The 56,971-nt window shown below is 63.4% G+C and carries 52 protein-coding genes and 1 tRNA gene (1 of these 53 cut by a window edge); 16 read left to right on the top strand and 37 right to left on the bottom strand.

Going from position 1 to position 56,971, the window contains the following annotated elements; translation table 11 throughout:
- Positions 1-121: 121 nt before the first annotated feature.
- Both ACV1FX_RS30005 and ACV1FX_RS30010 read left to right on the top strand, forming a co-directional pair.
- Entirely contained in the window at positions 122-319 is a 198-nt protein-coding gene (locus ACV1FX_RS30005; protein ID WP_007603456.1) for a hypothetical protein, read from the top strand.
- A 70-nt stretch (positions 320-389) separates the two neighbouring features.
- Positions 390-875: a GcrA family cell cycle regulator gene (locus ACV1FX_RS30010; RefSeq protein ID WP_473121166.1), complete on the top strand. Its 486-nt coding sequence runs from the start codon at positions 390-392 to the stop codon at positions 873-875.
- Between the two features lie 333 nt (positions 876-1,208).
- Here the strand turns inward: ACV1FX_RS30010 and ACV1FX_RS30015 are convergent, their stop codons facing one another.
- The gene (locus ACV1FX_RS30015) at positions 1,209-2,690 is read right to left on the bottom strand and encodes a porin (protein ID WP_473121167.1); all 1,482 of its coding nucleotides are present in this window, start codon (positions 2,688-2,690) and stop codon (positions 1,209-1,211) included.
- A gap of 408 nt (positions 2,691-3,098) precedes the next feature.
- Here ACV1FX_RS30015 and ACV1FX_RS30020 point away from each other — a divergent pair, with 408 nt between their 5' ends.
- A complete protein-coding gene (locus ACV1FX_RS30020; protein ID WP_473121168.1) occupies positions 3,099-3,605 on the top strand; it encodes a MarR family winged helix-turn-helix transcriptional regulator in 507 nt (168 codons plus the stop codon).
- A 109-nt stretch (positions 3,606-3,714) separates the two neighbouring features.
- Here the strand turns inward: ACV1FX_RS30020 and ACV1FX_RS30025 are convergent, their stop codons facing one another.
- Both ACV1FX_RS30025 and ACV1FX_RS30030 read right to left on the bottom strand, forming a co-directional pair.
- Positions 3,715-4,824 carry an alpha/beta hydrolase family protein gene (locus ACV1FX_RS30025; protein ID WP_473121169.1) on the bottom strand — a complete coding sequence of 370 codons (1,110 nt, stop codon included), beginning with the start codon at positions 4,822-4,824 and terminating at the stop codon, positions 3,715-3,717.
- 410 nt (positions 4,825-5,234) lie between these two features.
- The gene (locus tag ACV1FX_RS30030) at positions 5,235-6,206 is read right to left on the bottom strand and encodes an SDR family oxidoreductase (RefSeq protein WP_473121170.1); all 972 of its coding nucleotides are present in this window, start codon (positions 6,204-6,206) and stop codon (positions 5,235-5,237) included.
- Positions 6,207-6,500: 294 nt separating this feature from the next.
- Here ACV1FX_RS30030 and ACV1FX_RS30035 point away from each other — a divergent pair, with 294 nt between their 5' ends.
- A complete protein-coding gene (locus ACV1FX_RS30035; protein ID WP_473121171.1) occupies positions 6,501-6,740 on the top strand; it encodes a hypothetical protein in 240 nt (79 codons plus the stop codon).
- Positions 6,741-7,462: 722 nt separating this feature from the next.
- Positions 7,463-7,939 (top strand): DUF3833 family protein, encoded by a 477-nt coding sequence (locus ACV1FX_RS30040; protein WP_473121172.1) that lies wholly within the window; start codon positions 7,463-7,465, stop codon positions 7,937-7,939.
- Positions 7,940-7,981: 42 nt separating this feature from the next.
- Here ACV1FX_RS30040 and ACV1FX_RS30045 read toward each other — a convergent pair whose 3' ends face one another.
- The 9 genes from ACV1FX_RS30045 to ACV1FX_RS30085 form a co-directional block, all read right to left on the bottom strand.
- The gene (locus ACV1FX_RS30045) at positions 7,982-8,140 is read right to left on the bottom strand and encodes a hypothetical protein (RefSeq protein ID WP_473121173.1); all 159 of its coding nucleotides are present in this window, start codon (positions 8,138-8,140) and stop codon (positions 7,982-7,984) included.
- Between the two features lie 807 nt (positions 8,141-8,947).
- On the bottom strand, positions 8,948-9,415 hold the full coding sequence (locus ACV1FX_RS30050) for a pyridoxamine 5'-phosphate oxidase family protein (protein WP_473121174.1): 468 nt from the start codon (positions 9,413-9,415) through the stop codon (positions 8,948-8,950).
- Between the two features lie 256 nt (positions 9,416-9,671).
- Positions 9,672-9,749: transfer RNA gene (locus tag ACV1FX_RS30055), tRNA-Pro, on the bottom strand.
- Positions 9,750-9,859: 110 nt separating this feature from the next.
- Positions 9,860-10,438 carry a MerR family transcriptional regulator gene (locus ACV1FX_RS30060; RefSeq protein WP_473121175.1) on the bottom strand — a complete coding sequence of 193 codons (579 nt, stop codon included), beginning with the start codon at positions 10,436-10,438 and terminating at the stop codon, positions 9,860-9,862.
- 25 nt (positions 10,439-10,463) lie between these two features.
- The gene (locus tag ACV1FX_RS30065; protein ID WP_254095658.1) at positions 10,464-10,805 is read right to left on the bottom strand and encodes an integration host factor subunit alpha; all 342 of its coding nucleotides are present in this window, start codon (positions 10,803-10,805) and stop codon (positions 10,464-10,466) included.
- Between the two features lie 135 nt (positions 10,806-10,940).
- Positions 10,941-11,918: a beta-ketoacyl-ACP synthase III gene (locus tag ACV1FX_RS30070; RefSeq protein WP_473121176.1), complete on the bottom strand. Its 978-nt coding sequence runs from the start codon at positions 11,916-11,918 to the stop codon at positions 10,941-10,943.
- Complete coding sequence (plsX, locus tag ACV1FX_RS30075; protein ID WP_473121177.1) at positions 11,915-12,976, bottom strand: phosphate acyltransferase PlsX; 1,062 nt, start codon at positions 12,974-12,976, stop codon at positions 11,915-11,917. The genes ACV1FX_RS30070 and plsX overlap by 4 nt, the downstream gene beginning before the upstream one ends.
- Before the next feature lie 308 nt (positions 12,977-13,284).
- The gene (locus tag ACV1FX_RS30080) at positions 13,285-13,854 is read right to left on the bottom strand and encodes a YceD family protein (protein ID WP_473121178.1); all 570 of its coding nucleotides are present in this window, start codon (positions 13,852-13,854) and stop codon (positions 13,285-13,287) included.
- A complete protein-coding gene (locus ACV1FX_RS30085) occupies positions 13,851-14,417 on the bottom strand; it encodes a ubiquinol-cytochrome C chaperone family protein (protein ID WP_473121179.1) in 567 nt (188 codons plus the stop codon). The genes ACV1FX_RS30080 and ACV1FX_RS30085 overlap by 4 nt, the downstream gene beginning before the upstream one ends.
- Before the next feature lie 98 nt (positions 14,418-14,515).
- Between ACV1FX_RS30085 and ACV1FX_RS30090 the strand changes: the two genes are divergently transcribed.
- Positions 14,516-14,989: an outer membrane protein assembly factor BamE gene (locus ACV1FX_RS30090; protein WP_473121180.1), complete on the top strand. Its 474-nt coding sequence runs from the start codon at positions 14,516-14,518 to the stop codon at positions 14,987-14,989.
- A 95-nt stretch (positions 14,990-15,084) separates the two neighbouring features.
- On the top strand, positions 15,085-16,086 hold the full coding sequence (locus tag ACV1FX_RS30095; RefSeq protein WP_473121181.1) for a Bug family tripartite tricarboxylate transporter substrate binding protein: 1,002 nt from the start codon (positions 15,085-15,087) through the stop codon (positions 16,084-16,086).
- Positions 16,087-16,278: 192 nt separating this feature from the next.
- Here ACV1FX_RS30095 and ACV1FX_RS30100 read toward each other — a convergent pair whose 3' ends face one another.
- From ACV1FX_RS30100 to ACV1FX_RS30155, 12 genes are all read right to left on the bottom strand, one after another.
- Entirely contained in the window at positions 16,279-18,399 is a 2,121-nt protein-coding gene (locus tag ACV1FX_RS30100) for a sodium-translocating pyrophosphatase (protein WP_473121182.1), read from the bottom strand.
- A 210-nt stretch (positions 18,400-18,609) separates the two neighbouring features.
- Entirely contained in the window at positions 18,610-19,608 is a 999-nt protein-coding gene (gene thiL, locus ACV1FX_RS30105) for a thiamine-phosphate kinase (RefSeq protein WP_473121183.1), read from the bottom strand.
- A gap of 139 nt (positions 19,609-19,747) precedes the next feature.
- Positions 19,748-20,242, bottom strand: a complete 495-nt coding sequence (nusB, locus tag ACV1FX_RS30110) for a transcription antitermination factor NusB (protein ID WP_473121184.1) — start codon at positions 20,240-20,242, stop codon at positions 19,748-19,750.
- A 2-nt stretch (positions 20,243-20,244) separates the two neighbouring features.
- Positions 20,245-20,736, bottom strand: a complete 492-nt coding sequence (ribH, locus tag ACV1FX_RS30115; protein ID WP_473121185.1) for a 6,7-dimethyl-8-ribityllumazine synthase — start codon at positions 20,734-20,736, stop codon at positions 20,245-20,247.
- Positions 20,737-20,846: 110 nt separating this feature from the next.
- Entirely contained in the window at positions 20,847-21,470 is a 624-nt protein-coding gene (locus ACV1FX_RS30120) for a riboflavin synthase (RefSeq protein WP_473121186.1), read from the bottom strand.
- Positions 21,471-22,619 carry a bifunctional diaminohydroxyphosphoribosylaminopyrimidine deaminase/5-amino-6-(5-phosphoribosylamino)uracil reductase RibD gene (ribD, locus tag ACV1FX_RS30125; RefSeq protein WP_473121187.1) on the bottom strand — a complete coding sequence of 383 codons (1,149 nt, stop codon included), beginning with the start codon at positions 22,617-22,619 and terminating at the stop codon, positions 21,471-21,473. It abuts the gene before it with no gap.
- Positions 22,616-23,098 (bottom strand): transcriptional regulator NrdR, encoded by a 483-nt coding sequence (nrdR, locus tag ACV1FX_RS30130; protein WP_473121188.1) that lies wholly within the window; start codon positions 23,096-23,098, stop codon positions 22,616-22,618. Before nrdR ends, ribD begins: the two co-directional genes overlap by 4 nt.
- 17 nt (positions 23,099-23,115) lie before the next feature.
- Positions 23,116-24,414 (bottom strand): serine hydroxymethyltransferase, encoded by a 1,299-nt coding sequence (gene glyA, locus ACV1FX_RS30135; RefSeq protein ID WP_473121189.1) that lies wholly within the window; start codon positions 24,412-24,414, stop codon positions 23,116-23,118.
- Between the two features lie 308 nt (positions 24,415-24,722).
- Positions 24,723-24,944, bottom strand: coding sequence for a hypothetical protein (locus ACV1FX_RS30140; RefSeq protein ID WP_473121190.1), 222 nt, complete (start codon positions 24,942-24,944; stop codon positions 24,723-24,725).
- A gap of 37 nt (positions 24,945-24,981) precedes the next feature.
- Complete coding sequence (locus tag ACV1FX_RS30145) at positions 24,982-25,218, bottom strand: hypothetical protein (RefSeq protein ID WP_027522898.1); 237 nt, start codon at positions 25,216-25,218, stop codon at positions 24,982-24,984.
- A 202-nt stretch (positions 25,219-25,420) separates the two neighbouring features.
- Complete coding sequence (gene ldtR / locus ACV1FX_RS30150) at positions 25,421-25,939, bottom strand: transcriptional regulator LdtR (protein ID WP_027522899.1); 519 nt, start codon at positions 25,937-25,939, stop codon at positions 25,421-25,423.
- A gap of 502 nt (positions 25,940-26,441) precedes the next feature.
- Complete coding sequence (locus tag ACV1FX_RS30155) at positions 26,442-26,939, bottom strand: DUF6163 family protein (protein ID WP_473121191.1); 498 nt, start codon at positions 26,937-26,939, stop codon at positions 26,442-26,444.
- Positions 26,940-27,064: 125 nt separating this feature from the next.
- Here ACV1FX_RS30155 and hemB point away from each other — a divergent pair, with 125 nt between their 5' ends.
- From hemB to ACV1FX_RS30170, 3 genes are all read left to right on the top strand, one after another.
- The gene (gene hemB, locus ACV1FX_RS30160) at positions 27,065-28,123 is read left to right on the top strand and encodes a porphobilinogen synthase (RefSeq protein ID WP_473121192.1); all 1,059 of its coding nucleotides are present in this window, start codon (positions 27,065-27,067) and stop codon (positions 28,121-28,123) included.
- Between the two features lie 302 nt (positions 28,124-28,425).
- Positions 28,426-28,983: an RDD family protein gene (locus ACV1FX_RS30165; protein ID WP_473121193.1), complete on the top strand. Its 558-nt coding sequence runs from the start codon at positions 28,426-28,428 to the stop codon at positions 28,981-28,983.
- Positions 28,984-29,088: 105 nt separating this feature from the next.
- A complete protein-coding gene (locus ACV1FX_RS30170; protein WP_473121194.1) occupies positions 29,089-29,865 on the top strand; it encodes an arginyltransferase in 777 nt (258 codons plus the stop codon).
- A gap of 21 nt (positions 29,866-29,886) precedes the next feature.
- Here the strand turns inward: ACV1FX_RS30170 and ACV1FX_RS30175 are convergent, their stop codons facing one another.
- The 5 genes from ACV1FX_RS30175 to ACV1FX_RS30195 form a co-directional block, all read right to left on the bottom strand.
- On the bottom strand, positions 29,887-31,338 hold the full coding sequence (locus ACV1FX_RS30175; RefSeq protein WP_473121195.1) for a Dyp-type peroxidase: 1,452 nt from the start codon (positions 31,336-31,338) through the stop codon (positions 29,887-29,889).
- Positions 31,335-33,137 (bottom strand): hypothetical protein, encoded by a 1,803-nt coding sequence (locus ACV1FX_RS30180; RefSeq protein WP_473121196.1) that lies wholly within the window; start codon positions 33,135-33,137, stop codon positions 31,335-31,337. Before ACV1FX_RS30180 ends, ACV1FX_RS30175 begins: the two co-directional genes overlap by 4 nt.
- An 18-nt stretch (positions 33,138-33,155) precedes the next feature.
- Positions 33,156-34,439: a cytochrome P450 gene (locus ACV1FX_RS30185; protein ID WP_473121197.1), complete on the bottom strand. Its 1,284-nt coding sequence runs from the start codon at positions 34,437-34,439 to the stop codon at positions 33,156-33,158.
- On the bottom strand, positions 34,436-37,438 hold the full coding sequence (locus tag ACV1FX_RS30190; protein WP_473121198.1) for an ATP-binding protein: 3,003 nt from the start codon (positions 37,436-37,438) through the stop codon (positions 34,436-34,438). Before ACV1FX_RS30190 ends, ACV1FX_RS30185 begins: the two co-directional genes overlap by 4 nt.
- Positions 37,439-38,322: 884 nt before the next feature.
- Positions 38,323-39,675 carry an Nramp family divalent metal transporter gene (locus ACV1FX_RS30195; protein ID WP_473121199.1) on the bottom strand — a complete coding sequence of 451 codons (1,353 nt, stop codon included), beginning with the start codon at positions 39,673-39,675 and terminating at the stop codon, positions 38,323-38,325.
- A gap of 162 nt (positions 39,676-39,837) precedes the next feature.
- Between ACV1FX_RS30195 and ACV1FX_RS30200 the strand changes: the two genes are divergently transcribed.
- The gene (locus tag ACV1FX_RS30200) at positions 39,838-41,085 is read left to right on the top strand and encodes an MFS transporter (protein ID WP_473121200.1); all 1,248 of its coding nucleotides are present in this window, start codon (positions 39,838-39,840) and stop codon (positions 41,083-41,085) included.
- Between the two features lie 129 nt (positions 41,086-41,214).
- Here the strand turns inward: ACV1FX_RS30200 and pdxR are convergent, their stop codons facing one another.
- The gene (pdxR, locus tag ACV1FX_RS30205; protein ID WP_473121201.1) at positions 41,215-42,675 is read right to left on the bottom strand and encodes a MocR-like pyridoxine biosynthesis transcription factor PdxR; all 1,461 of its coding nucleotides are present in this window, start codon (positions 42,673-42,675) and stop codon (positions 41,215-41,217) included.
- 184 nt (positions 42,676-42,859) lie between these two features.
- Here pdxR and ACV1FX_RS30210 point away from each other — a divergent pair, with 184 nt between their 5' ends.
- Positions 42,860-43,387, top strand: coding sequence for a pyridoxamine 5'-phosphate oxidase family protein (locus tag ACV1FX_RS30210; protein WP_473121202.1), 528 nt, complete (start codon positions 42,860-42,862; stop codon positions 43,385-43,387).
- Here the strand turns inward: ACV1FX_RS30210 and ACV1FX_RS30215 are convergent.
- The gene (locus ACV1FX_RS30215; RefSeq protein WP_473121203.1) at positions 43,384-44,643 is read right to left on the bottom strand and encodes an adenylate/guanylate cyclase domain-containing protein; all 1,260 of its coding nucleotides are present in this window, start codon (positions 44,641-44,643) and stop codon (positions 43,384-43,386) included. The two genes, ACV1FX_RS30210 and ACV1FX_RS30215, sit on opposite strands and share 4 nt — an antisense overlap.
- Before the next feature lie 181 nt (positions 44,644-44,824).
- On the opposite strand from ACV1FX_RS30215, the gene ACV1FX_RS30220 reads away from it, so the two are divergent.
- Both ACV1FX_RS30220 and ACV1FX_RS30225 read left to right on the top strand, forming a co-directional pair.
- Positions 44,825-45,982 (top strand): MFS transporter, encoded by a 1,158-nt coding sequence (locus tag ACV1FX_RS30220; protein WP_473121204.1) that lies wholly within the window; start codon positions 44,825-44,827, stop codon positions 45,980-45,982.
- 41 nt (positions 45,983-46,023) lie between these two features.
- Positions 46,024-46,215 carry a hypothetical protein gene (locus tag ACV1FX_RS30225; RefSeq protein WP_473121205.1) on the top strand — a complete coding sequence of 64 codons (192 nt, stop codon included), beginning with the start codon at positions 46,024-46,026 and terminating at the stop codon, positions 46,213-46,215.
- Positions 46,216-46,226: 11 nt separating this feature from the next.
- On the opposite strand, the gene ACV1FX_RS30230 is transcribed toward ACV1FX_RS30225, so the two are convergent.
- The 6 genes from ACV1FX_RS30230 to dmeF all read right to left on the bottom strand — a co-directional run bounded on the left by ACV1FX_RS30230 (position 46,227) and on the right by dmeF (position 54,561).
- Positions 46,227-47,105 (bottom strand): DMT family transporter, encoded by an 879-nt coding sequence (locus ACV1FX_RS30230; RefSeq protein ID WP_473121206.1) that lies wholly within the window; start codon positions 47,103-47,105, stop codon positions 46,227-46,229.
- 110 nt (positions 47,106-47,215) lie between these two features.
- A complete protein-coding gene (locus ACV1FX_RS30235; protein ID WP_473121207.1) occupies positions 47,216-48,046 on the bottom strand; it encodes an N-acyl homoserine lactonase family protein in 831 nt (276 codons plus the stop codon).
- A 183-nt stretch (positions 48,047-48,229) separates the two neighbouring features.
- Positions 48,230-50,257 (bottom strand): S8/S53 family peptidase, encoded by a 2,028-nt coding sequence (locus ACV1FX_RS30240; RefSeq protein ID WP_473121208.1) that lies wholly within the window; start codon positions 50,255-50,257, stop codon positions 48,230-48,232.
- Positions 50,258-50,296: 39 nt separating this feature from the next.
- On the bottom strand, positions 50,297-51,454 hold the full coding sequence (locus ACV1FX_RS30245) for a phosphatase PAP2 family protein (protein ID WP_473121209.1): 1,158 nt from the start codon (positions 51,452-51,454) through the stop codon (positions 50,297-50,299).
- Positions 51,455-51,493: 39 nt separating this feature from the next.
- Positions 51,494-53,326, bottom strand: a complete 1,833-nt coding sequence (locus ACV1FX_RS30250; protein WP_473121210.1) for an adenylate/guanylate cyclase domain-containing protein — start codon at positions 53,324-53,326, stop codon at positions 51,494-51,496.
- Between the two features lie 284 nt (positions 53,327-53,610).
- Positions 53,611-54,561, bottom strand: a complete 951-nt coding sequence (dmeF, locus tag ACV1FX_RS30255) for a CDF family Co(II)/Ni(II) efflux transporter DmeF (RefSeq protein ID WP_473121211.1) — start codon at positions 54,559-54,561, stop codon at positions 53,611-53,613.
- A gap of 215 nt (positions 54,562-54,776) precedes the next feature.
- Here dmeF and ACV1FX_RS30260 point away from each other — a divergent pair, with 215 nt between their 5' ends.
- Positions 54,777-55,595: a chromate resistance protein ChrB domain-containing protein gene (locus tag ACV1FX_RS30260; protein WP_473121212.1), complete on the top strand. Its 819-nt coding sequence runs from the start codon at positions 54,777-54,779 to the stop codon at positions 55,593-55,595.
- Positions 55,595-56,971, top strand: partial view of a chromate efflux transporter gene (gene chrA / locus ACV1FX_RS30265; protein ID WP_473121255.1) — the 5' portion only. The gene runs 9 nt beyond the window's last position; 1,377 of the gene's 1,386 nt are visible here — the first part of the coding sequence; the start codon lies at positions 55,595-55,597; the stop codon falls past the right edge of the window. The genes ACV1FX_RS30260 and chrA overlap by 1 nt, the downstream gene beginning before the upstream one ends.

The following is a 56,971-nucleotide window of genomic DNA, read 5'->3' on the forward strand; positions in this document are numbered from 1 at the left end:
TTCCTCAGCGATTCCAATGGCCTCAGGCACCGGTTCGATCCGGATTTGACTCCTCCCCGTTTCTAAATAGAGTCTTAAACGTTACTTTTCTGTACCCGCGTAAGAGGCTAGCGTTTGTGTCATGGCCACCGAAAAAGCCGAGACTGACCGCATTCCCGTAACCTTGGCGCTCTCGACCATCACGTATCTCGAAAAACTGGTGAGACAGGGCACCCATGGCACCAGCGTTCCCGGCGTCGCACGGACCTTGATCGAAGAAGGCATCCGTCTCGCCATCAAGGACGGCCTCTTGTCGATTCGCGACAATGGCAGGACATGAGGCTCAAGGAGCGCGCAAAGCGGACGGTTTCGGATGGCGTGGTCGATTTGCAACCTGGGACCGTTACAACATGCCTGCCGCTTCAACGACTTCGCCAGCGTCCGCCGCCACCTGGACCAGTGAGCGCATCGAACTTCTGAAAAGTCATTTTCATGCCGGCCTGTCCTGCCGCGAGATCGCCGCCGATATCGGCGTCAGCCGCAATGCCGTCATCGGCAAGCTCAGCCGCCTCAATCTCACGCGCGGTCCGAAGCGCGAGGAGCGGAACGCGGACAAGAGCACCGCGCGGGCCCTGCGGACCCTCCGCAGGCTGCAATATGAAATGCTCGCCGCGATCGAGGACGAGACGCCGCTCGCGCATGCACCGATCGACGAGGCCAACCGCTGCTCGCTACTCGAATTGTCGGAGAACCGCTGCCGCTGGCCGATCTCGACACCCGGCGCGGATGATTTCTGTTTCTGCGGCAACGCCTCGCCCGACGGCCAGTCTTATTGCGCGGGCCACGCGCGGCTTGCCTATCGGCCGAACTCACGCGCGCGCCTCATGCGCAGCTGACTGCTGCTCGCAGCCACCACAAAGTAAAAACCTCCGGCAGGGCACTGCCGGAGGTTTTGGAGGCCTAGCATGAAGCCAGGAGCCGTCAGTTCAACTTATCGGCTGGAGGAATATAGCTGAGTAAATCAACTAAGTAAATAAATTTGAGAGCGAACGAATTGCATGGCACTCCTTCGTTTCGCGTAAGGCCTGCTCCGCCAGAGCCGGCCGGCGATAAAGCAGCCAACAAAATCTGCAAAGAAAAACGGCCAAGAAAAACGGCCAAGAAAACCGCTCAAGAAAAAACCCCGGCGGTTGCCCGTCGGGGTTCTCTGATCGGTCGAGAGAGCGATCTTAGAAGTTGCGCTGGGCGCGCAGGAGCATGCTGACCGAGTTCTGGTCCTTCAGCTCATACACGGCTGCCGGCTTGGCAGCAGCGGCAATGCCCGGGCTCACGATGGCGCCGGAATACTTCTGGTCCAGATGCGTCCAGTTCACGTCAGCCGTGAACGCCAGGTTCTTGACCGGGGTCCACACGGTGTTGACACCGATGACCGCAAAGTTGAAGTCCGGGTTACAGGTCGAACCGGCCACGGCGATCGCCGCGAAGTTCGTGCAGATCAGGGCCTTGCCCGTGTCGCCGTACTTCAGCTGAGCATAGCCACCGTAGATGGCGCTCGCCCAGTTCGGGTTCCAGTTGTGGGTGTAGCCACCGCGGAAGCCCCAGGTCTTGACGGTATCGATGCCGGTGCCAGTGCCGAAAACGCCGTCAGCAATGCCAGCGAAAGCGGTGCTCTGATACGCGCCGGTGCCGCTGCCGCTGAACATGAAGAAGCTCTGCGGGAACAGGCTCTGGAAGTTGTAGCGGCTCGCACCATCCGTGTAGACAGCCTGCAGGTTGATGTTGTCGCCAGGTCCCGTCGGGATGTTCTTGATCGACAACGAACCCTGCACCGCCCAGCCCCACTTGTCACCGGGGTGACCTGTAACTTCCGTGGCGCCGTAGTAAGCGGAATGGATGTCATGCGCGGCAACCGAGATCTGGGCCAGACCCCAGGCCTGGTCGACGCGAACAGCACCGACGATGTCAGGAGAACGCGTGCCACCCCAATCGTTGGCACCGTAGACGCCCGTCACGAACTGAGCGGCCGTACCCGAGGAGACGTTCCAGAGGTTCGACTGGCCGTTTGTCGCCGTGGTCATATCCTGCAAGGCCACTGAACCGGTGATGCCCTGGCCGAAGTCAGCCGTATAGGCAACCTGGTTGATGCCGTTGACGTTGTTCGAACCGCCCGGAATGGTGTCGGGACCGCCAGCCGGATAGCTCTGCCACGGAGCGTCGAAGATCGAGACCGTGCGGCCGAAGGTGAAGCCGGCGAACTGGATGAACGCATGGTAGAGGCCAAGCTGGGCGCTACCGTCCGAGGCCCCTTGCGCCGACGGGTTGCTGCCGGTCACAGCGTTGCTCGTCCAGGTGAACACCATGTCCGCGTAGGTGCGCACCACGCCGTACTCGGTCGCCGTGCGGGTGTCGACGGTGAAGTCCATACGAGCGCGGCTGAACCAGTAGTTGGTCAGACGGTTGTTCGAACCCTGGTTCGCGCCCTGCTGGAAGTTATAGTCGCCCGCGCCAACCGTCGCGTCGGCACGCAGGTAGCCGCCGAACTTGATGCAGGTATCAGTGCCCGGCATGTAGTAGAATCCGGCTCCGTACAGAGAGCAGATCTTCACGTATTCGACCGCCTTGGCCTTCACGGGGAGATCGGCTGCCTGTGCTCCGCTCACGGCGATCAGACCCGCCGCTGAGCCGAGCAAAAGGCTCTTCACCAATTTCATATTCAACCTCCAAGTTGCTCATTCATGGCGAGGCGGGCCATCAGCCTCCAGACCCCCGCCTTTTGAAAACCGCTCGGCCGCTTTTCGCCTTCGGAGGCGCGCGCCTTCGCGCGGGCAACCTGTGCGAACCACCTGCAACGGGACGGCCGAAGAATCCCCTTGAACCGTCGGACGCGAATATGCATGCGTCACTTTGCTAATCAAAATAGTTTATTAGCTAAGCTATATGATTACGGCCGCGCTGTGACCCGGGCGCAACACCGACCGGCCGCGGCCAAGGCTGATCAGCTCATCTGTGTAATATGCGTGACATAATTACCTTGCTCTGGCACTTTGCCACAGAGCAGACTTGCATCGACAATGGGTGCCGATAGCGTCGGTGACAAGGATCAAATGAGGAGGGAAGCCGTGTCCGCGACGAGGAAGGACGGAGCGCGTCATCGCTCCGTCGGACATCTGGACATCATCAAGTGCTTCACCTGGGAGATCTCCTCGATCAACAACTATCTCGAGGAGCTTCGACAGTTCTGGGCCCGCACGCTCGGCATCTCCGGGCCACAATGGATGATCCTGATGGCGATCTCCGACCTCGACAAGGACGACGGCGTTCCCGTCAACGTCGTGTCAAAGCTACTCCACGTCGACCCGTCCTTCATAACCACCCAGTCGAAGCTTTTGGAGAAGAAGGGCCTGCTGCGCCGCAAGCCCTCGCCGACGGACGCGCGGGTGGTCCGGCTGTCGCTTACCGACAAGACGCAGAAGCATCTCGCAAGCCTCACCGAGCAGTACAAGGCGATTCGGGAATATGTGTTCGAGGAGTTCGACCAGGACGAGTTGACCGCGTTCACCGAGAAGCTCGCCACCGTCAAGAACCGCCTTGAGAAGGCTTGCGTAAGGGTCGCGCTGGATTTTTAGTTCTCGGAAGTGCGCTAAAGTGAAGTGCGGTCGGTTGCTTTACCTCTCCCCAGCGAGGAGAGGTAAATCGAGGTGGTAGGCCCGCAGCAATTCGGAAACTCGTCGTCCATTAAGCCGGCAACTGACCAAGCCGCGACGCCAGCCAGTCGAAGATGTACTCGTTGGCAAGGGTCGGGTTGTCGGCATGCGACTGCGCCGCGGCGGTCTCCTCGGCGGTGAACACCCGAAGCGTCACATCCGACCGCGTGGAGCGCACCTGCTTCACCATCTGCCGCGCGCGGTCCGGCTTCAGCCAGCCGTCGTCGCCGAGCGTGATCAACACCGGACAATCGATGTCGCGGGCGATCAGGGTGGCCTCGGGTCCGGAGACGAGGCTGGCATCACGCAGCATGATGCGGTTGGCGAGAAAGGCGCGCTCGTGCAGATCCCACAGGCCGCCGTCACACACCGCCGCCGCGAGCCGCGGCTCGTGCACGATCGCGCGGGCCACGAATGAGGAGCCCCAGCCGTCCGCGAGGATGGCGACGCGGCCGAAGTCGACGTCGGCACGCGACGACAGATAGTCCATGATCGCGGTGATCGAGGTCTCGAGATCGCGGCGGCGCAGGATCCTGTCGAGGTCATCGTCGCTGCGCTCGCCCAGAAGATCGATCGCCAGCATCGACAGGCCGCGCTCGCGCGCGAACGGCGCGAGCTTGATCAAGAACTCCTCCTTGCGATGCCCAGGCTCGCCAATGCAGACCACCGTCGCCCGCGGCCGGCCCGTCGGCTGCGCCGGCAGAAAGTAGCCCTGCAGCGAATGACCGTTCAGCCACGGCATAGTGACGACCTCGCCTGCGGGGCTGCTCACCTTGAGGAAGCTGCGCGCGCAACCCTGCATCGCCAAAACCGCCTCAGTGCGCCGCGGGTCCGCAGGCTCGAGCGGAAGCGCAGCGGCATTGTAGTAGCTGATGGCGCGAAGCCAGTTGCGCTGGGCGGTGGCGATATGGCCGCCAGCGAACGCTGCGTCACCGCGCTCTCGATTGGTCTGCGCAAGCGCCAGCCATTCGCGATGCCAGGAGAGCTCGTCGCCGCGCCTGATCCGTCGCGCGATCAGGAGGCACTCGGCGATCGTCGCCCCGCCCTCTTGGGCGGCCGCGAGCAATCGCATGAATTCGGCGGAGAGGTCTTCCCCCTCCGGCCAGAAAGCCCAATCGTCGGGAAGGCAGGCGGGGATCATGCGAAACGAAGCTTCATTTGCTATCTTCAACAATTGACTGAATAACTTATTTTAGTCCAGCTACCAAGGTACCGGCGGCCGAAACGAGCCCGCAACGGCCCGCTTGGCAATCAAGATTGCTTGAGTGACTTCGTGATATCGCGTGGGCGACATCCCGTTGCTTCGCGATCACGACCGCCACAGCAAAATTTCTGCGTCGGAACACGCTCAACTCTCTCACCGTCACCCTGAGGTGCGGGCGCAGCGAGCCTCGAAGGGCGACGGCCCGGCTGCATCCCGGCCGTTCATCCTTGAGGCTCCCCACACGACGCGTCGCGCCGCGTGGCTCGCGCCTCAGGATGACGGCACTCACGCCAACACTATAGCGAACACGGCGACGGTCGTGATCGACCGCGATGCCCACCCTCACCTCACCCCAGCCGCCAGCCGGCCTCCTGGGCAAAGCTCTCGTAGAAGGCGCGCTCATAGGCCTGCTCCGGCGTGGCGCGCACGCGCTGATCGAGGCGCACGGCGTCCTCGCCGACCAGGATGCGCCACCTCTCGGCCTTGACGCCGTCGAGGATGATCTTCGCCGCCTGCGCGGCCGTGGTCGGCGCATCCTCGCGAAAGCTGCGGGCGCGCTCGGCGAAGACCGCCTGGATGTCCTCGTCCGACATCTTGTCGGCATCGGGCACCCCGGCCGCGACCATGCGCATGCGGGTCAGCGCGACCTCGTCGGCATCCAGACGCTCGGAACCGTCGCCGCTCAGCACCTTCCGCGAGTTGGAGATAATCGAGGTGCCGATGTGACCCGGCATCACCACCGAGCATTTGACGTGCGGCGCGTGCAAGCGGAGATCATTGATCAGCGCCTCGGTAAACCCTTTGACCGCGAACTTGGCCGAGCTGTAGGCCGTGTGCGCATGGAGCATGCCGATCGAGGCCCAGAAGCCGTTGACGCTCGCGGTGTTGACGATGTGCGCCTCGTCGGCCGCGACCAGCATCGGCAGGAAGGTGCGGACGCCGAGATAGACCCCGCCCCAGCAGATGTTGAAAGTACGCTCCCACTGCTCGCGCGTGTTGGTGAACAGGCTGCCGCCGCCGCCGACACCGGCATTGTTGAACAGAAGATGGATCCTGTCGGTCTTCTGCTGCTCGGCGAGCTCGTCGCGAAAGCGCTTGAGATGATCCTCGATGGCGACGTCGGCGACATGGGTGGTGACGCGCAAGCCCTGCGGCAGCCTCTCGACCTCGCACAGCCGCCTGGTTTCGGCCATCGCGGCCTCCGAGACGTCGCACATCGCGACGTTGCAGCCCTCGGCCACGAGCTGGCGCGCGAGCTCGCGCCCCATCCCCGTACCGCCGCCGGTGATGACGGCAATCTTTCCGGAAAAGTCCTTCATGGGTTCGGCCCCCTCGCGATTGGTCTGGTTGTTGGTTTTGTTGGCCGTCGCGGGCAGTGCACGGGGCCGCTGCAAAGTGTAGCAGCGCAGTGCCTGCGGTAAAGCAGGCCGGCGCCGCGTCCGGTTCCCCGTATTTGTCCGGCTTCGGATTGGGGGGATTTTTTCTACAATCCGAATCGTCAATGGGGCGAAAGCTGGGGGTGATTCCTCAAGCCATCGTGTCGTGATCGACACACGGCGTGGCATTCCACTTGCATCTCCTCCTGGCGATCAACAACCAAAGAGGTGAAATGCATGTTTATTACCGTCGTGGCCGTGCTCTGCCGGCTTGGCGCAACAGCCTCGGGCGGCTGCGTCGAGGAAATCGTTACCGACAGCAACATGACGCCCGAAATCTCGCTCATGCAGTGCGCGGTCGGCGCGCAGGCCGAACTCGCAAAATGGATGGGCGAGCACCCGATCTACCACGTCAACTGGCGCATCGAACGCTACAAGTGTGTGCCAGGTCACTACGAAATCAAGGGCCACGCCTAAGGCCCAACCCCGCAAGGGGAGGAAACGCCCGGAGGACCGGCCTCTGCCGCCCCCGCGCCAAAACGTCTGAAGATGGTCGGAGCGAGAGGATTTGAACCTCTGCCCCTTGCCTCCCAAGAGGCAAGCATTCGATTGTTGAAGTTTCTTTTGAAAATTAGATTGTTGTTCGGCGACTGAAGCCACACGCGCCCTGCAGAAGACCGATCGAAGCCGACTTGCTCCAATGATGTGGCAGGCAAATGCCAACGAGCGTTTGTTGGCAACCGACCGCCCGGAGACGACGTTGATGCGGTCAGGGTGTGACTGAGATGCAACTCGCACCGTGTTCCGACGGGGAATGTCGGATACCGAACCGTTTGCAGGCTCGCGTCGCGTTTACAGTGCTTCCACCGGGACTGAGATCAGCCGCTTGATATTGGACCTGGTGGCCGCCCGATATATTTCCGGGCGGCCCTTTCCTTTCCTGACTCTCCGATTTGGGTTCTGCAATGAACCGCAATCGATACTTCGAAGGGCCACGTTGCACCGCGTGCGACCAGCCGCGGATATTGGTCCGAAGCGAACCGGCCGCCGGGCGGTACGAGATACGATCGTATGAATGCCCGGCCTGCAAGAGCGTGCTGCGGATCGTCGAGCGCACCGAACCGAGCATGTTTCCGCGCTGATCAGGAACCTCGTCGGCGACAGCGACTTAGTTAAACGCTTTCCGAATGGGCTTACCGATGGCGATCGAGTCTTTCAGATCCACAACGCCGCTGTTTCTTCCCGAACGGTTTTTCGTCGGGCGGCTCGAAGGCTGGGCAGTGCTGGAAAATCTGGTCGGCGGATTGCTGAAGCGCGCAACGATAGCAGCCCACGGCGAACTGGATGCGGACGCTGATACGGTGGTGTTCATCGAGACCTATACGTTCGATGATGGACACACGGACACGTTGCACTGGACCATCCGAAAAGGCGACGAAGGCAAGTACACCGGATTGGAGAACCGACTTGAAGGCGAGGCGATCGGCGAGCAAGCCGGCTGCGCATTCCATTGGAAGTACACCCGCGACACGCCGCAAGCGGGCGGCAAATCCTTCAAGCTGAATTTCGACGATTGGTTCTACGCGATCGACGAGCGAACCTGCATCGTGCGCGGCAGCGCCGGCCGGGCCGGCATCCCGTTTGCGACGGGGCATGTGACTTATCGCAGGGTCTGACGGCTCTCAATCATTTACCCGCCGGCAAAGACGACACTTCGTTCAGCGGAGGCGAGCAATTTGAAGTTGGCTTCGTCGCTCCATCGCCTCCACGCCCACGCGCGCAATGCCAGCAACGACAAGCGCGAGCAAGGTGAACCAGAGGCAGGCGCTGAAAACGGCCGACAGCAGTTTGCGCATACGATAGCCCGCGTCGATCAAACGAAGCCGCCGCGCCGAGTATATTGGCGCGACGACTTCGCCTCGGGGTGGACCGGACAAGGGCAATGTCCGGTGGGTGCAGCCTAGCGCCCCGGCAGGTGGCAGCAATCAAGTTCTCGGATTAAGCTTGATACCCCGACCGCGGGTTAATTCGGGAACTGCCTTGAGAGCCTAAGCTTCGATCTGCCGAGGAGCTTTAATCCGATGGACCGGCGGCCGATGCCGCTGTTCAACACCGCTCCAGCTCAGCCTACCTCGTGGTTGGTTGAGCATTTGCACCACTGAAAGCAGGAGGAGACAAAAATGCGCGCCTTATCCGTCTCGTTCTTTGCACTGGCTTCGTTAGTTCAGGTTCAGGCTCATGCCCAAGGCACAGCCGAGCCTCCGAAAAGGTCAGATCCGGGCCTCAATACTGCATGCATGTATACGATACGAGGGTATTCGCGAGAGGTTCCGGCGGGCGTGAACGTCTGTTGGCGCGTAGCATATCCGTATTGGTCTGAGTACGCGCTATTGCACTGTGACCCGAAGAACAACTTCCAGGAGATCACTACGGTGAGGCGTGGTGACGCCCGATGCGAGCGATACGAGGATCGGCAATAGTCCAGGCTGCTTTCGCGTCGACGAAGAGTGTCATCGAACGACACTGTACGCCTTGGCCTTCTCACGCCACGTGCCGGTCAGTGCCGGGCTGGAAGCCGGTGAATTTGGTACGCCCAAGTTACGGTGACAGTGCTGGACTGCACCCCTAACTCGTATCTGACCCTTATGCTGCCGGCAAAAAGTACAATTGACTGCACCGTCATTCTACCCGGGACCCTGCACCCCATAGGTCTCGAACGCGCGTCGCCGTTGCTCATCCTCGGTCCTTTCGGGAAACACCGCGTAGCTTGGCGCCAGGATTGGCGCGACCCTGTTTACCGTCACACGAATGACCGCGCGTATCTTGAAGTCCGGTCCGGCCTTGCGGGTAAGGGGCGCAGCAATTGCCACGAAGTCAGGATCGGCGGGAGTTATCAGCGTGGCGATTCCGTAGGCCTTAATTCCCTTCTGCGCAAAAATATCGATTGCGCTGAGACAGACTTTTGGACTTTCGGAAATATTCCTCCTGGTGACGGGTGAGGCAATCTCGGCGACCAGCACCTCGTTCGCCCCCTCGCCCATACAAAAGATTTCCTTCGGGCTGACGTTCGGCTGACCCTCGGCATCCACCGTGCCGAGCCAGCAGAGCACCGATGTGTCGATGGCGGTACGGAGCCGTTCCGGGATACCCATGCTGTTCTACTTTCGCGACTGGAGAGGATACAACCTCTCCGGGTCTCATCGGCCTCATCCGATTTGCTGGGATGATGACATAGCAAAATCCGCAATGCATCACGTGGCCGTGATCGGCTACTTTGCGTGGGGTTGTTTTCGAGATCTTGTTTGGCTGACGCGGCAGCCGCCGCCACCCCATCGGCACGCAAGCATCAGGGGCGGCGACGCCCGTGCCACGCCCCCGATCAGTCCGCCCGATGGATGAGTTGAAAAATGGTCGGAGCGAGAGGATTTGAACCTCCGACCCCTAGTCTCCCAGACTAGTGCGCTAACCGGGCTGCGCCACGCTCCGAATGTCGTTCCATTAGCTAGGATCGCTGCTTTGCGCAAGGCGAAGCCCAGCATTTTGGTGTGCGCGCCTCGAGGTCCCGGAACACCCGGCAAAGCCGGCCGAATGCGGCCCTACCCGTCCTTCAGCGCCTGATCCAGCATTTCCCGGCAGGCGACGAGGTCGGCGAGCACCCGTCCCAGCCGCTCCCGGTCGAGCGCGCTTGGGCCGGCGGGTGCCGCGGGGGCACCGCCCTTGCGGAAGGTGGTGAGGATTTCCTCGTCGTCGATCTCGGCGAAGCGGAAATCGATGCCTTCCTCCTCCTCGCCCTGGTAGTCGTCATCGTCGGTATCGGCGACCCCGCGGATCTCGGGTTCCTCGTCGGTCTCCATCAGGCTCTGCCCGATCGCATCCTCGATCGCGCCGAACGAGACCGCGGCCGACGAATCGGCGAGCCCCTGGACCGACTTGATGCCGTGCTCCTTGAGGATCCGCTGCACGCCGCGGATGGTATAGCCCTCCCCGTAGAGCAGCCGACGGATGCCCTTGAGCAGGTCGACGTCGTCGGGGCGGTAGTAGCGGCGACCGCCGCTGCGCTTCATCGGCTTGATCTGGGAGAAGCGGGTCTCCCAGAACCGCAGCACGTGCTGCGGGATGTCGAGGTCCTGCGCTACTTCGCTGATGGTGCGGAACGCATCCGGCGCCTTGTCCAAATGCGGCTCTCCTTATGGGAGGCGACTACGCCTCGGCCTGAGTCTTGCTGCCGTCGCCATTGGCCTTGTGTTGCGAATTGATCCGCTGCTTCAGGATGGCGGACGGCTTGAACACCATCACCCGGCGCGGCGAAATCGGCACTTCGGTACCGGTCTTCGGATTGCGGCCGATACGCTGACCCTTCTTACGCACCATGAAGGAGCCGAACGAGGACAGTTTCACCGTCTCGCCCCGCTCGAGGCAATCGGTGATCTCCTTCAACACGAGTTCCACGAAGGCAGACGATTCCGTCCGCGACAGGCCGACCTTTTGGTAGACGGCCTCGCAGAGATCAACACGCGTTACGGTTTTACTAGTCTCGGTCATCGCCCTGCCCCACATCACGGCGAACAATTGTCGTCTAAAATTATGAGGTTACGAGACGACGGTCAACCCGCTCATCTCTGCTTGAGTCGGCAAAATGGCCGGTAAACCCGGCAAAATTTTATCGATCGCGCTCTGCTACCAGCGCACGAGTGCGGAGCCCCAGGTGAAGCCGCCGCCCATCGCTTCGAACAGCAGCAGATCGCCCTTCTTCACCCGGCCGTCCTTCACCGCGACCGACAGCGCCAGCGGGATCGAGGCCGCCGAGGTGTTGCCGTGCTTGTCGACGGTCAGCACCACCTTCTGCGGCGCAATATGCAGCTTGTGGGCGGACGCATCGATGATTCGCTTGTTGGCCTGGTGCGGGATGAACCAGTTGATGTCCTCGGCCGTGATGCCGGTGGCATTGAAGGCGTCGACGATCACGTCGGTGATCATGCCGACCGCGTGCTTGAACACTTCCTTGCCTTCCATGCGCAGGTGGCCGACGGTCCTGGTCGAGCCGGGCCCGCCATCGACGAACAGCTTGGCCTTGTGGCGCCCGTCCGAACGCAGATGCGTGGTCAGCACGCCGCTGTCAGAGGTCTTGCCGGGCTGCGTCTGCGCCTCCAGCACGATGGCGCCGGCACCGTCGCCGAACAGCACGCAGGTGCCGCGGTCGTTCCAGTCGAGAATACGCGAGAAAGTCTCCGCGCCGATCACCAGCGCGCGCTTATAGGCGCCCGTGCGCAGGAAGTTGTCGGCCGTGGCGAGCGCGAACACGAAGCCGGAGCAGACCGCCTGCAGGTCGAACGCCACGCCATGGCTGATGCCGAGCCCGTGCTGGACGGCGACTGCGGTCGCCGGAAACGTGTTGTCGGGCGTCGAGGTCGCGAGCACGATCAGATCGATCGCCTGCGGATCGAGCCGGGCATGCGCGAGCGCCGCGCGCGCCGCCTTGATCGCAAGATGCGAGGTGAACTCATCGTCGGCCGCGATGTGACGCTCGCGAATGCCCGTGCGCTGCACGATCCACTCGTCCGACGTGTCGATGCGGGCCGCCAACTCGGCATTGGTCACGACACGCTCCGGCAAATAGCTGCCGCAGCCGAGCACGACCGATCGAATTTGAGTCACGAAACAGCCTCCTGCGCGGTCGGCACTGAAGTCAGCGCGCCACCGTCGCGGTTGAGCATCTGATTGATCTTGGTCAGGAGATCGTAATGCACCATCTCATAGCCAACATCGATCGCATAGGCAAAGCCTTCGGCGCTGATTCCGCCATGGCTCTTGACCACGAGTCCCCTCAATCCGAGGAACACACCGCCGTTGGACTTGTTCGGGTCCATCTTGTCGCGCAGGGCCTGGAAAGCACCGCGCGCGAAGAGGTAGCCGAGCTTGGACATCCAGCTCCGCTGCATCTCGTTGCGGAGCAGTTCAGCCATCTGCCGCGCGGTTCCCTCGGCCGCCTTGAGTGCGATATTGCCGCTGAAACCTTCGGTGACGATGACGTCGGCCAGTCCCTTGCCGATGCCGTCGCCCTCGATGAAGCCGAGATAATCGAGCTCCGGCAGGTTCATCGCACGCAGCTTTTCGCCGGCCTCGCGGATTTCCTCGTGTCCCTTGATCTCTTCGGTTCCGATATTGAGCAGGCCGACCGAAGGGCGCCGCTTGTTGAACAACACGCTCGCCATCGCTGCGCCCATGACGGCCAGCGACACCAGGTGGTGCGTGTCGCCCCCGATGGTGGCCCCGAGGTCGAGCACGACGGACTCGCCGCGCTTGGTCGGCCACATCCCGGCAATGGCCGGGCGATCGATGCCCGGCAGCGTGCGCAGGTGGAAGCGCGACATCGCCATCAACGCGCCGGTGTTGCCGGCGGAGACCGCAACATCCGCCTCGCCTTTCTTCACCGCGTCGATGGCGAGCCACATCGATGAGGTCTTGCGGCCGCGCCGCAGCGCCTGGCTCGGCTTGTCCTCCATGCTGACGGCGACATCGGTGTGGATCACCTTCGAGGCGGCCTTCAGCGAGGGATGCTTCTGCAGCTCCGGCTCGATCCTGGCGCGGTCGCCGACCAGCAGGAATTCGATATCGGGATGCCGGGCAAGCGAGATGGCGGCGCCGGGAATGACGACGGGGGCGCCGACGTCGCCTCCCATGGCGTCAAGCGCGATTCGAACCTTGCTTGGCATAATGTCCCGGAAACCTGATCTCTTGCGGTCTAAGAACTAGCGGGGCCGCGAAATGGGTTCGCCGTCATCGACGGCGATCGGCCAGACGCCACACCGCACCCGGACCGGGCCGCGACAATAGCGTTTCCCCGCGTCGAAACAACCTCTTGACCCCAGCCTTTTACATCCCGGGTGATCCCGGATTGCACCCGCCCCAGCGAGAAAAACATCGTGAAATCAACCCGATGAGGCAAGCCTTCAACCTGACGAGGCAAACCATTCATGCACATCGCAAAGCAAACCCGCCCGCTACGCACCGTTATTTGCCCTTATTTGCGCTTGGGCTTGTCCTGAAGCGCCTTCAACGCTGCAAACGGGTGATCCTCGGGATCGGGGGCAGTAACCTCCGCCTCGAACACCGCGCCCGGCTTGCGCGGATAGGGATCGATGCCCAGGAACAGGGCGTCGGTCGCCAGCCGGCCGAGGTCGATGACGCCGGCGACGATCGCCTCCGGCGGTTCGGGAGCGGCCTCGGCGGCGTCGCTGTCCTGCCCCTCCTCGATGAGATCGGCCAATCGCCTCGCCTCGGCTTCGGGCGCGAAGATCAGGTCGATCTCCTCGTCGATCTCGCTCTCGATCGGGTCGAGCGTCACCACGCAGACCTGGCCGATCCGTGCCCGAACGTTGCCGGTGACATGCACCCGCCCGCCGCTCTTCGGCGACACGTCGAAGGAGGCCTGGGCGGAAAGAATCTCGCGAACACCCGCGACCTCGGCGATGGCCTCGCGCTCGCGGCCCGATGCCTCGATCTCCCGATGCAAGCCGGTATCCGGGATTTGCGCCACGATCAGGGGCGCCCGCCACGGATCGGTCTCGGGTCCGGTATTCGGTCTGGTCATGGCGCCACATGCTCCCCAAGCGGCGGTAGAAACGCAAATGAACCGCGCAGCAGCGCGTCCTGTTCGGTCCGGGCGAGCTCGGTCTCCGTGGCCCTGGCATAGCCGGCCAGCCGCAACGCCTGCGCGGTCTCCGCCCCATTCAAGATATTCTTGTTCAAGATATTCTTGGAGATCGCCAACGCCAGCGCATCGCCGCCTTCGTCCATGGCTTGGTCGTAGGCCCTGGCCCGGCCATAAAAGGCCTCGCCAAAGGCGCGCATCCGCTTGGGCACGGTCTGATCCCCGATCCCCATTTCCCTCAGATTGTCGTCCATGTCCTCGCAGAAGCGGTCGAACAGCGCCTGCGACAGTGCGGTGCCGTCGGAAGCCGCCCGCAGCCGGCGCAGCAGGAGCCACAAATGCAGGAGAAGCAGGTCGAATCGGCCATTAACTGTGTCCGGGACGGCCAAGTCCCGGTAAAACATGGGTTCTCGCGCCTGCGTCACGATCATGCCATAGATGGTCTCAATGGTGCCGCGCGGGGCTAGCCGGGGTTTCCTGAAGTGTTTGAACGGCCAGAGCATTGTGGGTTCCACAAGCGTGCGCGCGCGGGTTGCGCTCGCCGCCTCTGCCCGGTACTTCAGCGCCTCGCGCGACGCAAGGGGACGGGATAGTTCCGAGAATGACCAATTCGAGCCAGACCAGCCACCACGGAGCCAAGGCGCGCAGCCGTTACGTGCGCTGGCGCGCCGTTGCCGCCGCCGCGCTCGTCAGCATCGCGCTTGCCGCCTGCACGGGCGAGCAATTCCAGAAGGGATACATCCTGCCGCCGGGTGCGCTTGAGCAGATTCCGCTCGGCGCGAGCCAGGACCAGGTGCTGATCGTGATGGGCACGCCCTCCACCGTCGCAACGCTCGACGGCGAGGTGTTCTATTACATCTCGCAGCGCTCGGAGCGCCCGGTCGCCTTCATGAACCAGAAGGTGGTCGACCAGCGCGTGATCGCGATCTACTTCGACAAGAACCGGCGCGTGCGCCGGCTTGCGAATTACGGCATGCAGGACGGCAAGATCTTCGACTTCATCAGCCGGACCACGCCGACCTCGGGCCAGGAGCTCAGCTACCTCGCACCGCTGTTCAAGCTGCTCAGCTTCTGAGGTCTCGCCTGCGGCGTCGCGCCGCTCCGCGCTGCTTGCGGTTGTGCGCCGCGTTCCCTACGCTCCCTGCAAAACAAGAAGCAGGGAGTGGATTCGTGACCAGGACATCGTTTTCCCGCCGGCGGGTGCTGACCGGCGCGGCAGCCCTGTCGACGGCGGCGATCCTGCCGCGCACGAGCCTGGCGGACTGGAAGCCCACCGAGAACATCCGCATCATCGTGCCGGCGGCCGCTGGCGGCTCGACCGACGTCATGGGACGACTGCTCGCGGCGCATCTGCAAACCGTCTGGGGCCAGTCGGCGGTCGTTGAGAACCGCTCGGGCGGCGGCGGTACCATCGGCACCGCGGAGGCCGCGCGCGCCAGACCAGATGGCCACACCATCCTGATCGGCAATCCCGGTCCGAACGCGATCGCCTACAGCATCTTCAAGAAGCTCAGCTACAAGGCCGACCAGCTCCAGGCGGTCTCCAACATGATCCGGATCCCGAACATCGTCTCGGCGCATCCGAAGACCGGCATCAAGTCGATCGGAGAGCTGATCGCCTTCCTCAAGGCCAATCCGGACCAGTTCAGCTACGCCTCCTCAGGTGTCGGCCAGAGCCCCCACCTCACCGGCGCCTGGTTTCTCCAGCTCACCGGGCTGAAGATGACGCACATCCCGTTTCGCGGCGCGGGCCCCGCGCTCCAGGCTGCGCTCGCCGGCGACATCCAGATCCTGTTCGACAACCTTTATCCGAGCCTGCCGCAGGTGCAGAACGGCACGCTGAACGGGCTTTGCGTCACCACGCCGGAGCGCAGCGAGCTCGCACCCAACCTTCCGACCATGCGCGAGAGCGCGCCGGAGCTGGCCAATTTCGACGTGTCGTCCTGGTTCGGCGTCTTCCTGCCGAAGGGCGCGCCCGCACCGGTGCTCGAGGCGCTGAACCTGCAGGTCAAGGCGATGCTCGCGCGCGACGACATCAGGAAGAACATCGCCTCGATGGGGGCCCGCGCCGACTACGGCACCCCGCAGCAGTTTGCCGATTTCGTCGATGCCGAGACGAAGAAGTTCGCCGGCATCATCGCGAAGGAAGGCTTGCAGATGGACGTTCAGTAGGCGCGAGCCGAGCGCTGACCATCACCTCTGTCATTGCGAGCGAAGCGAAGCAATCCAGACTGTCTCCGCGGAAAGACTCTGGATTGCTTCGCTGCGCTCGCGCTGACCTGGTGAGAGGTCCTTAGTCCTTATCCTCTCAAGAAAAAACCCCGCAGTTCGCACCGCGGGGATTGTTTTGTTGAGTGTCCGCGCTCAGTGCGCGAGGATCGCCAGCAGCAGCAGGGCCACGATGTTGGTGATCTTGATCATCGGGTTCACCGCGGGGCCGGCCGTGTCCTTGTAGGGATCGCCGACGGTGTCGCCGGTCACGGCGGATTTATGGGCGTCGGAGCCCTTGCCGCCGAAGTGACCGTCCTCGATGTACTTCTTGGCATTGTCCCAGGCACCGCCGCCCGAAGTCATCGAGATCGCGACGAACAGACCCGTGACGATCACGCCGAGCAGCATGGCGCCAACGGCCGAGAACGCCGCCGACTTGCCGGCCGCGCCGCCACCTGCGATCGCGTAGATCACGAAGTAGACGACGATCGGCGACAACACCGGGAGCAGCGAGGGGATGATCATCTCCTTGATCGCAGCCTTGGTCAAAAGGTCGACCGCCTTGCCGTAGTCCGGCTTGTCGGTGCCCTGCATGATGCCCGGCTTCTCACGGAACTGGCGCCGCACCTCCTCCACGATCGCGCCGGCCGCACGGCCGACCGCCGTCATGCCCATCGCGCCGAACAGATACGGCAGCAGGCCACCGAACAGCAGGCCCACCACGACGTAGGGGTTGTTGAGCGAGAAGTCCGGATTGACGCCGGCGAAGTAGGTATGGTGCGCGGAGTCCGCAACGAAGAACTTGAGGTCCTGGTTGTAGGCCGCGAACAGCACCAGCGCACCGAGACCGGCGGAGCCGATCGCGTAGCCCTTGGTCACCGCCTTGGTGGTGTTGCCGACCGCGTCGAGCGCGTCGGTCGACTTGCGCACCTCCTTGGGCAGCCCCGCCATTTCGGCGATGCCGCCGGCGTTGTCGGTCACCGGGCCGAAGGCGTCGAGCGCGACGACCATGCCGGCGAGCGCCAGCATGGTGGCGGTCGCGATCGCGATACCGAACAGGCCGGCAAGGCTGTAGGTGACGAGGATGCCGGCGATGATGACGATCGCGGGCAGCGCGGTGGCTTCCATCGAGACCGCGAGGCCCTGGATCACGTTGGTGCCGTGACCGGTCACCGAGGCCTGGGCGATCGACTTCACGGGACGATAGTCGGTGCCGGTGTAGTACTCGGTGATCCAGATGATCAGCGCGGTGACGACGAGGCCGACCACGCCGCATTCGAACAGCGCCGCCCCGGTGTAGTCGACGCCCTCGAGCTTGCCGAAGCCGATCAGGTAGTAGATCACGCCGGCGATGCCGATCAGCGACAGGATGCCGGTTGCGATCAGGCCCTTGTAGAGCGCGCCCATGATCGACTGGCTCGGCCCGAGCTTCACGAAGAAAGTGCCGATGATCGAGGTAATGATGCAGATGCCGCCGATCGCGAGCGGCAGCGTCATCATGCTGGCGAGGATCGGCGTCTTGGCGAAGAAGATCGCCGCCAGAACCATGGTGGCGACGGCGGTCACCGCATAGGTCTCGAACAGGTCGGCGGCCATGCCGGCGCAGTCACCGACGTTGTCACCGACGTTGTCGGCGATCGTCGCCGGGTTGCGGGGATCGTCCTCGGGGATGCCGGCCTCGACCTTGCCGACGAGGTCGCCGCCGACGTCCGCACCCTTGGTGAAGATGCCGCCGCCGAGACGGGCGAAGATCGAGATCAGCGAGGCGCCGAAGCCGAGCGCCACCATGGCGTCGACGACGGTGCGGCTGTCAGGTGCAAGCTTCAGCGAATAGGTCAGGAAGCCGAAATAGAGCGTCACACCGAGCAGCGCGAGGCCGGCCACCAGCATGCCGGTGATGGCGCCCGCCTTGAAGGCGAGTTCGAGACCGCCGGCGAGCGACGTCGTCGCGGCCTGCGCGGTGCGCACATTGGCGCGGACCGAGACGTTCATGCCGATGAAGCCGGCCGCCCCCGACAGGATGGCGCCGATGGCAAAGCCGACGGCGACGTAGATACCCAGGAAATAGGCAAGCAGCAGGAAGATGACGATGCCGACGATGCCGATCGTCGTGTACTGGCGTCGCAGATAGGCCTGCGCGCCCTCACGGACCGCTCCGGCGATTTCCTGCATGCGCGGCGACCCCGCATCCGCGCCCAACACCGAAGACGTCGCCCAGATCGCGTAGACGACAGAGAGCACTCCGCAGAGCACTATCAACCATAATGCTGTCATGTGAATTTTGCCTCAGATCCTTGATGTACCCCCAGCGCCGATTTTTTCCCGTTGTGACGGAGTGGCGCCTTTAAGCGGGACCACTTCTTCGAGTAACCCCGATGGGCGGGGACCTTGCCAAATCCGCCATGCCCGTGCAACGCCGGAGCGGGCGAAAATCGTCGATCTCGGCAGCTATTTAGATCGATGTCACCCGTTTCGCGGAAATTGCTAGAAGTGGCTGTAGGACAGCCGCTTGAGGACCAGTTCCCGGCCCGCGCCATCCAGGAAACGCGGCGCCTCATTTCCCGGCACTATCATTCCGATGGCGGTCACGGCGACACCTGCCGCCCGGCCGGCCGCAATCAGGTCGTTACAGCGCGACTCAGGAACAGCACACAGAAGCTCATAGTCATCGCCACCGGACAGCAACGCCTCGATCCCGACGGCGCCGCGCGCAACGAGGCCGGCGGCCGGTGCGGAAAGCGGCACGCTGGCCGTATCGATCGTGGCCGACACGCCTGAGGCTGCACAGAGCTTGGCAAGGTCGCCGGCGAGCCCGTCGGAGACGTCCATCGCAGCGCTCGCACACTCGCGCACGGCCAGTGCCAGCGCGCTGCGCGGCTGTGGGATGCGGTAGCGCGTCACCAAGCTGTCGCGTGCGACCGGATCGGATGCCAGTGCCTTCGCGGCAGCACCGCCCTTGAGCACATCGAGGCCGAGCGCGGCATCGCCAATCGTGCCGGTCACCATGATGCGGTCGCCGGCTTTGGCACCGGTACGGCCGACCATCCGCCCCGACGGCACCCGACCGAAGGCGGTGATGGAGATCATCTGCGGCCCGGGCGTGGAGACCGTGTCGCCACCGAGCAGCGGGCACGCGAAGCTCTTGGCGTCCTCGCCCAGCGCAGCGGCGAATGGTTTCAGCCAGGCATCGTCCTTGCTGCGGAGCGCCAGCGTCAGCACGAAGCCTGCGGGCGTGGCGCCTTTCGCCGCAAGATCGGACAGGTTCACCCGCAGCGCTTTGCGCGCGATGGTGTCGGGCGGGTCGTCGGCAAGGTAGTGCACGCCTTCAACGACGGCGTCGGTGGTGACGACGATGTCCTCGCCGGAAGATTTCAGGATGGCGGCATCATCGACCAGCCCGAACGCGCCGGGGTCTGTCGCCAGCGGCTTGAAATAGCGCGCGATGAGGGAGTCTTCGCCGGAGATATCTTTCGCATGTGCCATCGGCGTTAGTCCCAAGATGACTGTCATCTCCGGCTTGACCGGGCGATCCAGTACGCCGAGACGCCCGAGATCAATTACCGCTGCCGCGGCGTACTGGATCACCCGCCTTCGCGGGTAATGACAGCGGAACGTGTGACGACTACCGCCCGAACTCGTCGCCGCGAAAGTGGCGGCCGATCTGGTCGAGCACTGCGTTGACCATGCCGGTCTCCTCGCGATCGACGAAGGCGTTGGCGACGTCGACATATTCGGAGACCACGACGCGGCCCGGCACGTCCTTGCGATGCTGCAATTCATAGGCCCCTGCCCGCAGCACGGCACGCAGGATCGCCTCGATTCGCTTCAAGGGCCAGCCCTTCGACAGCGCCTCATCGATCAGGGGATCGAGCTTCTTTTGGTCGCGCACGACGCCCGAGACGACGTCGCGGAAGAAGGCCGCTTCCGCCGGCAGATATTTGTCGCCTTCGACCTCGTTGCCGAGCCAATGGCTCTCGAACTCGGCGAAGATGTCGTTGATGCCGGCGCCCGCAATGTCCATCTGGTAGAGAGCCTGGACGGCGGCGAGCCGCGCGGCGCCGCGCCGGTTCGCCTTTTTCTCCGCCCCGCCGGGCTGTTTCTTGCCGGTATCAGCCATGGTCACGCCCGCGCCAGCCGGCGTTTGATGCGCAGCATCGCAAGCGCCGCGCGCGCGGCATCGCCGCCCTTGTTGAGCTCGCTGGCGCGCGCTCGCGCCCAGGCCTGGTCCTCGGTATTGACGGTGAGGATGCCATTGCCGAGCGGAAGCTTGCGCGCCACGGCGAGATCCATCAGCGCGCGCGAGGATTCCTGCGAGACGATCTCGAAATGGATGGTGTCGCCGCGGATCACGCAGCCGAGCGCGATGACGGCGTCATAGGGCTTGCCGTTGCCCGCGGCGGCGTCGACCGCGATGGCCACGGCTGCGGGGATTTCCAGCGCTCCGGGAACCGTAATCACGTCATGGGTCAGGCCGGCCGCCTTCAGCTCAGCGACCGCACCTTCCAAAAGCGCATCCTGGAGGTCGTCATAGAAGCGCGCTTCGACAATCAGCGCACGCGCGCCGGAAATGTCGGTCTGGTCCTTCAGGGGTGCGCGCCGCGCGTCTGCCATCGTAAACCTACTCTGTCACTGCCGGGCTTGACCCGGCAATCCATCGGATCAAGACCTCTTAAGAGGATGGATGCGCGGGTCAAGCCCGCGCATGACGATCTTTTCTGCCGTCACTTCATTTCGGTCAGCCGCGCCGCATAGCGGGCCATCAGGTCGACCTCGATATTGACCTCGTCCCCGGCGCGCCAGGCACCGATGGTTGTGACGCTGAGGGTGTGCGGGATGATCAGGACCGAAAAGGTCACGTCCTTGACCGTATTGATGGTCAAGGACACGCCGTCCAGCGTGATCGACCCCTTGGTTGCGATGAAGCGCGCGAGCTCCCGCGTGGTCTTGAGCTCGAACCGCGCCATGTCGGGCAAGTCGTCGCGATTGACGAGGGTCGCGATCCCGTCGGCGTGGCCCGCGACGATATGGCCGCCGAGCTCGTCACCGATCTTCAGGGCGCGCTCGAGGTTGAGCTTCGTACCGACCTTCCAGCGCTTGGCCGTCGTCAGCGCCAGCGTCTCCGCCGCGGCGTCGACGTCAAACCAAGTCCTTTTAGCAGGGTCTTTGGCGCCATCGACGCCGGAAGCCACCACCGTCAGGCAGACGCCGTTGCAGGCGATCGATGCGCCATCGGCGATGGTCGCACGATCGTAGCGACAGGCGATGCGCAGGCGATGCAACTGGCCCTGCGCCGTCGGCGTCAGGCTAACGATCTCGCCGATATCAGTGACAATGCCGGTGAACATTTAAGCGCGCTCGTAGATGGTGAGAGTATCCCTGTCGAATGTTTCGCTAGCACGAACCTTGAAGGCGGGCGACTGCGTGATTTTCGACAGGGGCAATGCATCGAGCGCATCGACGCCGCCGGCGCCGATTGCTTCGCTTCCGCGGAACAGCCAGATTTCATCAACCAGATCGGCCGCGACGAAGGACGAGGCCACGTGGCTGCCGCCCTCGACCATCAGCCGCGTGACGCCCTTCTCGGCCAGCGCGTGCAGCACCGCAGGAAGATCGAGCCCCGGTGTGCTGCCGGGCGGAATGCGCATGACCTGGGCACCCGCTGCACCGAGCCGCGTGGCTGCAGCAGCTTCCGCGAGTTCGGAGCCGATCACCCACAGCGGCGTCCCGCGAGCGGAATGCACGAGCTGGCTCGACGCCGGAATGCGTAAATTCCGGTCGAGCACGATGCGCACCGGAGAACGTGCTTCCATGCCCGGCAGCCGGCACGTCAGAATCGGATCGTCGGACAACACCGTGCCAATGCCGACCAGAATGGCATCGCTCTGCGCACGCAGGAGGTGCACGCGGTTGCGCACAGCCTCCCCGGTGATCGCAACCGGCTTGCCGCCGGCCGCCCCGATCTTGTCGTCGGGCGAGACTGCCAGCTTCAGGATCACATGCGGGCGCTTGTCGCGGATACGGCGGAAGTGACCGGCATGATCGTAGGCCGCTTCCGCAGCACGGAGCCCGACATCGACGCTGATGCCGGCGGCGCGCAAGCGCGCGTGGCCTTGTCCTGCGACCTCGGGATTGGGATCCTCGATCGCCGCCACCACGCGCTTGATGCCGGCCGCGATCACGGCGTCCGCGCAAGGCGGCGACTTGCCGAAATGCGAACAGGGCTCGAGCGTGACGTAGAGCGTGGCACCGCGTGCTGCTTCGCCGGCGCGCCGCAAGGCCTCCGGCTCCGCATGCGGGCGGCCGCCTGCTTGCGTCCAGCCGCGCCCGACGATCACACCGTCCTTGACGATCACGGCGCCGACCGCCGGGTTCGGCCAGGTGCGCCCCTGCCCGCGCCGGCCGAGCGCCAGCGCAAGCTGCATGAAGCGGCGATCAACGTCTTTGGACTCACGGGCCTTCTGCGCGAGCTGATCCTCCAGAATGCGGAAGATCATTTGCGTATCGCGGCGAGCCGCGCTTCCTCCTCACCGGAGAGCTCGCCGAGCACGTCGGCAAAATCCTTGGCCTCGCGGAAATTGCGGTAGACGGAAGCGAAGCGCACATAGGCGACGTCGTCGAGCGTGCGCAGATGCTCCATCACCGTCTCGCCGATCACCTCCGAGGAGATCTCGGCTTCGCCGGCGGTTTCGAGCTCGCGCACGATGCCGGAAACCATCTTCTCCACCCGCTCGGGCTCGACCGGCCGCTTGCGCAAGGAGATCTGCACCGAGCGCATCAGCTTGTCGCGGTCGAACGGCACGCGACGGCCGTTGCGCTTGATCACGGTGAGCTCGCGAAGTTGCACGCGCTCGAACGTGGTGAAGCGAAAATTGCAGGCGACGCAGATGCGCCGCCTGCGGATCACTGACGAGTCCTCGGTCGGACGCGAGTCCTTAACCTGCGTATCGAGACTGTTGCAGTTGGGACAGCGCATCCGCTTGTTATCCGGCCTTACTGGTAGATCGGGAAGCGATCGGTGAGCGCCTTGACCCGTTCCTTGATCGCGGCTTCCACCAGTGGCGCCTTGCCGTCGTCGGACTGTGCGATCGCGTTCAGGACCTCGGCGATCATGCCGCCAACCTGCTGGAATTCAGCGACGCCAAAACCGCGGGTCGTGGCCGCCGGCGTGCCCAGACGCAGGCCCGAGGTGACGAAGGGCTTTTCCGGATCGAAGGGAATGCCGTTCTTGTTGCAGGTGATGGCAGCACGAACCAGCGCCTTCTCCGAAACGTTGCCCTTCAGGCCCTTCGGCCGGAGATCGACCAGCATCAGATGGTTGTCGGTGCCGCCGGAGACGATGTCGAAGCCATGGCCCTTCAGCGTCTCGGCCAAGGCCTTGGCGTTCTCAACGATGTTCTTCGCATAGACCTTGAAGTCCGGACGCAGCGCCTCGCCGAAGGCGACCGCCTTGGCCGCGATCACATGCATCAGCGGGCCGCCCTGCAGACCCGGGAAGATCGCCGAGTTGAGCTTCTTGGCGAGCACCTCGTCGTTGCTGAGGATCAGGCCGCCGCGCGGACCGCGCAACGACTTGTGCGTCGTGGTCGTGGTGACGTGCGCATACGGCACCGGCGATGCATGCACGCCGCCGGCAACGAGGCCGGCGAAATGCGCCATGTCGACCAGCAGATAAGCACCGACGCTGTCGGCGATCTCGCGGAAGCGCTTGAAATCCCAGGCGCGCGAATAGGCGGAGCCGCCGGCGATGATCAGCTTCGGCTTGACCTCTTCGGCCTGCTTGGCGACCGCGTCCATGTCGATGATCTGGTCCTCGCGCCGTACCGTGTAATGCGAAGCCTTGAACCACTTGCCGCTCATGTTGACGGGCGAGCCATGGGTGAGATGGCCGCCCGCGGCCAGATCAAGGCCCATGAAGGTGTCGCCCGGCTGCAGCAGCGCCAGGAACACCGCCTGGTTCATCTGGCTGCCGGAGTTCGGCTGCACGTTCGCGAACTTGGCGCCGAACAGCCGCTTGGCGCGATCGATCGCAAGGTTCTCGGCAACGTCGACCCATTCACAACCGCCGTAGTATCGCGCGCCGGGATAACCTTCCGCATATTTGTTGGTCATCACCGAACCCTGCGCTTCCAGCACGGCCCGGCTGACGATGTTCTCGGAGGCGATCAGCTCGATCTCGTGGCGCTGACGGCCGAGTTCGCCCTTGATGGCGGCGGCGATTTCCGGGTCGGCCTGTTCAACAGAGGCCGTGAAAAACGAATCGGGCGCGGAGGCGGCTTTTACGGAAGTCATCGGCGAATATCTCCACCGCCGCAGCCTTTTTGGCGGGCTACGGTCGGTCTTGTGTGGCGGTTGGAAGCACGCGCGATCTACCACATCGGCCGGCCCCGGCCAAGCTTTTGCGGGTCAGGGGCGACAATTATGCCAGATATGGTGGGGATCGCGGGATTTGGAGGCCCCGGGAGGGCGCACGGGAGCGCTCGCCTTGGGCGCTCGCCGATCGTTAACGGACGGCCGCCATCACGCCCGCCGCCTGATGGTACCCAAACGACGCCGGCAGCCGGTTCTGCCGGCTTTCAGATGGACTTGGCCGCCTCTCCTCACAAACCGGTATAACCCGACTTCACCGGGTCGATGCTGCCGTCGAGCTGACGCAGATAGGTCAGGCCGCAGACCGTCAATCTATGGGTGTCCTTCTCACCCGCCTCAACCAGCGTATTGAGGTAGTTCGTCACCTTGGCCCTCGCCTCCTCACTCGCTGCAGCGGTGCGGTTGGCCAAGAGGTCATAGGTCTTCATGATGCGGTCGATGGCGGCTTCCATGGCATCCTCTGCTTGATCTGAATTTTGGGGAATGCTGTCAGGCAAACGCTTCGGCCTCGAAGGCGGCCTCGAATTTCGCAATCGCCTTGTTGGCGAGCCTGATCTTGTTGAATTCGCCATGTTGGAACAGCTGCACGATGATCTTCAGCAGCCGCTCATCGGTGACGAGCGTATCGGGGAGCGCGCCGGCCCTGCGCAGATAATTCGCGGCGATGGCATACGCCTCGCTCACGATCTCCACGTTCATCGTCTGTAGTCCGCGCTCGACCAGCATCGCACGCCTCCGATCCGAAGGGGATAAGCCGCGAGCCTCCGGCTGGTTCCGCCCGGGCGCTGCTTTTTTTTCGCAGATGCAAAAAAACAAAACGCGCCGGTCCGGGCGATGCCGGGCCGGCGCGATTGGGGAAGTTCAGGCACGTACGGAAGGGCGTGCCGGTCTTGTTTGGGCCGGCTTGACCTTGATCCCTCCGAAAAACTCAGAGCCGATACAGGATCTGGTCGGTCCAGAACCGCTCGAGGCGATGCAGCGACTTGTTCAGCGTGGAGAACTCTTCGCCCGAGATGCCGCCGACCTGCTCCACCGTCTTGACGTGCTTCTGGTAGAGCGCATCGACGATGCGGCGAACTTCCTGGCCCTGCGGGGTCAGACGGATGCGTACCGAGCGGCGGTCAACGCGCGAGCGCTGATGATCGAGGAAGCCGAGTTCGACGAGCTTCTTCAGGTTGTAGGAGACGTTGGAGCCGAGATAGTAGCCGCGCGTGCGCAGCTCGCCCGCGGTCAGCTCCTTGTCGCCGATGTTGTAGAGGAGCAGCGCCTGTACCGAGTTGATGTCGGCGCGGCCGCGACGATCGAATTCATCCTTGATGACGTCGAGCAGGCGGCGATGCAGCCGCTCCACAAGAGTCAAAGCTTCCAGATAGAGCGACTGCACCGAGCCCTGCTGGCCGGCGACGCGCTCCGCGGTATCTGCCGCAGTTGCGACGGCTTTCATCATGACACTTCCCCTGTTGTCGTTTTTGTCGACACTCATTCGACGAAACTTTTGTCTCGCCTGATAGCCGCAACTTAAGGGGAGGCGTTTGAAGATCAGCTTAAATAAGAGAATAAAGAGATCATGAATTTAAGACAGTGAATCGCGGATTAAGCCTGTGTAGCAAGGACTTTTCGCAACCCTCTGTTGACGGTGGCAAGGTCCTGTTCACCCTCCGTCCGCACCACTTGTCGCATTCCAGAACAGCCCTGCCCTGTTTCGAAACGGGCGCGTAAGAGCTGTGGCGGAACGCGTGCGATCTTCGAAAACTTGCCTCAAATGCAAAGCAACTTTCGATCAACCAAGAGCAATATTCTCGTGTCCCGGACGCAGCGCGTCATGAAATGACGCGACGCGAGAGCCGGACCAGATCGCGGCGAGATGGCCCCGGCCCTGCAACGCACCACAGCGCAAGCGCGGCGCGCTGCGCAGCGACCGGAGCACGCGAATTGGAAAATCCGAATTGCTATGGCGGACGCTCGCGCGCGGCCATCCAGGCGAGCGCGAGATAGGCGGCGAGCATGAAAGCTTCGACCCCGACGACGACGAGGCTGCCGCCATAGATGCCGGGGAACATCAATTCGATCACCGCCATCGACACCACCGTCGTGAGCCATACGACCGCGCCCCAGGGGGTAGCGAGCCACAGGCCGACGGCTGCGACGAGCTCGATCACCGCGAAGTAGACGGTTGCGGCCTGCCAGGCCATCGACTGGTTCTCGAACGCATCGTCCTCACCGCCGACGAAGCCCGTCACCTGCGCCCAGTGATAGAGACCCTTCAGGATCGAGAGCAGCGCCATCACACGCAGGAACAGCACGAGCCGCCGCGTCCAGACGTTCTCGTCGGACGCGGACCGCCCGGACGACAGCGCGGCCACCGACATCGCGCTGTCTCTGGCGCTGTCTCTGGCGTTATCCCTGGCGCCGTCGCGGGCGGCATCGCGGGTTGAGATCTCGGACATGGCTTCTTCTGGCTGCTTCGCCCGGCAAAATCAATCGGCTGCTGCCTGATTGCGGCAGCTCAGCCGCGGTGACGGGAACCATGCGAGCTGGTATAAGAATAGTTCTAGTTTCGGAGATATGTCAGATGGCGATCAAGTACGGACGTCCGATCGAATTGCGCGAGGTGGCACGTGGCAGTGCAACAGCCTCCCCTGCTCTCGATCTGACTATCCGCCCGCGCCGCAACCGCAAGGCGGAATGGGCGCGGCGCCTGGTGCGCGAGAACGTGCTCACCACCGATGATCTGATCTGGCCCTTGTTCCTGATCGACGGCAGCAACAAGCGCGAGGCTGTCTCTTCGATGCCGGGCGTCGAAAGGCTCAGCGTCGACCAGGCGGTGCGTGAGGCCGAGCGCGCGCTGAAGCTGACCATCCCCTGCCTTGCGCTGTTTCCCTACACGGAAGCCGCGCTGCGTGACGAGCACGGGTCGGAAGCGACCAATCCCGATAACCTCGTCTGCCAGGCGGTACGGGCGATCAAGAAGGAATTCCCCGACATCGGCATTCTCTGCGACGTCGCGCTCGATCCCTTCACCAGCCATGGCCATGACGGCCTGATCGCCGACGGGAAGATCCTGAATGACGAGACGGTCGCAGTGCTCGTACGCCAGGCGCTGGTGCAGGCGGAGGCCGGCTGCGACATCATCGCGCCCTCCGACATGATGGATGGCCGCGTCGGCGCGATCCGCGATGGGCTCGACCGTGCCGGCCTGCTCGACGTGCAGATCATGGCCTATGCGGCGAAATACGCTTCCGCCTTCTACGGCCCGTTCCGCGACGCCATCGGCTCCGCCAAGACGCTTGTAGGCGACAAGCGTACCTATCAGATGGACAGCGCCAACACCGATGAAGCGTTGCGCGAAGTCGAGCTCGACATCGCCGAGGGCGCCGACATGGTGATGGTGAAGCCAGGCATGCCCTACCTCGACGTGGTGCGGCGGGTGAAGGACACGTTTGCAATGCCGACCTTCGCCTACCAGGTGTCCGGCGAATACGCGATGATCGCCGCGGCCGCAGGCAACGGCTGGCTCGACGGCGAGCGCGCGATGATGGAGAGCCTCCTCGCTTTCAAGCGCGCCGGCGCCGACGGCGTCCTGACGTATTTCGCGCCGAAGGCGGCGGAGAAGATCAGAGCGCAGGCCTAGGAGCGCTTGGCCTCATCGGGTCGTCCTGGCGAAAGCCAGGATCCATTACCCCGACGGGTGATTTGGCGAAGAATCGTCGCCGTGGGACCGGCACCGCCGGCGATCGATATATTCCGCGGTATGGGTCCCCTGAGTTCACCTCCTGGCCTTCGCCAGGACGACATTGTGCGAGTGGCGCCCTCCTCCACGTCACCGCCCCCGAATCGCCGAAATATTTCCGCTTGTTAGTCTCCTCGGCCTTGGCACGGGGACGGCCTGATCCCATGTCGTGGCACGGGTATTTCCGATCGGAAGGACGGACCATGTCATATTCGGAGCAGGGCAATTCAGGCTCCAACTCAGGGCCCTGGCGCAATGACGGCGGGGTTCCGCCGCATGCCTATGATCCCTACCTCCAGCCGGAGCTGTTCCGCGGTGTGTCGACGCGACGGGTGTTCGCCTTCCTGATCGACCTCATCGTGATCTCGGTCCCGGTGATCCTCGGCTACATCTTCATCGCCGTGTTCGGTGTGGTCACGCTCGGCCTCGGCTGGGCTCTGTTCTGGCTCGCTTGGCCGGCTTCGGTGATCTGGGCCGTGGTCTATTACGGTGCCTGCATCGGCGGACCGCACTCGGCGACGGTCGGCATGCGGGTGATGGATCTGGAGTTGCGCACCTGGTACGGCACGCCCGGCTATTTCGTGCTGGGTGCGATGCACGCGGTCTTGTTCTGGGTATCGATCTCGTTCCTGACGCCGTTTGTGGTCCTCGTCGGCCTGTTCAACGGTCGCCGGCGCCTGTTGCACGACATCGTGCTGGGAACAGTCGTAATCAACAACTCGATCCGCTCGCCCGTGCCGCAGGCGGCGAGAACCTACTAGAGAATTTTACCGGGACGCCTCTTAAACCACCTTGTGAGCTGACCGATTGACCATGGGCCTTCATAGCGCGATGCTGATAGCCGTTTCGGAGGCCCACGACGTCCCTTGACCCAGCACTCGCGCGACACCCCCCAATTCTACCTCACGGCGCCCTCGCCCTGCCCGTATCTGCCGGGCCGGCATGAGCGCAAGGTGTTTACGCACCTCGTGGGGGACCGCGCCGGCGACCTCAACGACCTCCTGACCCATGGCGGCTTCCGCCGAAGCCAGTCGATCGCCTATAGGCCCGCCTGTGACCAGTGCAGGGCCTGCGTCTCGGTCCGGGTGGTCGCCAACGAGTTCCGCCCGTCCCGCAACTTCCGCAAGGTGATGGCGCGCAACGCCGACGTCATTGGCGAGCAGCGCAGCGCGGTGCCGACCTCGGAGCAGTATTCGGTGTTCCGCGGCTATCTCGACGCCCGCCACCGTCATGGCGGCATGGCCGACATGACCGTGCTCGACTACGCCATGATGGTCGAGGACAGCCATGTCGAAACCCGCATCATCGAGTACCGCAGGCGCGGTCCCGACAGCGGCATCACCGGCCGCGGCGAGGAGCTCTTGGCGGTGGCGCTGACCGACGTGCTCAGCGACGGCCTGTCGATGGTCTATTCCTTCTTCGAGCCGAGCCAGGTCGGCCGCTCGCTCGGCACCTTCATGATCCTCGACCACATCGCCCGCGCCCGGCGCCAGGGCCTGCCCTATGTCTATCTCGGCTACTGGATCGAGGGCTCCAAGAAGATGGACTACAAGGCGCGCTTCCTGCCGCAGCAGCGCCTCGCGCCCTCCGGATGGCTGCGCATCGACGCACAAGGCGACACCGCGTCGGAGCCGCAGGATTAGCGGCTTTCGAGGTCTTGCCTCTCAGGAGGCCGCTGCCTCGACATGGTGCGATGGGATAGGCCTCGCACCGGCGCGATCTCCAACGATGAACTTGAGCGCCGCGATCCCCGGCAGGAAAAAGTAACCACCTCCGAGCGCCTCCGTAAATGAGGCCAGTGTGACCTCGCTGCCGCTCGACAATCCGGGAACGGTGAACGCTTTGGGTGCAGGCCGCGACCCCACGACCGGATCGTCCTGGTCTTGGAAGGTCCCGAACCGAGGGTTCTGCACCCAGCGCTGGTGAATGAACTCGAACTGTCGCTCGAGGTCCGCATTGCACGCTATGAAGAACAGGCCGTCGCGCGTGGCGCCGCTTTCAGTCTGCTCGCGATACGGCCGTCCGCGGCGCAGCAACCTGTGCAGCTTGGATGATTTGATGCTCGCTTGCACATCGATACCCAGGGAATCGCGCGGGTTCGACCGGCGCACATGAGCCCCCTTGGGACAGACGAAACCATTTGCGTCCTCGACGCGATAACGGAAGGCGTCGGCAGCCGAATCCGATCCCAGCGGACCTTGCCAGCCGAGCGGCATGCCATCCTCCCGACGTCCCATCAGCTTTTCGCAGATGGCCTGGCCATTGGCTTTCCTGAACTCCTCGAATGCCTCGACCTCCTGCTGGATCTGTCGCACCGCCAGATAACTTCCGTTCAATGTGAAGCGGTCGCCGGACTGCGGCCACTCCTTCACGTTGGGACAGTAAGTGAGTTCGTCATACTCGTTGCGATAGCCCAGAATGAATTCTCCGGGCTCGACGACACGATCTTCATAGAAGTGGCCGGCGTCCCGTCGGGCCTGCTTCAGCGCGGCTCCTCCCTCTTCTCTGAGGCCGCGGATCACGGGTTGCGCGAGGCCATCGCGAAATCCGAACGGCTCGTGCAGTTTGCCGTCTTTGTTCTTCTTGAACGAGCAAGGATTGTTTTCGACGGTCCTGGCGACGAATACATCTGGATCGGGAGCTTCCATTCGTGATGCTTCGTCGAGCAACCACCACTGCGCAAGGAGAACGTGGACAGTCTGGCGGCCGTCGTGGCCTTCAACGTCCGACCAGCGCCATTCATCACGCGACGCGTCTCTCAACAGCTCCTTGCGCAATGCGCTCCCCATGCCGCTGCTGAAGGGAGTTGGGAACGGATGCGTCTCGGCTTCGGTACAACCCAGCTTTCTCAGCCCTGAAAAACTAAAAGCGACTGCCACGGCTTCGCTGATCGATGATTCCGATTTCGCCCTGCCTTCCCCGACGCGTCTGGCACTAACGACCAGCCCTGAGTGAATGAGCTTCGCGAGCCACGCCCGCGCCTGAGCCTCGCGGCCATCGCGGATCGTCAGCAGCCAGAAGCGGCTGGATTTGAGCCAGCCGAAGCCACTCCTCAGCATGCCCTGAATGTCGTGACTATGATCGGACAGATGTGGCGCGTACTTCACGTGCTTCATGTTTCGATGGCCCTCATGATCAGGTCGTCGTTTTTCTCGTTGCGCTCGCCGAACAGGGCGTCGCGCAGCCCGGTGGCGAGATTGATCCGGTCGATCGTCGTGTTGCACGCATCGAAATGGTAGAGATGCGGAAGCATGCTGTCGCGCGCGTAGGACTTGAACTTCAACTCGCACTTCACACCGCGAAAGATGAGAAAGCGGGTCGGCGGAAAGCTGCGTGGCTCCGCAATGCCGGGCTGACCGGCCGATGCCGGTGCGCGTGGGTTCAGCTCCGTCCACCGCCAGGCGAGGGTTGTCCCGCTGGAAGCGCCATTGATGAAGTCGTCGAGGTAGCCGCCGAAATTGCCGTCATAGTTCGAGCAGAATAGAAAACGGCGACCGTTGTCGATGACGTGCCAGTGACCGAAGTGGATTCCCGGCGCATCTCCCAGCCATCCCTGCGTGAAGAACACCCGTCCGGCGAACGTCACGATGCGCAGGACCACCCGGGTGCACCACGCGCTCAACCCATACGGGCCGCGCATGTCCGTCAGGCTGATCATGTGCTGGGTCCCGTCGACCAGATCCGCCTCGCATTTCTCGACCGATGGGTGGATCTGCTGGGCGCGAGGAACGTCGTCTTCGAGTGGATGAAAGAACTTTTCGCTCAGCGCCGTGAACTGGCTATTGAGCCAGGAAAACAGCGCGCCGATGCAGAGCACCACGACGACCGCAAGGATCGCAATGGCGATGAGCTGCCATCCGGGAAGATTTGGGATCCAGGCCTCGAGCGTGCTTGCGAGCCAACTCGGAGCAAACATGTAAGCCAGGGCGCACGCAGTCACGGCCGGGACGAGCAGTACGATGACGATCCACCCGATGTAATAGGTGGACAACGACGATAACGTGTCTGTCGGCCGCTCCAGCTCGCGCTGAATGCTGTTCAGCCAGCGTCTCCAGGGCGCAAACAGCGCCGGCAGCGCGACCAGGAACAACCAGAGGAGAAGCCCGAGCGCAATCAGCACCAGCAGACCGCGCCAGCTTACTCCCGACAGCCATCGGCTCGCCTCGCTCGCGGCGTTGAGAATGGACTGGATGATGGGATGAGGTTGTCCGAAGAACCAGACGTCGAACCGCATCAACCCTCTCGGCAGCGCGCCACCCAGCCAGACAACGGCGAACCACAGGCCGATCGCGAGCACCGGATAGGCAAGCTTCGCGCCGATGCCAGCGCCCTTCCCGCGCCAATAGGATCGTGGCGCAGGTTCTGCCGCCCATTCGAAGCGAGGGTTCGTGTATGCCCATCGCGCCAGCGCCAGAGCAAACGCGGTGCGGTCACTGCCGTATTTGGGCTTCAGCACCCGCGCTTCGATTCGCGTCTGCTCGAGCAGGTCCGCCTCCATCTGGATCTGCCGGACCGACCGGTCGCGAGCGCCGACGAAGGCGCCATCGGCGATGCTGATGCAGCCCATCAGCCGATCGAGCAATTGCTGCCTGTGCTGATCTGCCGGCTCTTCGACATTGGGGAAATAGATGCCGCCGAGGAGCGACCACATCGCGCCGCCGGCGTGGTAGATAAGCCGATACAGCAGGTCGTACGGGCGAAGTCCCTCCTCGACCGCAAGCTCGAGCATCAGCGACGGCCGCTTCTCCGCCGCGTCGGCCATTGCCGGCAGGAGCCCGATCGACGCGAAATGCACCACCGCGACGTCCCTAAACAGGTCATTCAGCGCGCTGGAAACGGAATTTGAAATTTCGCCGCCGCCGGGCCAGCCTGGCGCAACGATGCAGATCATCTGCTGCCGGACAATCTCAAGCATGGCTGTCCTTCTCCGCGCTTACGGGATACGCATACGCATGCACGACATCAGCGGCCCGTCGTACACGATAGCCTTGCCTTCACCGCGCGCCAGTTGCAGCCCGGGCAAGGTCAGCAAGCCGATCAGCGCGCTCGTTAGAATCTCGACCGCATAGTCCCTGGCTGGACATTGGCGGTAGCCATATCCGAATGGGAGATAGCGCAGGGCATGTTCGTTGCCCCAGTTCCGATGCGGGCAAAACTTGCCGCTATCGGGGACCGCGCGTGAATCGAACAGGGCAGCGATCGACAGGAGTGAGACCTTCCCGCCACCCGAGCATTTGGCATTGCGCCGCGCGCCCGTCTCCATTTCCGTATCTCGCGGCACATCACGCGCCAGCAGCGGAAAGATCGGCCGGAAGCGCATGAGTTCGAGCACATGATCGCGCACGACGTTGCGGAAATTGGTGTCGATCCAGACAGACGGGCCGAGCCCCTTGGCCTGCGATCGCAGCTGTTCGTAAACTTTTGGCCGTCCCAGGAGCTCCTGCACGACAAGGGCGCCCGACTGTACCGTGACAGGATGCGAGATCCAGGCGAGGCCTACCGCGTTTCGTTCAATGTCCGCAGTGGAGCTCGTGACACCCCACGCCGTGCCGATGAGACCGGTCACGCGATCGATCCGCGTCTGTAGCGCATCCCCAGAGGTCTCCGCGCGTCGCCGAACTCCGAGCGTCGCCAAACTGCCCGCCAGCAACTGCCCCGCGACATATCGGATTTCCAGGAGGTACTGTCGTTGGAGGCCTTGATTGACATTGCCCTGTGCGGCCCCTGCTACCGACCCCGCAACCACTGCGTCCGTTGCCGTTCCAAAAAGCGGCCTCATGGCGTGGAACACGACCCACATCAGGTAATCGTCGATCAGATCGAAGGCGCCTGCTCCGGGGTGGCTGAGAGTATTGATCCGTCGCCTGGCTTCGTCATCAGAGTCCACGGGAACGTTCAGAGCAGCCAACCGGTCGTGCACAAGATCCCTGTCGGAATCGTAGGTCGGTCCGGGGTCCATGCCGATCAGATAGGTCCCGGAGACCATGTTGGCCTGATGCGCCGTGTTGGAAAAGCTGCGCGTCCTTGTCAGGACATCTTTGACGGCGCTGGCGCGTGCTACCATGCCGAGCCAGCCACCCACGAAGGGCCAGTGCCGAAGCACTGCGCCGAACGCACGCAGCACGATGATGTGACGATTGAGCCAGCAAAAGATGCCATAGGAGATATTGCGTGCTCCCGGCGGCAGGGCATCGGGTTCATACATCGAGAGTTTCATGCTGGGTGCCAATCCTCTTGTCGCTTTGCAATCGCTGCAGCGGCCCGCTTCTGGTAGTAGGCCATGCCGAGACGACGCGCCGCCTCGGATGTCTGTGCGAAACACGCTTCGGCGGCCGGCTCGTCACCCGCGTGCCGCAACGTCACGGCCAGTTCGTAGAGAGCTTCCGTCCGGTGCCCGCACTGTTCGCCCGCCTGGTCGACTGCCTTGCGTCCGGTGCCGATCGCATCGTCCAGCCGTCCGAGAGCGCGATAGGCAATACCGAGGCCGACGCGCATGAACGTCCTGCCGTAAGGATTGGCCGCGTCGTAGATGCGGTCTGCGAAGCCCTTCTCCAGCACAGCGACTGCTTCAGAGGCCTTGCCATTGCGCGCGAGCGCAATGCCGAGCACGCCGCAGCAAGCCGCCAGCGTGGTCGGCACCTTGTGCGTGATGCATTGCTGCACGGCCTTGCGCATCAAGGCCTCCGCACTGTCGAGTTTCTCCTCCTCGACCCAGATCTGTGCCTGGACCGTGTCGACTATCAGACGCGAATACGGATGATCGACCTTGGACAAAATCTCATAGGCGCGAGCGCAGACCTCGTGCCCGGCTCCGCAATCGCCAAGGCGCCATAGGGTGCTGGAATGGAATGCGTACAGGTTGATGATGGGAATGACAGCCCATCCGGGTTGGACGTAGTGCTCAGCCAACTCGGGCGCGTAGTCGGCCAGCAGGACGCGGCCTTCCGTGGCCGCTTCCGCATACCGCCCGAGAGCATGAAAGTGCAGGAGGCGCGCTTGATGCGCCGCCATCGCCATGTGGCGACGCTGGGCGAGGCGGGCAGCTTCCAGACCCTGAGTGGCATGCCGCAGACCTTGCTCGAAGCGTCCGCGCATCCACAGAAACACCGCCGTCTGCGTGGCGACCGATGCGCGCGCGCGCTGGTCGTCCAGTTGCGCGGCAAGCACCTCCGCGCACTCCATGTTGTTGAAGATCTCGTCGATATGCCCGAGCGCCATCATGGCACCGATCGCTTCCAGCCGAAGCGCAAGTTCGAGGCCCTGCGCAGTCCGCGTGCCGCCGGCGCGGCGAGCCGCCTCGATGCCCATCTCGAAAAGTTGCAGGGCGTCCTGGTTGGCCGAACGCGAGATGGCACGTGCCATCGACCTCACGGCGTATCTTGCCGCATGCTCCCATTCTTCACCCTTGAAGGCATGATGGGCCAGGGCCGGTGCGGCATTGGCGTCCTCGGCGGCGGGTTGCGATTGCAAGGCGAGGAAAGCGAGCCGATGCAGCGCCTTGAGACGGGCACGGGTCAGAGCCCCCAGTACGACGTCTCTGACCAGCGCATGACGGAACACGAAAGCATGCTGCTCGAGCGGACGTCCCGCGGGATCGGAGCTCGTCAGTAGGCCGGATGAGACGCAAAGACCAAGCAACTCCTTCGTCCGCGCGAGGTCTTCATCCTGCATCGCCGAGATCAGTTCCCGCGTAATGGGATCGCCGAGAACGCTAGCCGCCTCCAACGCCGACTTCGCGGCATCGGGCAGCCTGTCGACCCGCGCCCCGATTACGGCGGCTATCGACCCTGGGACTCGCAGCTCCCCAAGGGGCCGCTGCAAACGGTAGGCGCCCGGCGTTCCCTCGAGTGATCCGTCATCGATCAGCGTGATGACCAGTTGCTCCATGAAGAAGGGATTGCCGTCGGCTCGGCGCACCAGTTCGCTGGTCACGCCAAGCACGGAGGGATCATCACCGAGCAAGGCCCGCGCGAGTGCGAGCATCTCTCCGTTCCGGAGCGGCTCGACCAGGTACTCGGCGAACCACGTCGTCTGTTCCCATTGGTGCTCGAAATCCGGACGGTAGCTGACACAGACCAGGACCGGCAGATCCTGGAGCCGAGGCAACAAGGCCTCGAACAGCCGCCGACTATCGCGATCTGCCAGGAACACATCTTCGAGCACCAGCACGAAGGGAGCTGCCTGGACCCGCTGGCGAACGAGCCACAGCATCGCCTCGCCGATACGACGCCGCCTTTGCGCCGGATTGAGCGCCAGCCATGCTGCGCTTGGCACGGCAAGCCCAAGCAGATCACTCACGGCCGCAAGGTGGTCAGCGCCTTCCGCCGGCCACTTCGCGAGCAAGGCCTGCACCGCGACCTGTTTGGCTTCCGTCGCGCTCGTGCGAGGCAAACCCACTAGACTTGAGATCAAGTCGGCGACGGTGCTGTAGGCTGTCGTGCTTGCATAGCCCCTCGCCTGCACGACGCAGACGTCGCCCCCCTGGCCCGCCAGAGCTGCCGTCCAATCGGCTATCAGGCGGGACTTTCCGATGCCCGCATCGCCGCGCAGCCCGACCGTCCGCATGACGCCTTTGCTGGCGGTCTCGATCTCGCCCGCCAACGTCTGCAGCAGCTCCCGGCGTCCGACCAACGGTGCCCAGCGCTGCTTTCGCGTCAACGGCGCGGCCGCCGAACTTTCGGTCTCGACCTGAACTTCATGAAGTTCGATCGGGACGGCCAATCCGCGCACGGGCTTTATTCCGACCGGCCGTGTATCGATCTGCTGTGCGACCAGGCGCTGCGTCGCCGCGCTGATCAGGATGCCGCCCGGCGGCGCCAGCTTCTCCAGCCGCGACGCGATGTGGATCGTCTGGCCGTCCGCACCGTAATGCGACCATTGGTACTGTCCGACGATACCGACCAGCACCTCGCCGGAGTTGATGCCGATGCGCAGCATCGGGCTGGCGACGCCTTGCGTTTCGTGGCCGGGGACGGTTGCCCTCTGCATCTTCAGAGCGGCCATGCAGGCCCGCAAGGCGTGATCTTCCTGGGCCAGAGGGGCGCCGAACAATGCAACGAGGCCGTCGCCCAGCAATTGGCTGACGGTGCCTCCAAAGGTTTCAACCGCGTCGGCAAGCAGGTCGAGCGTCCTGCCGAGATAATTCCGGGATTCCTCGGGATCCGCGTGCTGCAACAATGAGGTGGAGTCACAGACGTCGACGAACAGCACGCTCACCTGCTTGTTTTCGGTGAGCAGCTGCGCGCGCGAGTTCGGGGGCTGCGAAGCGGATCGCGCTTCGCGCTCGATTGCACCTGAGATTGAGGGCCCGGAAGACTTGTCGGCGGCACGGTTGAGACCGGCGCCGCATTGCGAGCAGAAACGGTGCTCAAGTTCAACTCGGGCGGAGCAAGCAGGACACCTGGTCACGGCACTACGCACTCATCAATGGCTTCAACGAATAACCGACGCTCATCCGCATGATCATCGCCTCCCTTGAGGACGTGAACCTGCGCGCAAACAGAGTGGCGGGAGGGCCTGAACCAAAGTGGCGAAAGTCTTCCCGCCGGTAACAATCAACACGTCGATATGCGCTTCGCGCGGCATATCCATGCTAGGCAGGTGCCAATTCCGAAATACCGGCACCTCATGTAAACGAATAAACTTGTGTCCTGCCCTTCGTGACGCACCCTACGTGACGCGACGATAATCTCGCCCCGAACAGGAGCCGCCTGAATCAAACCAATGGATCCAAACCAAAGGTTTTAAACCAAAGGTCCTGCGCCGATCGAAGTCGCGCAGTGCCGACGAACGTGGCCGATGAGAGCGCGATTGACGCGCTCAGCTCAGCGCATCATTCCGCGGCGGATGGAAACCATCTTGAAAAAAACAACGCCATTATGCGCCCCTATCAAAAATTGAATTCATTATACGCGCCTAGCCAAAATTGAAAAGGACGAATCCGTAAAAGCCCGGAGTCCAGGGGACGAGCCGCGAACAACGCCCGATTATTCCGTCCGACAGTCGAATGCGTTCCGATTTTCTCGCCTTTTGAGGCCCCTTTCGACCGGGACCAACGGTATCCCCGGGCTTCGGCGCAAGCAAACGATGCCCCTCCGCCGTCACCCGAATAGCGCATCGAACAGCAACTTTAGGTTGAGTACGACCATGACGCCGGCGACGATCCAGGCGATTGCGGCGACCGCCGGCGAAATCGCGAACCTGCCCATCTTGCGTCGGTCGGAGACGAAACGAACCAGCGGAATGACCGCGAAGGGAAGCTGCATGGACAGCACGACCTGGCTGAACACCAGGAGCTGCCCGGTGCCCTGCTCGCCATAGAGTGCGGTGACAACGATCACCGGAATGATCGCGATGCCGCGCGTGAGCAGCCGGCGCGCCCAGCTCGGCAGGCGCAAGTCGAGAAAGCCTTCCATCACGATCTGGCCGGCGAGCGTCGCGGTCACCGTGGAGTTGAGGCCGGAGGCGAGCAACGCCACGGCGAACAACGTCGAGGCGATACCAAGCCCGAGCAACGGCGACAGCAGCTCGAAGGCCTGGCTGATCTCGGCGACGTCTGAATGACCGCTCTTGTGGAAGGTCGCGGCCGCGACCACAAGGATCGCGGCGTTGATGAAGAGCGCCAGCATCAGCGCCACTGTGGAGTCGGTCGTCGCCCATGTGATCGCCTCGCGCCGGCCTTCGTCGGTCCGCTCATAGGCGCGGGTCTGCACGATCGAGGAGTGCAGATAGAGATTGTGCGGCATCACGGTGGCGCCGATGATGCCGATCGCAATGTAGAGCATCTCGGGATTGGTGACGATCTCCGTCCGCGGCGCAAAACCGCGGATCACCTCCGCCACCGGCGGCGCCGCCGCAGCGATCTGGATCGCGAAGCAGACCGCGATCACGACAAGCAACGCGATGACGAAGGCTTCCAGGAAACGAAAGCCGCGGTTCATCAGAAGCAGCAGCAGGAAGGCATCGAGGGCTGCGATCAGTGCGCCGCCGATCAGCGGGATGCCGAACAGCAGCTTCAGCGCGATTGCAGTGCCGATGACCTCGGCGAGATCGCAGGCGATGATGGCCGCCTCGCAGGCGAGCCACAGCATCCAGTTCACCACCGGCGAGTAGGTCGCGCGGCAGGCCTGCGCAAGGTCGCGGTCGGTGACGATGCCGAGCCTTGCCGCAAGCGACTGGAGCAGGATCGCCATCAGGTTCGAAAGCAGGATGACCGAGAGCAGCGTGTAGCCAAACTTCGATCCGCCGGCGAGGTCGGTCGCCCAGTTGCCGGGATCCATGTAACCGACCGAAACGAGATAGCCGGGGCCAACGAAGGCGAGCAGCCGGCGCCACCACGCCGCGGCGGCCGGGATCGCGACCGTGCCATTCACCTCGGGGAGGCTTTTGGCAATGGGCGCGTCAGCGCGCCAGCCGGCCGCATCGGGGGTCAGATCGGGGGATCGGGCATCCATGGACAGGAAGAATACCGAACTCGGCTCTTATTGCAACTCATTTGCAACTGCATCTAGCGGCGTTGGTTCCCGGGAACTCACCGGTCTTGTCGGGAAGCGGGTGGGTTTGGCGGCTCCCGGGGACGAATACTGGCCTCCAGATCGACTTTCATGGAATGACCGATGTCAACGCCCTCTCGCCTCCCGGACACGTTTAACCGCCTCGCCTGGTCAAATCTCGCAGCGCAATCGGCCGAACAGATTGCGCTGGCCGCCGCCCCAATCGTCGCGGTGTTGACGCTCGGCGTCGCCGAAGGCGAAACCGGCCTGCTCCAGACCGCCCTCACCTTGCCATTCGTGCTGTTCGCGATTCCGGCCGGCCTGCTTGCTGACCGCATCTCGCGGCGCGCGCTGATGGCTGGTGCCGAGGCGCTGCGGGCTACAGCGCTCGCGGCCATCGTGCTCCTGATCGCGCTCGGCGCGCTCAACCTGCCGCTGCTCGCAGCGCTCGGCTTTACCGCGGTCTGCGGCACAGTCGTCTACAGCGTGGCCGCGCCGGCGCTGGTGCCCTCGCTCGTCGGACCGGAACTGCTGCCTGCGGCGAATGCGCGAATTGAGCTAGCGCGCACGATCGCGTTTGCGAGCGGTCCCGCTCTCGGCGGCGCGTTGGTCGGCTGGCTCGGCGCCAGCCCCGCCTTTGCCTTTGCCGCGACACTCTCGGCAATCGCGGTGGTGCTGCTCGCCGGCCTCTACGAGCCCGTACGCGCACCGGTGCCGCGACGGCACCCGCTCCAGGAGATCCGTGAGGGCGCCGCCTTCGTCTTCCATCACCCGCTGCTGCGCCCGGTGTTCGTCACCCAGTTCATCTTCAACACCGGCTGGTTCCTTCAGCTTGCGGTGTTCGTGCCCTATGCGGTGCGCCATCTCGGCCTGTCCGCGAGCGGCGTTGGCGTGGTGCTCGCGATGTATGGCGTCGGCATGGTGATCGGCGCGCTGGTCGCGACACGGGTAATGCGGCGCCTTGCCTTCGGCACGGTGGTCGGACTTGGACCGGTGACAGGGTTCGTTGCGGCGCTCGTGATGGCGCTGACGGTGCTGATGCCGGCGGCATGGCTCGCAGGCCTGAGCTTCTTCCTGCTGGGCGTCGGCCCGATCCTATGGGTCATCTCAACGACGACGCTCCGCCAATCGGTGACGCCGCCGCGACTGCTTGGCCGCGTCTCCGCCATCAACATCATGAGCTACGGCGCACGCCCGCTCGGCTCGGCGCTGGGCGCGATCGTCGGCGGCTTCTACAGCGCGGAGGCATGTCTCTATCTCGCTGCCGCGATCTTCGCCGTGCAGGCGCTGGTGATCTGGCTCTCGCCGGCGGTGGCGCTGGACCGGCAGCCGGAGATGGTGGACGACGGTGCCGTTCCGCGCGCCTGCTGACGAGCCCGGGCCGGTGTCGCCCACTCGCTTAGAGCATGATCCGGAAAAGTGTGCAGCGGTTTTCCGAAAAGATCATACTCAAACAACAAGCTAAAGCGCGATGACGATTCATCCTGATCTCATCGCGCTTTAGCGATCGAAGGCCTGGGCTAAACGCACAATCGCCGGCGCAATGGTCTGGCGCGGAAAGCCGCTGAAGCCCAGCATCAGCGCCGATTGCGCCGGTGCCTCAAGATACAGCCGGCTCATCGCGCGAACGACGACGCCCTGCTCGCGCGCCCGCCGTTCGATCGTCACATCCGACAATCCCGGTCGCGTGTAGGCGACCAGATGCATCCCCTGGTCCGGCGGTTCGACGCTGAGGCGATCGCCTAGCCGGCGCTTGAGCGCTGTGACGAGCATATCCCGTTGAAGGCGGTACACCTCCCGCATCCTGCGGATGTGAGCCGCAAAATGCCCTTCCTCCATGAAGGCGGCAACGACCGCTTGGCAGAGACTCGGCGGCTGACGGTCCATCAGATAGCGTGCGGTGACGAAGTTCCTCACGAGTGAATGCGGCACCACCGCGTAGCCGGGCCGAAGTCCCGGGAAGAGCGCCTTATTGAGAGTTCCGACGTAGATGACGCGCCCGGCCTCATCAAGCCCCTGGAGCGAGGCGAGCGGCCGGCCGCCGTAGCGAAATTCGCTGGCGTAGTCGTCCTCGATGATCCAGGCACCCGACTCTCGAGCCCAGGCAAGGAGCTCGAGGCGGCGTGCCATCGACAGCGGCACGCCCTTGGGAAACTGATGCGAGGCCGTTATGAACACCGCACGCGCTTTGGGAGCGCGACGAATGCCCTCGGCGACATTCATGCCTTTCTGGTCCACCGGAATGGGCCAAACCTTCGCATCTGCCGCGACGAGCGCAAGACGGGTCAAGGTGTAGCCGGGATCTTCGATCCAGGCTTCCTTATCGGGCCCCGGCATGATGCGGGCCACGATGTCGACGGCCTGTTGCGTGCCGGCAGTGAGCACGATCTGATCGGGCTCGCAACGCACCCCGCGTGCGGCCAGAAGATAATCGCAGAGCAACTTACGCAGCTCGGGCAAGCCGCGTGGATCGCCATAGCCGAGATGATGTCGTTCAAACGACCGCAGCGTGCGCGCGGTGAGCTTGCGCCACAATTCAGCGCTGCGCGCGTCCAACAGGGTCCGCCCCAAATTGAAGGGACGTCCATCGTCTCGCGCCGTCACATCGACGAAATCGCCGAGTTCTGCGAAGGTGGCAACGGCTGATGCAGGCCGCACCTTGCGGCCCTGAGCGGCCGTGAAACGTTCGGGAAGATCGAAGGCAACGTAGGTCCCGGCGCCCCTCTTGCCGACGGCGTAGCCCTCGGCAAGAAGCTGCTCGAAAGCCGAGACGACTGCGGAACGCGAAACACCGAGCTGTGTTGCGAGTTCGCGAGTCGACGGCAGCTTGGTCGGGGGACGGAGCGTTCCCGACAGGATCGCCGATCGCAGCCGCAGATAAATTTGACGGAACACGGGCGCATCTGCCGCACGATCCACCTCGAACGCATAAAGCTCTGCCCAGCTTTGCCGGCTCTTCAAGCGCGCTCCCCCATTCTGTGCTGGCAGCCAAGTGGTGTGCCTCATCGACACAAAGTGGATCTTTCTATGAGACCACCAATATACTATCCAATTTCGGATAACGAGGAAATTCCCGCTCATTCGAACAACCGCACGGAGCGTCCCGACCATGAGCTCACCGCAGATCCGTCGCGCGGACCGCGCCATGTCGCACGAGCGGATGCTGGAAATGCTGGCACGAGGTTATAGTGGCCATCTCGTGACAGTCAGCGAGGACGGTTTCCCTTATTGCATCCCGCTGCTCTACCTCTGGATCGACGGAGAGGTGTATTTGCACACGACAGGTGCCAGAGGACATCTGGGCTCAAACATCGAGCGGGACCAGCGCGTCTGCTTCGAGATCGACGAGCACGCCGGTGTCTTCGACTATGGCCGGTTTGAATGCGATTCCGGCCTCGCCTATCGAAGCATATGCCTGTTCGGCCGTATCAGGGTGGTGGACGACAGGGACGTCAAGCAGCGATTCTGCGAGGCATTGATGGTCAAGTACGGCAAGCCGGAAACAACGCGACCCAAGGGATTCTTTCCGCGGCTCGATCTCATTGCCGTCTATGCAATCGCCATTGAGCGCATGACCGGCAAGGAGACTTCAATGCCGTCTCTTTCCGAACAATGGCCCGCCATGGATCGGACGAAAACACCGAATGCCACATTCCCCGCGGACGGTCCCTAACCCGCCAGATATCGCTCGTAGCTTCCCGTCACCGGCTCGTTCGTGTCGACATCCGGGTCGAGCGTATAGAGATCCTGCGCACGACCGATGCCACGCAGTGCGTAGCGGCCGGTGGAGACGAGATAGCGGCGGCCCGCCGTATCCAGCCCCGCGTAGAATTCCGCCGACGCGAGCAGTTCGCGATCGACCGAGCGGCTCATCGAGGCGATGCGGCTGACCTCGTTGACCGTGGGCCCGACCACCGTGAAATCGAGCCGGTCCTCGCTGCCGATATTGCCGTAGAAGACCTCGCCGACATGCAAGCCTATATAGGCCGAGGTGGTCGGGCGGCCGTCGGCGGCCCGCTTCGCATTCAGCGTCACGATGTTCTTGCGAAAAAGGTGCTCGGCGCGCAGCGCCGCGCGACGCGACGCCGCCATGTCCTCGCCGGTGAACATCGCGAGCACACCGTCGCCGATCAGCTTCAGCACGTCGCCGCCCGCGTCGTGTATCGCATCGATCACGGCCTGCGCATAATCGTTGAGAAACGGAATGATCTCGTCCGGCCCGATGCTCTCGCTGATCCCGGTCGAGCCGCGCAGGTCCGAATACCAGAGCACGGCGTTGATGCGCTCGGTCACACCGCGGGAGATGCGCCCGCGCAGCACCTGCTCGGAGGCGTCACGGCCGAGATAGACGCGCCCGAGCGTGCGCACGATATCGACCTGCTGGGCGGATTTGATCGTCAGCCCAAGCACCGGTACGAGATCGCGCAGCGCCTCCAGCTCGCTCTCGGCAAAACCCTCGGGTCGCCGCGTCGTCCAGTAGGAATAGAGGCAGTCCATCTGGCCGAGCGCGCCGGTCTCGCCGAAGCGATGCACGAAGGCGAGGAAATGCCGGTGGCCCTTTTCCGCGAGCTCGCCAATCTGCGCAAAGTCGAGCGATGCGACGTCCGCGAGATCGATCTGCATCTCGTCTTCGCCGTGCTCGAGCAGATGGTAGAACACCGAGCGGCGCCAGTTCTTGGCCGGATCGCCCTGCGCCGTCGATCCATACTCGACGACGTCGCTCTCGTTGGTCGGCACATCGCTCCAGCGGAAGGCACGCCCCTCATAGATCGGGTGCAGCGTGTCGATGACGACGAGCCCGCGCGACAGCTCGATCCCCTCGGCGCGGCAGCGTTCGCAGAAGCCGCGGATGATCTCGATCTCGGGCAGTCCGGTGAGCCCCTGGACGGTCAGCCAGTTGATCAGCGCGAGGCGGGGGGTCAATTCCATAAGCCATTATGGCGTGCATTCGTGACGAGCGAAAGGCGAACCTGACCGCGCTCAGCATCCCGCGTGCCGCAGATCGAATATGCCGTCGGCGATGTTGACGCCGCCCGCGCCGCGGAGGCAAAAGCCAATTGATGTTTCCGATGCCGGCGACGATCAGAATCGCCAAGATCAACGCAAGCACATGAGCCAGCGACAGCTTCCGATCATTCTGGCGCTCGGCACCACGCAGACGCTGGCCTGGGCTTCGAGCTATTACCTGCCCGCCATCCTCGCCGATCCGATCGGGCGCGATCTCGGCGTCTCCTCCAACTGGGTTTTTGGCGCCTTCTCCGCCTCGCTGGTGATCTCGGCCATGCTCGGCCCGCGCATCGGGCGGCAGATCGATCTCGTCGGCGGACGGCAGGTGCTGTCGGCCTCGAACCTGACGATTGCCGGCGGCCTCGTGCTGCTCGGCTTCTCCTATTCCGTCCCGGTGATGGCGATCGCCTGGCTCGTGCTCGGCATCGGCATGGCGCTCGGACTCTATGACGCGGCCTTCGCCGCGCTCGGGCGCATCTACGGCACCGAGGCGCGCGGCTCGATCACCGGCATCACGCTGATGGCGGGATTTGCCTCGACCGTCGGCTGGCCGCTGACGGCTTTCGGACTTTCGCATATCGGATGGCGCGACACCTGCTTTGCCTGGGCAGCCGCCCACATCCTGATCGGACTGCCGCTCAACCTGTTGATGGTGCCGAGGGTCAAGGGTGCCAATGAGGCAGCGACCACGGCCGTCAAGCCGCATATCCCGCTCGACCGCACCATGATCCTTCTGGCTTTCGTTTTTGCCGCGGCCTGGACGGTCACCGGCGCGATGGCGGTGCACTTCCCGCGCATCCTCGAAGCCACCGGCGCGACGCCCGTCGAGGCCATTGCCGCGGGCGCCCTGATCGGGCCGGCCCAGGTCGGCGCACGCCTTCTCGAGGCAAGTTTCCTGAGCCGCTTTCATCCGCTCTGGTCGACGCGGCTTGCCTGCATCACCCACCCGATCGGGGCGCTCGTGATCGCGATTTTCGGCGCGGCCGGGGCAAGCGCCTTTGCGCTTCTGCACGGCTCGGGCAACGGCATTCTGACCATCGCGCGCGGAACACTGCCGCTCGCGATCTTCGGGCCAAAGAACTACGGCTACCGGCTCGGCATCATCGGCGCGCCGGCGCGGATGGCACAGGCAATTGCCCCGCTCGCCTTCGGCCTCTTGATCGACGTCATGGGCAGCAAGGTCCTGATCGTGTCCTCGGCGCTGAGCCTCACCGCGCTCGCGGCACTGTTCCTGATTCATCCCGAGCGAAAGACGGCTTGAGGCCCCTTCCCTTCGCGACAGCTTTCGCGCAAAAACAAGCCATGACCGACGACACCCAGCCATCAGGAACATTCAAGCGTCTCGTACGATGGGCGACCACACCGCCGCAGGCCTATGGCGTTTATCTCGCCGCAGTGGTGCTGGTGTTCCTGCTGTCGTTCTATGCGGGCAGCCTGAAGCCGAAGAACGCGCCCGCGGGCGGACCGCCGCCCGTGGCGGCGCCCAAGAACTGATCAAGAACTGATCAGGCCGGCTTCACCTCACTGGTCGCGATCCAGATGCCGGCGAACACCGCCACGAGGCCAATCAAGAGGTTGGGAGTGACTGGCTCGCCGATCAGGATCGCCGCGAGCGCGGCCGCGGCGATCGGATTGACCGTCATCGTGTTGGCGACACGGGTCGGCGTGGCGAGCGCGAGCGCCCTGACCCAGAGGATAAAGGCGAGCGCTCCGCCGCCGATGCCGAGATAGACGCCGGCGATCCATTGCGCGGTCGTAAAGTGATCGAGCGCCATGAAGCTGCCGCGCACAAGGCCGACCAGCACCAGCGCAATCGCACCGGCTCCCATACCGACCGTCAGGAAGCCGAGCGCGCTCGAGCGCTGCATCAGCGGGCGTGACAACACGTTGTAGAAGGCCATGCAGAACACGGCCGCGGTCATGATCAACTCGCCGCGCCAGGCTCCGGGCGGGCTTTGCGCGAGACCCGTCGCGAGCGCGGCCACGACGCCAAGCACGGCAACGCCGACGCCAAGCGCCTTGCGCGCCGTCAGGCGCTCGACGCCGATGAGCGCGCCGACCACCATTGTGTGAAGCGGCAGCGTCGCAAGCGCAAGGCTGGCCCGCGCCGCAGTCGTGTATGAGATCGCAATATTGTAGAGGATGAAGAACAGGCCGAAGAAACCGAGGCCAAGCAGCAGCACCCCCGGCAGGTCACGCCGCGACGGCCACCGCACGCGCAACAGCAGTGCCATCGGCAGCAGGCAGGCGAACCCAATTCCCCAGCGCAAAATCGCAAGCAGGATCGGATCGGCGCCACTCACCAGATAGCGCGTGATCGCCGCCGCGGTGCCGCCGATGCCGCTCGATAGAAGCGCGATCGCAACACCCGCCCATTCTCCCAAGACGGCCTCCCGTCACGAAGCCAGTTGGGCGCGTTCCTAGCACTCCCCTGCTGACAGCATGGTGGCAGCAGCCGTGGCAGTCATTCGAGGGAGCCGCTCCCCGGGCGAGGTCAGTCGTAGAACTCCGGCTCCATCTTCTGCCCGTCGCGCTGCGCCTTGTCGTGGTTGATCCAGAGCTGCGCCTTCTCCTTCGCGAGCACGTCGGCGATCTTCTGCATCGAGGCAAGCGTTTGGTCCTTGCTGGCGTTCATGCTGGGCACCACGCGGTTGTCCCAGTTGCTTTTGAAGTGCACGGCATCGCCCGACAGCACCACCGCGCCGGTTTTCGGCAGTTTCACCAGCAGCGACTGGTGGCCAGGCGTGTGGCCGGGCGTTGCAAGAATGGTCAGGCCGCCATCGCCGAACAAGTCCTTGTCGCCGTCGAGCAGCACGACGGGATGCGACGGCTTGAAGCGCGGCTCATTGTTGGGGCCGGGCCATTCATATTCAGCCTTCTGGACATAAAGGACGGCCTGCGGAAACATCTCCACATTGCCGATGTGGTCGGGATGGGTGTGCGACACGGCCATCCATTTGATGTCGCTGGGCTTGAGGCCGAGCTGATCGAGTTGCGCGAGAAGCGTCTTCGGCCTGCGCCAGACCGTCGCTTTCGGATCGGAGGGAATGAGCCCATTGGGCATCGATGCAACCGCATCCGGCACACCCGTGTCCCACAGGAACCAACCCTGGCTATGCTTGATCAGATAGCAGGTGTCGACGAACTCCATCGGCTTGCCCTCGTTCATGCCCGGCGTCCAGCGAGACACGTCGCTGGTGGCCCCCTCCCCGCAATTGAGGATGTAGAGGCGCTCGACGCCCGGCTTTTCCGATTGCGCGGAGGCTGCATGGGCCGACAGGACGAACACGGCGGCTGCGAGGGCAAGTTTGATCGGGTGTGTCATTGGTGTTCCTTCCATGCAGCAGGCTGCCAACGGCCGCCAGTCCGGAATCAAACCCCAAGCGGTGCCGAAAAGTCCCGACATTGGCGGCAGTTTCAGCCGGGATACCGGATTGACGTGAAACCTGCCGAGGTCGCCGCGATGGCCCTGACCATCACGGCGAGAGCGGGATGCTGATGAACTCCGCTACATTCCTGGCGGATCGAGATTGCCGTTGCCGCGTTCTTCGTCCGGAGGATTCACCTGAACGTGCGGGGCCGGGAACGGCCACCCGGCCGCCGCATTGACGAAGTCTCGTGCGAGTTGCGGCGCGGCCGCGCTGGTGCCGACCAGACGAAATACGGCGCCGCTCCGATTGCCCTGGGCAAGTACCCCGCTCAACGCGCAAGAATCGTCACAAGGCAGAAGATAATCCGGACCAATACGGCGCGTCAGTGGGCCTGGGCGAGCAGGCCCCGCAGATGAATAAGCCGACTTGCGCTCGTTGGAGAGGATATAACCACCGGCGACGTGGACACCGTCGTCCTTGGCGGTGGCTATGCCGTTGAGCGTGCCATGGCGATGAATCAGCGATCCGTGTTTGTTGAATTTCCCATCGACATACTTGCAGCCGGCCTCTGCCCCGCGATCCTTCTCCCATTCGGCATCGACAAAATACGAGCGCTTGGCGCCAGTGTGCGCATTCATGTTCGGATCCGTGCGCGCCACATAGGCGTGAACCGTCACGTGTTCCGGGACATTTGCAAGACGGATCGTCCAATCGCCATGTTCGGCCACGACCCCGGCCGTAGCAACGGTAGGTTCGACGTGAAGCTGCCACATCACATCGTCGATCGTCCATGCGATTGGAAGGTCCACTCCGGCGGGGGGTGGAGGATTGGGAGGCGGAATGACTGGCGGGGTCGGTATGTACTGGATCCCGCTGGGCGATATTAGAGTAACATCGACCACGCCGGCATGGACCCTCTTGATCCATAGTTCGGCAAAGCAAAGAGTGGTGTTGTCAGGAGGAAGGCGCCAGGTCCACTCGATCGAATCCGGTTGGCCGCGATGTCTGTGGAAGCGGACGTGCCCCTCAGTCAAATAGGAATTGCCTGCGGCCAAAACGATATCGAGCTTGGGCTTCAGCGCGATGCCATCGTATTTCCCGACGAACGTCGTCAGCAACGCTTCCAGTTCAGCCAGGCCATTGTGTGGCCCGGTAGTCGGCCCGTAGCTGAGATTTATCACGACGTGGTCGGTATTATTCGAATCGGCATGCGATAGGATGTACAGAATGGCATCGTAAACATACGACTTCAGCCACACACCTGTTGCATCGCGAATGCAGCTTTCGGAGAACTGAACGAATACAACGTCGGTTCCGCTGGCAGGGTCAGTGTCAGCTTCCCACGTCGGTGGATCGCGCCGGTTGCCGGGGGGACCAACGCGCGACGAGGGTGGAACGCGGCCGGCGACAACGTCCATCACATGCGCGCCGTGCGATGCCTGATATGCGAGACCGGGAAACCCGGCGTCCGCATAACATCCATTCTCATCAATGCCGCCCTGCGGCGTCACATGCAGTCCGATCCACTCGTTGAGTCCCATGAGGCGGTTAGCCGGGCCGGGCAACGCCGAAACGCGCCGAAACTCAAGACCGTATTTGAAATCGTTCAATTTCTGGCCAAGCGCGCATTGCTGGCCATTCTTGTCAACGACGCCGATCGGCAGCCTGCCCGTGTTCTGATCCCATATGGCGCGAACCCGCGTGCGCAGGCCACCGCCCGGTATGTCTTCCAGGAACTGCGCTGCGGCGAATGGACAGCCATCGTCGAGGACGCCAATCAGCAACTTCCCCACCGGATCGTTGCCGTTCGAGCGATCGTCAATCTTTCTCCGTTCAAAGTCCAATTCATCCGTTGGCTTCAACGGAAGCGACAGTTCGACCCTGGAAACGAATTTGTCCCAGATTCGCAGCGTGTAGCCGGTCACCGCCGATCTGGTGGCCAGCATCGTTGCATATCGGGTATCGTCGGACGGACCCAGGTCGACGATCTTTTCATGCTGATTCATCTCGCTCACGAACCGATCCGGCTCAGGCGGATCGTGGAATTCCACGAGAAAGAACAGCTTGAACTGCTGATCGAAGAATTTGAAATTCCTGAAGTCCGTCGAGATCGCGTACCGGAGGTACGGACCGAAGCATTTCGGATAGGGGTCGCTTTCGGCCATCGGATGTTCTCCGCTTTGGGTTGCGCGACGATGCTCCGGCTATGGAAATTTATACACCGACGTCCACTCCAGCTGCGCCTTGCCCCACAACTCGGTCATGATCGGAGATTGCGTGACGTTGGTCAGGTTCGGTGCCCGCGAATAGAATGGGCTATTGTTGGAGTCGAGATCTTGCTCCAGGCTGAACGGGTTAAAGTCCTTTGTCGGATGCTGGTCGATGCCCGGGGCAATGAACGTCCGCGCCGCCAATAGCTGAGCTCCGGTGCAGCACCCGACAAAATATTCTCCCAGAGCTGTACCCAACATTCGACCCGCCATGCTGTCGACCGGGAAATGGAGTCCGGCAATGACGCGGTTGGTGGAGATGCGTGCGGCCTGACGATCGAACTGTTCCGTCACCGTCGGGTACTTCGGGTTTCCCATGGCATCGACCGCGTTGAGGTTCAGCAGCGCCTTGAGCACATAGACAACCGCATAGCACTGAGTCGCGTGCCCCATCGGAAACGTGCCGTGACCGGGGGTCGTGAGCATCGGCTGCATCTGCGCGTTGTATTCGACCGGACGCCAGCACCCGAGTGCATGTTTGAAGCGCATCTCCACGTACACGCAGAACTGCAGCACCATGTTGATGAGTTCGAAAGTACGCCTAGTCCGGTCGGGGTGGAGATATACGATCGAAGACCAGAACGCATATTGGGGATCGATCTGCGCCATGATTTCGGTTGCACGTTCGTTACGCAATTCCCCCCAGCTGAGGACCAGGGGGATCTGTTGCTCGAAAGTTGCTGCCGCCGGCCGTTGAACTTCTGCGATCACCGACCCGTTGGTCAGAACCTGGAATCCGGGACTGCCGGGCCCCGGTGCCGTTGGCGCAAAGCTGATTCCCTGAAGCATGTCGCCGATTGCTATGTAAGCGCGAACCCACGGCTCCCAACGCTCCAATTGCGCGGCATCGTCAATGGCCGGCATCCCCGGCTCGTACCAACTGAACTCGGGATAGGTGATCCCTTCGCGAGCGTGGATGAGCGCATCCACCATGATGGGATTGGCCCAGACATCGCCAAGCGTGCCGAGCACCGCGCCGCCCGCTCCACCGGCCCCACCGGCTCCGCCGGCGCCCCCGGCACCGCCCGCTCCTCCTGCACCACCTGCGCCGCCCGCACCACCTGCTCCTCCTGCTCCGCCAAGTTGAGCCATTGCCTGCCTCCCTATTGAGTTGGTCAATCGATGAGTGAGTCAGCCTGTCGCCGGCAAACCTGCCATTTCCAGGCAGCGAGCCCAGCGCCTGCCTGTTTCGAGATGCGCGTTCGGAGCTCGCGCGATGTAGCGTTCCACGGTCAATGCCGGCTCGAGCTCGCGCATCTTGCCCAAGGCCCTGCGCGCTTCGTCCATCCGGTTCTGCGAGACGAGCGCAATCGTGAGAACGCGCCAGGTAGACGGATGCATGCGATTGAGGACGAGCGACGATCGCGCCAGCTTTTCCGCCTCGGAATACCGATGTGCCGAAAGTTGCGCCGTGGCTCCGAGGGATTCGAAATAGTAGCGTTGCGGATCGAGCGGAGAGAGTTCCATCGCGCGCTCTGTCGCCGCCACCGCAGCGGAGCCCTCGCCTTCGAACGCGTTGACGGTGCCGCGATAGAGCCAACCCAGCGCGTGGCTGGGGTTGGCGTCGACGGCCTGCTCGCACCGCTTGCGGGCGGTGTCGAGGTCGTTGAGCAAGTGACAGTACACGAATCCCTCGGTCGCAAGCGCGAGCGCATCGGACGGGTCGCGGTCGAGCGCCGCGTGAGTGGCGTTCAAGGCCTCGGCGGCTTCGCGCTTGCGGTCCTCGGACCAGCCGCGCGTCACTCGCAGGATAAACCAATTGGCGAGCCAGGCACGCGGGGCGGCAACACGGCCGTGCCGGTTGATCAGCTCATCAAGAACCTTGCGCGTCTGGAAGAACTCCTCCTTGCTCGATCGGTGCATCAGCCGGATGCTGCCAAGCAGCAGCGAATAGCTCTCGAGCGTCGGCAGGGGCTGGGTCAGGATATGCTCGACCTCGGCATCGAAGACCGACAGATGCACGGCAGCGGCGATGCGGTGAGCGAGGTCACTTTCCGGCTGCAGGAGGTCGCCGATCTCGCCGCTCAGGCGGTCGGTCCAGACGATCTGGTTGGTGCGCGCGGCCGCCAGTTCTGCCGTCACGAGCATCCGGCCCGCATCGACCACGTAGCTACCGCTGAGGATGTAGGTGGCGCCGAGATGCGCGGAAACTTCCGCGACATCACTCACGCGCCCGCGGAACACGCTCGTCGACAGGCGCGAGATCACCCGCAGGTTCGCCGACCGCGAGAGCCGCCAGATCACGCTGTCCGCGATCAGACTCCCGACGTCCATATGCTCCGGCGCGTTATTCCGCGCAACGAAGGGGATAACGGCGATCGTCGGCTCCATGGGAGTCCCATAGTCTCTCCGAGCCACGAGGCTCGGGTGCGGACTTGCCGGGCCGACACGGTAAGCGCGCACCGGCTTGTCAAAGTGCTTGAGTATACATTCTCCCAAGTCTTCGCATAGCGCATCTACCCCGTGGGTGAGCTCATCACGTGCCGCCGCACTGCCAATGGTCTCACCCGGATTTGCGAGGCCCGCGAGAGCCGCCGCCAATCGCTCGTGGGCCGACGCACTGGCAATCGTTTCACCGGGACCCGCAAGTGCCGCCAGCCGGGCCGCGAGGTTGATGCCAGTGCCATAGATGTCGATGCCGTCGCTCCAGGCGGACGACGCGTTGATCCCTGCGCGAAGTTGGAAGTGTTGATCCTCGGGAAGCCCCTCATTCAGGGCGGCGATGGTCCGATGCATCTCGGCTGCGCCATGCACGGCGTCAGGCACCGTCTCGAAGCGGACCATCAGGCCATCGCCAAGGCTCTTGACGAAGACGCCGTGATAACGCGGCAAGATCTGTTCGGTGGCGATATGGACGAAGTCGGCCCATCGACGCACTGCGGATGCCTCGTGCTCCCGCATGAGCCGCACCGACTCCACGAGATCGATCAAGAGGACAACTGTGTCATGCTGCACGAGGCCCATGGTTGTCTCTCCGAGAGCCCGGCCTCCGCTGGTCGGGCTCAGGTCAACGGCCGCTCAAGGCCAGTACGATTCCCGTTTGCTTTTCCGGCAATTGCGAATTCGACGGATGCCGAGCCATCGAAATGCACGCGTACCAGTACCGCGCGCGCGGCCGCAATCCTATGAAGCAGATCACGAATAGCGAAATAGATCAGACGGTCGCGTCTGCGACAAAGTCGGACAACTTCCGATAAATTATTGATAATATTCCCGCTATGCGAGCTGCGCCGCAGTCATGACCACAGCTAGTGCGGACACGTCTCGACTTCGACAGTGATGTGACTCAACCCTTTCAATCCGGCCAGCCGCTTCTTGTAGACGGCCGGCTGCTTGGGCTTGTCGGAGACGAGCGAGACGAGCACGGCGCGGTGGCCGGGACCGACCTGCCACAGATGCAGGTCGGTGACGCGGTCCTCGCCGACCTCCATGCGGGAGCGAATGACCCTTTCGAGCTTCTCGTCGGCCCTGACGTCGAGCAGCACGGCGCCCGAGGCCTTGATCAGGCCGAACGCCCAGCTCGCGATCACCGCGCTACCGATGAGGCCGACGGCCGGATCGGCCCACACCCACCCCGAATACCTGGCGATGAGCAGCGCGCCGATCGCCAGCACCGAGGTCGCGGCATCCGCCATGACATGGATGTAGGCGGCGCGGAGATTGTGGTCGTGATGATGGTGGTGATGATCATGATCGTCGTCATGCGCATGGCCGTGATCATGTCCGTGATGGTGTTGCTGATGGCTGTCACGCAGCAGCCAGGCGCTGACGAGATTGACGCAGAGGCCGAGCACCGCCACCCCGATCGCCTCGCCATAGACGATCGGCACCGGCGAAACCAGCCGCAGCACGCTCTCATAGGCGATCTGAACTGCGATCAGCCCCAGGATGATTGCGCTGGAAAACGCGGCGAGATCACCGAACTTGCCGGTGCCGAAGGTGAAATGCGCGTTGCCAAGGTGCTGGCGCGCGAAGCGATAGGCGAACGCCGCGATCCCGAGCGCCGCCGCATGCGTTCCCATATGCCAGCCGTCCGCGAACAGCGCCATCGAGCCGAACAGCGAGCCGGCAACGATCTCGCCGACCATCATGATGAGTGTCAGCGCGACCACGAACCAGGTGCGCCGCTCGTTCTCATCATGCTTGTCGCCGAGGAACGCGTGCTCATGCGTCCATTGCTCGATGGAATGTGAGTGCATCGGGACATATCTCCGAGAAAGAATCCGTTGCCAGGAATATAGGCCCTGGCAGCAGAACTTTCTAAGGCTCATTGCAAGGCTCATTACCCGCCAAACCTGCGATTGACAGTCACTCGCGGTTTCGCTGTAATGGGGCTCATGGGGATTTGAGCGATCTCCCCACGAGGCGACATGCCCAAGTATCGCGTCCCGTTCACTCTCTACGAGGACGCATCATGTCTACTTTCACGACGATATCTTCTGACAAATTGGCGCGGCTGATCGGCACGGCGAATGCTCCTGCCCTGATCGACGTCCGGACCGACGAGGATTATGCCGCCGACCAGCGGCTGATCCCCGGCTCCCTCAAATTAAGCCACGACAAGGTTCCGGAATGGGGCGGCGATTTCGCCGGCCGCCCGGTCATCGTCTCCTGCCTGCGCGGCGAGAAGCTCGCGCAAGGCACGGCGGCCTGGCTCCGGCAGCTCGGCGTCCGGGCCGAGACGCTGGAAGGCGGCTTTGAGGGCTGGAAAGCGGCAAAACTGCCGCTTGTCAACACGACCAAGCTGCCGACGCGGGACGCCAAGGGCCGCACCGTCTGGGTGACGCGCGCACGACCGAAGGTCGATCGCATCGCCTGCCCCTGGCTGATCCGCCGCTTCGTCGATCCCAGCGCGGTGTTCCTCTACGTCGCGCCGCCGGAAGTCGTCGGCGTCGGCGAGCGCTTCAATGCGGCGCCCTTCGACATCGAGAATGTGTTCTGGAGCCACCGCGGACCGCTCTGCACCTTCGACGTCATGGTCGAGGAGTTCGGACTTTCGACCCCGCCCTTGCAGCGGCTCGCGACCCTGGTGCGTGGCGCCGACACCGCGCGGCCCGATCTCGCGCCGGAGGCTCCGGGCCTGCTCGCAGCCTCGCTCGGGCTCTCGCGGATGTATGACGACGACCTCGCGCAGCTCGAGGCCGGCATGGTGCTCTACGATGCCTTCTATCGCTGGTGCCGCGACGCCACCACCGAGACCCACAATTGGCCGACGAACAAAGTGAAGGCGTGATGGACACCCGCAGCGTTCAAGCAGGAGCTGATGCCGGCCACGGCATCAGCTTCAACGAAGCGTTTCGCGTCTGGCTCCGCGTCGCCTGCCTGAGCTTCGGCGGCCCCGCGGGCCAGATCGCGGTGATGCACCGCATCCTGGTCGAGGAGAAGAACTGGATCTCCGAGGGCCGTTTCCTCCATGCGCTGAACTATTGCATGCTGCTGCCGGGACCGGAGGCGCAACAGCTTGCGACCTATGTCGGCTGGCTGATGCACCGCACCGCCGGCGGGTTGATGGCGGGCGGGCTCTTCATCCTGCCCGGCATCATCGCCATCATGGGCCTGAGCTACATCTACGCCGCCTTCGGCAATGTCAGCTTCGTCGAGGCATTGTTCTTTGGCCTGAAGGCCGCCGTGCTCGCCATCGTCGTCGAGGCCGTGGTGCGCGTCGGCAAGCGCGCGCTGAAGAACCGCATCATGATCGCGCTCGCGGCCGCGGCCTTCGTCGCGATCTTCTTCTTCGCCGTCCCCTTCCCGATCATCATCATCACCGCCGGCGTGATCGGCTTTGTCGGCGCACGAAGCGGCCGCCCGGAGTTCGCGCCCGCCGCCCATGGCCACGGCGGCAAGACGGCCGTGATCGACAGCATGCTGGGCGAGGCCATACCTGATCATGTCCGCCCCAACACCGTGCGCGCGATCGGCGTCGGCGCGCTGTGGCTGGCACTCTGGCTCCTGCCGGTGATCGCTCTGCTCGCAGCGTTCGGAGAGGCCAACGTATTCAGCCAGATCGCGCTGTTCTTCTCCAAGATGGCGCTCGTCACCTTCGGCGGCGCCTATGCAGTGCTCGCCTATGTCGCTCAGCAGGCGGTCGAGCATTATCACTGGCTCAGCGCACGCGAGATGCTGGACGGGCTCGGCATGGCCGAGACGACGCCGGGTCCCCTCATCATGGTGCTGCAATTCGTGGGCTTCATGGCGGCCTTTCGCGATCCGGGCGGGATGTCACCGATGCTCGCCGGCACGCTCGGAGGTTTGCTCGCGACCTGGGTGACCTTCACGCCATGCTTCCTGTGGATCTTCCTGGGAGCGCCCTATGTCGAGCTCCTGCGCGGCAACAAGGGCCTCGCCGGCGCGCTCAGCGCGATCACCGCGGCTGTCGTCGGGGTAATCCTCAACCTCTCGATATGGTTCGCGCTGCATACCTTGTTCCGCGAGACCGTTCCGGTGCGCGCATTTCCGCTATCCTTCGATATGCCGGTGCTCGCAAGCGTCGACATCGCGGCACTTGTGCTCTCGATCGCGGCCGCGACCGCGATCTTCCGCTTCAAGCTCGGTATGCTGACGGTGCTGGCGGGCTCGTGCGCGGCGGGCATGGCGCTGCGGCTGGTGGGT

This window comes from Bradyrhizobium ingae (assembly GCF_055791185.1).

Coding starts and splice junctions, on each gene's coding strand:
- ldtR (WP_027522899.1), bottom strand. CDS start 25,939: ATGATGAAAGCCGTCGCAACTGCGGCAGATACCGCGGAGCGCGTCGCC.
- nusB (WP_473121184.1), bottom strand. CDS start 20,242: ATGGCTGATACCGGCAAGAAACAGCCCGGCGGGGCGGAGAAAAAGGCG.
- ACV1FX_RS30180 (WP_473121196.1), bottom strand. CDS start 33,137: ATGCTTGAGATTGTCCGGCAGCAGATGATCTGCATCGTTGCGCCAGGC.
- ACV1FX_RS30090 (WP_473121180.1), top strand. CDS start 14,516: ATGACCAATTCGAGCCAGACCAGCCACCACGGAGCCAAGGCGCGCAGC.
- ACV1FX_RS30250 (WP_473121210.1), bottom strand. CDS start 53,326: ATGGGCCTCGTGCAGCATGACACAGTTGTCCTCTTGATCGATCTCGTG.
- ACV1FX_RS30080 (WP_473121178.1), bottom strand. CDS start 13,854: ATGACCAGACCGAATACCGGACCCGAGACCGATCCGTGGCGGGCGCCC.
- nrdR (WP_473121188.1), bottom strand. CDS start 23,098: ATGCGCTGTCCCAACTGCAACAGTCTCGATACGCAGGTTAAGGACTCG.
- ACV1FX_RS30215 (WP_473121203.1), bottom strand. CDS start 44,643: ATGGAATTGACCCCCCGCCTCGCGCTGATCAACTGGCTGACCGTCCAG.
- thiL (WP_473121183.1), bottom strand. CDS start 19,608: ATGGCACATGCGAAAGATATCTCCGGCGAAGACTCCCTCATCGCGCGC.
- ribD (WP_473121187.1), bottom strand. CDS start 22,619: ATGATCTTCCGCATTCTGGAGGATCAGCTCGCGCAGAAGGCCCGTGAG.
- ACV1FX_RS30240 (WP_473121208.1), bottom strand. CDS start 50,257: ATGGCCGAAAGCGACCCCTATCCGAAATGCTTCGGTCCGTACCTCCGG.
- ACV1FX_RS30210 (WP_473121202.1), top strand. CDS start 42,860: ATGTCGCACGAGCGGATGCTGGAAATGCTGGCACGAGGTTATAGTGGC.
- ACV1FX_RS30145 (WP_027522898.1), bottom strand. CDS start 25,218: ATGCTGGTCGAGCGCGGACTACAGACGATGAACGTGGAGATCGTGAGC.
- dmeF (WP_473121211.1), bottom strand. CDS start 54,561: ATGCACTCACATTCCATCGAGCAATGGACGCATGAGCACGCGTTCCTC.
- ACV1FX_RS30260 (WP_473121212.1), top strand. CDS start 54,777: ATGTCTACTTTCACGACGATATCTTCTGACAAATTGGCGCGGCTGATC.
- ACV1FX_RS30155 (WP_473121191.1), bottom strand. CDS start 26,939: ATGTCCGAGATCTCAACCCGCGATGCCGCCCGCGACGGCGCCAGGGAT.
- ACV1FX_RS30100 (WP_473121182.1), bottom strand. CDS start 18,399: ATGACAGCATTATGGTTGATAGTGCTCTGCGGAGTGCTCTCTGTCGTC.
- ACV1FX_RS30120 (WP_473121186.1), bottom strand. CDS start 21,470: ATGTTCACCGGCATTGTCACTGATATCGGCGAGATCGTTAGCCTGACG.
- ACV1FX_RS30185 (WP_473121197.1), bottom strand. CDS start 34,439: ATGAAACTCTCGATGTATGAACCCGATGCCCTGCCGCCGGGAGCACGC.
- glyA (WP_473121189.1), bottom strand. CDS start 24,414: ATGACTTCCGTAAAAGCCGCCTCCGCGCCCGATTCGTTTTTCACGGCC.
- ACV1FX_RS30005 (WP_007603456.1), top strand. CDS start 122: ATGGCCACCGAAAAAGCCGAGACTGACCGCATTCCCGTAACCTTGGCG.
- ACV1FX_RS30235 (WP_473121207.1), bottom strand. CDS start 48,046: ATGACACACCCGATCAAACTTGCCCTCGCAGCCGCCGTGTTCGTCCTG.
- hemB (WP_473121192.1), top strand. CDS start 27,065: ATGGCGATCAAGTACGGACGTCCGATCGAATTGCGCGAGGTGGCACGT.
- ACV1FX_RS30030 (WP_473121170.1), bottom strand. CDS start 6,206: ATGAAGGACTTTTCCGGAAAGATTGCCGTCATCACCGGCGGCGGTACG.
- ACV1FX_RS30025 (WP_473121169.1), bottom strand. CDS start 4,824: ATGATCCCCGCCTGCCTTCCCGACGATTGGGCTTTCTGGCCGGAGGGG.
- ACV1FX_RS30165 (WP_473121193.1), top strand. CDS start 28,426: ATGTCATATTCGGAGCAGGGCAATTCAGGCTCCAACTCAGGGCCCTGG.
- ACV1FX_RS30035 (WP_473121171.1), top strand. CDS start 6,501: ATGTTTATTACCGTCGTGGCCGTGCTCTGCCGGCTTGGCGCAACAGCC.
- ACV1FX_RS30200 (WP_473121200.1), top strand. CDS start 39,838: ATGTCAACGCCCTCTCGCCTCCCGGACACGTTTAACCGCCTCGCCTGG.
- ACV1FX_RS30225 (WP_473121205.1), top strand. CDS start 46,024: ATGACCGACGACACCCAGCCATCAGGAACATTCAAGCGTCTCGTACGA.
- ACV1FX_RS30195 (WP_473121199.1), bottom strand. CDS start 39,675: ATGGATGCCCGATCCCCCGATCTGACCCCCGATGCGGCCGGCTGGCGC.
- ACV1FX_RS30040 (WP_473121172.1), top strand. CDS start 7,463: ATGGCGATCGAGTCTTTCAGATCCACAACGCCGCTGTTTCTTCCCGAA.
- ACV1FX_RS30175 (WP_473121195.1), bottom strand. CDS start 31,338: ATGAAGCACGTGAAGTACGCGCCACATCTGTCCGATCATAGTCACGAC.
- ribH (WP_473121185.1), bottom strand. CDS start 20,736: ATGGCAGACGCGCGGCGCGCACCCCTGAAGGACCAGACCGACATTTCC.
- ACV1FX_RS30140 (WP_473121190.1), bottom strand. CDS start 24,944: ATGGAAGCCGCCATCGACCGCATCATGAAGACCTATGACCTCTTGGCC.
- ACV1FX_RS30220 (WP_473121204.1), top strand. CDS start 44,825: ATGAGCCAGCGACAGCTTCCGATCATTCTGGCGCTCGGCACCACGCAG.
- ACV1FX_RS30050 (WP_473121174.1), bottom strand. CDS start 9,415: ATGGGTATCCCGGAACGGCTCCGTACCGCCATCGACACATCGGTGCTC.
- ACV1FX_RS30085 (WP_473121179.1), bottom strand. CDS start 14,417: ATGCTCTGGCCGTTCAAACACTTCAGGAAACCCCGGCTAGCCCCGCGC.
- ACV1FX_RS30010 (WP_473121166.1), top strand. CDS start 390: ATGCCTGCCGCTTCAACGACTTCGCCAGCGTCCGCCGCCACCTGGACC.
- ACV1FX_RS30245 (WP_473121209.1), bottom strand. CDS start 51,454: ATGGCTCAACTTGGCGGAGCAGGAGGAGCAGGTGGTGCGGGCGGCGCA.
- ACV1FX_RS30015 (WP_473121167.1), bottom strand. CDS start 2,690: ATGAAATTGGTGAAGAGCCTTTTGCTCGGCTCAGCGGCGGGTCTGATC.
- plsX (WP_473121177.1), bottom strand. CDS start 12,976: ATGCCAAGCAAGGTTCGAATCGCGCTTGACGCCATGGGAGGCGACGTC.
- ACV1FX_RS30065 (WP_254095658.1), bottom strand. CDS start 10,805: ATGACCGAGACTAGTAAAACCGTAACGCGTGTTGATCTCTGCGAGGCC.